This is a genomic window from Mesorhizobium sp. P2_F8 (genome assembly GCF_056403655.1).
Window position 1 is genome coordinate 57,226 of the sequence record NZ_JBFUFB010000011.1, and the last position, 54,612, is coordinate 111,837.

Here is a 54,612-nt window from a genome sequence, read left to right on the forward strand (position 1 = left end):
CTCCTCAGTCGCCTTGAACGCCTCGATCGCGGCGATCTGCGACAGTTCCGGCGGCGAGATGTAGAGGCTTTGGGCGACGCGTTCTACCGGCCGCACCAATTCTTCGGGCAACACCATCCAGCCGATGCGCCAGCCGGTCATGCAATAGTATTTCGAGAACGAGTTGATCACCGTCACGTCGGCGCCATAGGCAAGTGCGGTGGTGTCAGGGGCGGCATAGGCCAGCCGATGGTAGATTTCATCTGATATCACGGCGATGCCAAGTTCCTGCGCCGTCCTCACCAAAGCCGCCAGTTCATCGGCCGGTATGACCGCCCCGGTCGGATTGGCCGGACTTGCAAACAGCACGCCTTTCAGCGGCTTTTCGCGATGCGCGGTTTCAAGATGGCCGGCATGCAGGTAGGCGGCGTCGCCGAGTTCGATCTCGACCACGTCGATGCCGAGCGCGGCCATGATGTTGCGATAGGCGGGATAGCCGGGCGCGGCGATTGCGACGCGGTCGCCCGGATCGAACATCGCCAGGAAGGCAAGGTTGAAGGCGGCCGACGATCCGGTGGTCACCGCGATCCGGCTCGGTGAAATATCGAGGCCATAGTGATCGGCGTAGTGCTCGGCGATCGCCTTGCGCAGCGCGGCGAGGCCGAGCGTGTCGGTGTAGCCGATGCGTCCGTCCTGCAAGGCCTTGGCCGCCGCCGCGCGAACGCCGATCGGCGCAGGGTCGGAGGGCTGGCCGACGGCCATGGAAACAACCGGCACGCCCTGGGCCTTCAGGCGGTTTGCCTCGGCCAGAATGTCCATGGCGTGGAAGGGCTCGACATTGCCACGACGTGAGAGCGAAACGACCATTTAACCAGTATTCCCGATGGTTGAAGGCGCCAAACTCGGGCGCATGCGCCGCACAAATGCCCGATTGATGTGAGGATCACAAGTTGAGGAAGTTTCCGGCGCCGACTTTTCATCTTTCGCCCGCTCGTCTACCAGTGGAACCATCATGTTGAGCCGACCCAGATCGACGATTGCCCGGACAGCGCGCGTCTTTGCGACGCTTTCGCTTGGCGTTGCCGTCGCGTTGGCGGATTCGGTCAGCGCCTTCGCCCAGAACGTGCCTGTGGTACGCGACGCCGAGATCGAGGCGCTGGTGCGCGACTATGCGCGGCCGATCTTCAAGGCGGCTGGGCTGGCGAACGACGGCATCGACATCGTGCTGGTCAACGACCAGAGTTTCAACGCCTTCGTCACCGGGCGCCGGCTGTTCATCAACACCGGCGCGCTGATGACGGCCGAGACACCCAATGAGATCATCGGCGTCATTGCGCACGAAGCCGGCCATATCGCCGGCGGCCACCAGCAGAAGCTGCGCGAACAGCTCGAACGTGCCAAGACGATGGCCATCATCGCCACATTGCTAGGGGCCGGCGCCATGGTCGCCGGTGCCACCACCAACAGCCGCGGCCTTGCCGGCGCCGGCATCGGCATGGCGGCGGGCGGCGGCGAGATGGCGCAGCGAAGCATCCTCGCCTATCAGCGCACCGAGGAGATAACCGCCGACCGCTCGGCGATCACCTATCTCAACGCCACCGGCCAGTCCGGCATGGGCATGCTGAAGACGTTCCACCGTTTCCAGACGGCGCTGTCGCTGTCGGGCGCTCAGGTCGATCCTTACCGGATCAGCCATCCGATGCCGCAGGACCGCATCGCCAATCTCGAAGTGCTGGTGAAACAGAGCCCCAATGTCGACAAGGTCGACCCGCCGGCGCTGCAGCAGCGGCACGACATGATGCGCATGAAGATCGCCGTCTATATGGAAGGCCAGGCGGGGTTGGCGCGGCTGATGCGCAAGATGCCCGGCAGCCTTGCCGCACAATATGGCGATGCCGAGTCGACGTACCTGTTCGGCAACATAGCCACCGCGCTCGCCAAGACCAATGCACTGATCAAGGCGCAGCCGAAGAATGCATATTTCCAGGAACTGCGCGGCGACATCCTGATGAAGGCGAACAAGCCCAAAGAGGCCGCGGATGCCTATGCCAAGGCAGTCAGCCTCGACCCGGCGCGGTCGGGATTGCTGCCTGTCTCGCTTGGCCAGGCGCTGATGGCCGTCGGTACGCCTGAATCCCTCAAGAAAGCCGTCGTTCAGATCAACAATGGTCTGCAGCGAGACAAGGAAAATGCGGCCGGTTACCGCTACCTTGCACAGGCCTATGGCGAACTGAGTGACATACCGGGCGCAGAACTTGCCACCGCCGAAGGTCATTTCTATTCCGGCAACTATAAGGATGCTAAGATCTTCGCCATGCGGGCACAGCAGCAGATGAAGCGCGGCGAACCGCGCTGGCTTCGCGCCCAGGACATCATAAACTACGCACCAAAGACCAAGATCAAGTGAACCTTCCGGCGGCACGCTGCGACACAGTCAGACGAACCGGGCCGGAAAAACAGGTAGAAGGAACAGGAACGATGAAAAAGGCACTGCTGCTGGGCACCACGGGGGCCGTGGCCGCCCTGGCCATGCTGGCTTTCGGATTCGTGGCCGGAAACCCACAGATTGCCAAGGCCGGTACGGCGCAGCCGGCCCAGACGGCAGAGGCCGACACCAAGATCGACCGCACCGAGGTCGAAGGCATCATCCGCGACTATCTGTTGAAGAACCCGGAAGTGCTTCTGGAGGTTCAGGACGCGCTCGAAGCCAAGCAGAAGGAAGAGCAGCGCATCGCCCATATGGGTGTCATCAAGGATGCCAAGGACCAGATCTTCAACTCGGCCTTCGACGGCGTCGTCGGCAACCCGAACGGCAAGGTCACCATCGTCGAGTTCTACGACTACAATTGCGGCTTCTGCAAACGCGCCATCGACGACATGCGGGCGCTGACCAAGTCCGATCCGGACCTGCGCTTCGTGCTCAAGGAATTCCCGATCCTCGGACCGGATTCGCAGAAGGCGAGCGTGGTTTCGATGGCGTTCCACCTGATGAAGCCGGAAAAGTATGGCGAGTTCCACAACGCACTGCTCGGCGGCCAGGGACGCGCTACCGAGGCGGCGGCGATCAAGATCGCGCTTTCGCTCGGCGCCGACGAAGCGACGCTGCGCGAGAAGATGAAGGACCCGTCGATCAACGAGGCCTTCTCCAAGACCTACGATCTTGCCAACAAGCTGGCGATCACCGGAACGCCGTCTTATGTGGTCGGCAACGAGGTGGTGTTCGGCGCGCTTGGACAGGAAGTGCTGGCTGAAAAGATCGAGGCGGCGAAAGCCGCGCTCTGATCTTGCTCACGAGCGCATTCTCACGGGCACATTCCGCGCGTTGTGGACAGTGAAAGAACGCACTTGCGCTCTTTTCGCAGGCGTCTATGCCCATTATAGAGGGCCCAGCGCGCCGGCTTGATGTCGGCGCCGGGAAAGGTCGGCTTTTTTGAAAACGGTTTTCGTCCTGAACGGTCCCAATCTCAACGCGCTCGGCAAGCGCGAGCCGGGCATCTATGGCGGCAAGACGCTTGCCGCGATCGCCGAGGACTGCAAACAGGCCGGCACAGCACTTGGGCTCGAGATCGATTTCCGCCAGTCGAATCACGAGGGCGACCTTGTCGACTGGATCCAGGAAGCTGGCGACAAGGCCGCCGGCATCGTCATCAATCCAGGCGCCTACAGCCACACCTCGATCGCCATCCACGACGCCATCCGCGCCATCGCGCCGCTGCCCGTCGCCGAAGTCCATCTTTCCAACATCCATGCGCGGGAACCATTCCGCCACGTGTCCATGGTCGCGCCGGTTGCCGTCGGCATGATCTGTGGCTTTGGGCCGCTCGGCTACACGCTGGCCCTGCAGGCGCTGGCCGCACGCCTATGACCGGCCAACAAACAGAAGGCTCGAAAATGTCGATAAAGAAGACCGGTGTTGACCAGCAGCTGATCCGCGACCTGGCGGGCATACTGAACGACACCAACCTCACCGAGATCGAGGTTGAACTGGGCGACCTGAAGGTGCGTGTTTCGCGGCAGGCCCCGGCCGTGCACGCGATCGCGGCACCGCAGCCGGCCTATGCACCGTCATCCGCCCAGCCCATTGCCGCGGCAGCCCCGGCAGTGGTCGACGTGGCGAAGAACGCGATCACCTCGCCGATGGTCGGCACCGCCTATCTGGCGCCATCGCCCGACGCGAAGGCGTTCATCGAAGTCGGTCAGAAGGTCAAGGAAGGCCAGACGCTGCTGATCATCGAGGCGATGAAGACGATGAACCAGATTCCTTCGCCGCGCTCCGGCACGGTGACGGCGATCCTGTTCGAGGATGCGACGCCGGTCGAATACGGCATGCCGCTCGTCGTGATCGAGTAGAGCGGGCCGGATGTTCCAGAAGATCCTCATCGCCAATCGCGGCGAAATCGCGCTTCGGGTGCTGCGCGCCTGCAAGGAACTCGGCATCCAGACGGTGGTGGTGCATTCAACCGCCGACGCCGATGCCATGCATGTGCGGCTCGCCGACGAAAGCGTCTGCATCGGGCCGCCGCCATCGCGCGACAGCTACCTCAACATCCATCAGATCGTCGCGGCCTGCGAGATCACCGGCGCCGATGCCGTGCATCCGGGCTATGGCTTCCTGTCGGAAAACGCCAAGTTCGCGGACATCCTGGCCGCCCACAACATCACCTTCATCGGCCCGTCCGGCGACCATATCCGCATCATGGGCGACAAGATCGAGGCCAAGCGCACCGCAAAACGGCTCGGCATTCCGGTGGTGCCCGGTTCGGACGGTGCGGTCACCGATGAAAAAGAGGCCAAGCGCATTGCCGGCGAGATCGGCTATCCCGTGATCATCAAGGCGTCGGCCGGCGGCGGCGGACGCGGCATGAAGGTGGCGCATAGCGAAGCCGACCTCGAGGTCGCCCTGCAGACGGCGCGCTCGGAGGCCGGTGCTGCCTTCGGCGACGATGCCGTCTACATCGAGAAATACCTGGAGAAGCCGCGCCACATCGAGGTGCAGGTGTTCGGTGACGGTTTTGGCCGCGGCGTGCATTTCGGCGAGCGCGATTGTTCGCTGCAGCGCCGCCACCAGAAGGTCTGGGAAGAGGCGCCCTCGCCGGCCCTCAATGCCGAGGAGCGCGCGCGCATCGGCGGCGTCTGCGCCAAGGCGATCGCCGACCTCGGCTATTCAGGCGCCGGCACGATCGAGTTCCTCTACGAGAATGGCGAGTTCTATTTCATCGAGATGAACACGCGCCTGCAGGTCGAGCATCCGGTGACCGAAGCGATCACCGGCATCGACCTCGTGCACGAGCAGATCCGCGTCGCCTCGGGCGGCGGACTTTCGGTCAAGCAGGAAGACATCAAGTTCAACGGCCACGCCATCGAATGCCGTATCAACGCCGAGGATCCGCGCACCTTCACCCCCTCGCCCGGCACGATCACCCACTTCCATACGCCGGGCGGTCTCGGCATCCGCGTCGATTCCGGCGTCTATTCCGGCTACAAGATCCCGCCCTACTACGACAGCCTGATCGGCAAGCTGATCGTGCATGGGCGCAACCGCGTCGAGTGCATGATGCGGCTGCGCCGCGCGCTGGATGAATTCGTCGTCGACGGCATCAAGACGACGTTGCCGCTGTTTCGCGATCTCGTCGGCAATGCCGATATCGCCAATGGCGACTATGATATCCACTGGCTGGAAAAATATCTGGCCAAGGAAGAGTAGTCCGGGGACGCGATGACCCGCCCCTTCGCGCCCGGCTATCGCATCCCGACCGACCTTTTGCTCAAGGCCTACGCCTCGGGCGTGTTCCCGATGGCCGAAAGTGCCAGCGATCCGGAGGTGTTCTGGGTGCGGCCGGAAACGCGCGGCATCATCCCGCTTGATGGTTTTCACACGCCGAAAAGCCTCAGGAAAACGATCAAGAAGCATTCTTTCGACATCCGTTTCGATTTCGATTTCGAAGCGACGATCGACGGCTGCGCCGAAAGGCGCGAGGAGCGCCGCTCGACCTGGATCAATGCGCCGATCCGCGAAGCCTATGTCCAGCTGCACCGGATAGGGCATTGTCATTCGGTCGAGGCTTGGCGCGAGGACCGGCTGGTCGGCGGCCTCTACGGCGTATCGCTTGGCCGGGTGTTCTTTGGCGAAAGCATGTTCGCCAGGGAGACGGACGCTTCCAAGACCTGCCTTTATTATCTCGTCGAGAGGTTGAAGGCGCGCGGCTTCGCTCTGCTTGATACGCAATTCACCACCGAGCACCTCAAGCGATTCGGCGCGGTCGACGTGCCGCGCGGAAAATACGAGAAGATGCTGGCCGACGCGCTGAAGGGCGAGGCCGTATTCTACCCGTGACGATCGGCCTTCTACTTCCCGGCCGCGGCTTCCAGCGGCGTCTGCGAATGGAACATCATCTTCCAGCCGTTGACTCGATGGACATAGCCGGTACTGACCAGCGCCGCGTAGGGCTCGCCGTTCTCACGCGTCGCATGCGCCTCGTAGGTCAGCATGACGATATCGCTGCCCGGCTCAATTATTCCCTTGAGCTCAATGTCCAGATCGCGCCAACGGTTGGGCTTGGTTGCGGTCTTGGCGAGATCGGCATTGTCCATGGCCTGTGCCATCTGTGGAAACGCCACCAGGCACTCGGTGTCGGCATTGGCCGCGTAGTAGGCCGCGTCACCCGTCCAGAACCCTTTTTCGAGTTCGAGCAATTCCGCCTTGCCGGCGGTGATCCGCTTGCTGTCTGACATCGGAATATCCTCCATGCGCATGAATGCGCGGTCGTCCGTGGTCCAACGCATGGTGGCCACGACGGTTCCAGAGGATCAGTTGGCTTCGGTGGTATCCGGTTCCGTGGTATCCGGTTCCGTGATAGCCGGCTCCGTGGCATCGGGCTGTACCACGTCCGGAGTGGCGGCAGGCTTCGGCTTGGCCGCGGCAGACTTCGACGCGTCGGCTTTGGTCGCGTCAGCCTTGGCGGCGTCGGGCGCCGGCACATCCGACTTCTGCTTGCATTCCTTTAGCCAGACGTCATAGACGGCATGCTCGACGGCGTTGAGGCCAGGGCTTTCGGCAAACATCCAGCCGGTGAAGATGCGGCGGATCTTTCGGTCGAGCGTGATCTCGTCGACTTCGACGAAGGAATCGGTCTTTGGCTCTTCGGTCTGTGGCCGCGAATAGCAAACGCGCGGCGTCACCTGCAAAGCACCGAACTGCACCGTCTCGTCGATATAGACATCGAAGGTGATGATGCGGCCGGTGATCTTGTCGATGCCGGCAAACTCGGCGATGGGATTGGTGACCCGGTCCGATCCTGCGGGCGCCGTCGGCGCCGGTGCAGCGGGTGCCTGTTCAGGCGAAGCGGCAAAGGCCGCGGTGCTGACGGCAAGACTGGCGGCTAGCGCCAGGCCGCCCGTCGATATTCGGTTGAAAAAGCTCATCTAGGGGTACCGGTGGTTCGCGCCCGGGTGATTCTGTCGATCGCCAAGGCTAGTCGCCGTTTTCTGATCAGCAAGCAGCTAAACACCAATTGTGGCGACAAAGGACCGGCCTTCACCTTGCGCGGTTACAAGTCGGGGCCGTTACGATCCGGGTGTCCAGGCGTCATAGTCGCCGGTGACCTGCGGGCGATGCTGGTTGGTCAGCACCGAGCCTTTCGGGCGGTAGGCCGCCGGGGTGCCGGTCAGATTGGGCTGATGCGGCTTCTGCCAGTCGCGGGGCTTGTAGGTCTCGCTGGCGGGCGCGACATCGACACGGTGATGCATCCAGCCATGCCAGCCGGGCGGTATCGCGGAGGCTTCCGAATAATTCCGGTAGATGACCCAGCGGCGCGTGCGGCCCTCCGAATCGATGCCGCCTTCGTAATAGACATTGCCTGTCTCGTCCTGGCCGACCTTCTTGCCGTGCCGCCAGGTGTGCAGGCGCGTTCCCAGCGTCTGGCTGTTCCACCAGGTGAAAAACTGCGTAAGGAAAGTCTTCATCTCAGAACCCTCGCGCCGGCAGCGCCCGTTTCCTGCTTATGGCGTCAGGCCTTCCGGAAGGCAAGGGTTTTGCCGCAAGGTGCACGCAAATGGCTTGCCGGAAACCCGACACAAGCCCGTGATCCTCTCGACCGCAAGATGCACGCTTGCCAAGCCATTGCGGTCTTTCTAAAGCTTTGCGCGCCCAGCCGGTATCCAACCCGCTGCAGGCCGACGGAGGTGACGATTGGCCACAGAAATGCCGACCACCGACATTCGCATCAGCGCAAACGCGATTCGGCGCCGCAAGGGCGGCACACCGATTGTCTGCCTCACCGCTTACACCTATCCCATCGCCCGCCTGCTCGACGACCATGTCGACCTGCTCCTGGTCGGCGATAGCGTCGCCATGGTGCTGCACGGCCACGAGACGACGCTAGGCGCTTCGCTCGAGATGATGATCGCGCACGGGCAAGCGGTGATGCGCGGCGCGGCCAAGGCCTGTGTCGTCGTCGACATGCCGGCCGGCACCTATGAGGATTCGGCGGCGCTGGCCGTTGCTTCGGCGCGGCGGATGATCGACGAAACCGGCTGCCAGGCGGTTAAACTCGAAGGCGGCGTCGACATGGCCCGGCAGATCGCCGCAATCGTCGCTGCCGGCATTCCGGTGATGGGACATATCGGCCTCCAGCCACAATCTGTCGAGAAAGACGGCGGCTACAAGATCAAGGGCCGTACCGAGGAGGCCGTCGCGGCCTTGGTTCGCGACGCACTCGCGGTCGAAAGCGCCGGTGCGTTCTCGGTGGTCATCGAAGGCACGGTCGAGACCGTCGCCGCCGACATCACCCGCCGCATCGCCATTCCAACCATCGGCATCGGCGCCAGCAGCGACTGCGACGGCCAGATCCTGGTCATCGACGACATGGTCGGGCTGACCGTCGACCGCGTGCCGAAATTCGTCAAGGAATATGCCGACCTGCGCAGCGTCATCTCACACGCCGCCGAACGCTACGCTGCGGAGGTGCGAAGCCGGACGTTTCCCGGCCCCGGCCATGTCTTTTCGGCGACAAAGCACGGGGATGACGCATGAGCCGGCCCGTCATCGTCGACAGCGTTGCCGCACTGCGTGCGCAGATCCGCGACTGGCGGCGCGACGGCCTTCGTGTCGCCATGGTGCCGACCATGGGCGCATTGCATGACGGGCACATCTCGCTGGTCAGGATCGCACTCGAAAGGGCCGATCGCTGTGTCGTGTCGATCTTCGTCAATCCGACGCAGTTCGCGCCGACGGAAGACCTCGACAAGTACCCGCGCCAGCTCGCCCACGACCTCGATCGGCTGAAAGCGGCCAAGGCCGACCTTGCCTTCACACCAACGGTTGGCGAGATGTATCCCGCCGGCTTTACTACCAGGATCTCGGTCGGCGGCCCCTCCGCCGGGCTAGAATCGGACTTTCGGCCGACGTTTTTCGACGGTGTCGCCACCGTCGTGGCAAAGCTCTTCCTGCAGGCAACGCCTGACTGCGCGATCTTCGGCGAGAAGGACTACCAGCAGCTTTGCGTCGTCAGGCAGCTCTGCCGCGACCTCGACCTGCCGGTCGAGATCATCGGTGCACCGACGATCCGCGACGCACATGGTCTCGCCATGTCGTCACGCAACGCCTATCTCGATGAAGCCGAACTCAAGATCGCCCGCCAACTCAATGTGATATTACGCGACACGGCGGTGGCTTTGACGGCAGGTGCCGACCAAAACGACGCAACCGCGGAGGCCAGCCGTGCCCTGGTCGCGGCCGGCTTCCGCAAGGTCGACTACGTCGAGGCCCGTGAAAGCCTGACGCTTGCGCCGTGGCGTCGCGACCGTGAGGGGCGCGTGCTTGCGGCCGCCTGGCTCGGCAAGACGAGGCTGATCGACAATCTGGACGTTCGCTCCATCTAGCGCGGCGGTTTGCTGCCGCGCCTACCTCTCTCCCATTCGTCCGCTGGGCCTGACGAACAGTTGCCCCACAAAGATCCCAACAATTCCGGCTGATGCTTTCACGAGTGCATCGGCAAACTGCGCGTGGCGACCGGGATCAATGATCTGAAGCAGTTCCAGGACGCCGGCGGTCACAATCACGAAGATCGCAGCTTGATACAGACGGTTGGGGAAGCCGAGCGCCAGGACGAAGCCCAAGAGCACATAAGCCAAGGCGCGCTCAACATTGGCCTCGGCTATGTGTGGCCGCATCTGGATCGGCGACAGGGTTGAGAAAATGATGATGGCGAGCAGCACCAGCGCTGCAATGCGGGATAGTTTGGTCATGTTCCTGCATATCCGTCGTGAGCCGGCGCAGCAAACGCCGAGATGACGCATGGCCGTGTGCGGAACCGATGACGGCCAGCAATGCCGGTGAAGCGTAATGTCAGCGCAGGTCGCCCCGGCTCCCGCGCCGGAGCCATGCCCCCAAACCTGTGAAGATCGCGAACCATCTGATCGCCGCCTATTCCTCGGTCGGCATGTGCAGATACATCGACTGGATGCCGACCCGGCCCGGCCCGGTGAAGCGGTTGACGATGAAATTCATGTTGGCGCCGAAGAAGCCGCTCGACAGGCGATCGATCTTGGTCTCCATCCTGACCGAGACATCCTTGAACAGCCAGCCGCCGGGCTCGATGTCGATGGTTTCGCCGGCGGCGAGCGTTTTCTCGAAGACGTTGCCGTAGCCGTGCAGCCAGACGATGCCATCGCCGGCATCGCCGCGAAAGCGGTCGATGAAGAAGCCGCTCTGGCCAAACAGCATCGTCGCCAGGCCGCGCACGCGCTCGAAAGTGTACTCGACGTTGCCGGTGGCGGCGAGAAACTGGTGCTCGCGCACCTGGATCTCCTCGCCACGCCTGAGATGGATCGGCACGATATGGCCAGGCCCGTCGCGGCTGAAGGCAATGATCCCCGCTCCGGACGCTTCGGTGACGAAGATCTGCATGCCGGCCATCATGCGCTTCAGCGCACCCTTCAGCGATTTCAGGCCGATGTTGATGGTCGAGTTCTTCCACAGCAGGATGTGATGCTCGAAATAGACCGGCATGCGCGTCACATCGACCGAAAGCACGGGCACCAGTTCGCCGGCGATATGATAAGTGACGCCGCCAAAGGTTTCGTCCGACACCTGTGTCGGCATCAGTTCCGGCAAGCTCGGCATGAAAATCCCCCCAACGCTGTCCAACACAAGCGTCCGTCTGTTCCGGCTTCCAGCAGGGTCAGCTGAAGGAGCTTTGCTGCGGGACTTTCAAGCCGTCAAACGAAAATAGGGCTTTGTCGTGGTGCTCGCGCGAAGGTGATCGAGATACGCCGGCAGGTACGTCAGCCGGCAAGAGCCCTGATGTAGACGCGCGTAGGATGTCCGAAGGCCCCGGTATGTTCGCCGACATCGGCGGATGGCACGAAGCCGTTTGCCTCGTAGAAGGCGATGGCTCGGATGTTCTGTTCCTCCACCTCCAGACGGATGGCGCGGGCCTCTGGGAAGCTTTCGATGACCTCATCGAGCAGCATGCCGCCGATGCCTCGCCCCTGCAGGCTGGGCAGCACGTAGAGCTGCTTGAGCATGATCAGTTCGGCGCCTTCGGCAAAAGCCATGCCGCCGATCAGCTTGCCATCATCGGCCACCAGGAATTCCGAGTTCGGCCGCGTCAGCCGCGACCGCAGCGAGGAAATCGAGTGCCAGCCGTCGGTGATCTCGGTCACCTTGGCAGCGCCGTAGATTGCGTCATAGGTCGCATGCCAGGTTTCGACCAGCAGCGCACGCACTGCGGCAAGGTCGCGTTCCCCGGCGGTGCGAACGAACATGGTTCTCCCCCCTATGTTGCGACCGGCTTGCGCCGGAAGTCGGCCACGGCAAGCAGCACCACCCAGACGAGAAGCACCATGCTGCCCGGCATGTTGGCCGCCATGGCGGTGCCGGAGAAACCGGTTGCAGCAGTCGCAAAACCACCGACCAGAACACCCACGGCACCGACACCGCCGAGCAACGACAGCCACAACGGACTGCGCCTGGCCTGGCGCAGGGCGACATTGGCGAGCAGAACCGTCAAGCCGAGCAGCATGGCGCTGATCGCGGCAAAACCGACTTCGATCTGGCGTACGGCGAAGGCGGCGCTGAACAACGATGGCTTTGTCGCCGCATCGGCCATCGCCCAGGCATTGACCACCGCTTTCAGCGCAATGCCATCGACGGCCTGCAAGGCAGCTGCCGCCGCCAGCGACGCCGCGCCAAACAGGATCGTCAGAAGAGCCCAGCCGCGTGGCGGGCCGTCCGACAGACGGCCAAGGATCAGCACCAGGCCTGCAACCATCGACAGAACGCCGGCGAGCTGTGCCATGTGGCTGAACAACCAGATGTGGTCGGCGGCATATTCACCGAAGGCGGCAAGCGCGTCATTCGGGTCTTCATGCATCGGATGCAGCGACGTGCCGACAAAAAGCAGCACGGCGCCGGCAATCAAAAGGGCCGACGAGACGCTAGCCGGGTTGCCGGGCTTCGCGTCTCCGCTCATTGATCCGCGATGCCGAGCTTGGCCTTGACGAGGTCGTTGACGGCTTGCGGGTTGGCCTTGCCGCCGGTCGCCTTCATCACCTGGCCGACGAACCAGCCGGCCATGCTCGGCTTGGCGCGGGCCTGTTCGACCTTGTCGGGGTTGGCGGCGATCACCTCATCCACGGCCTTCTCGATGGCGCCGGTGTCGGTGACCTGCTTCATGCCACGGCTTTCGACCAGCTGGCGCGGATCGCCACCCTCGGTCCAGACGATCTCGAACAGGTCCTTGGCGATCTTGCCGGAGATGGTGCCATCCCTGATCAGGTCGATGACCGCGCCGAGTTGGTCGGGCGAAACCGGAGCGTTTTCAATATCCTTGCCGGCCTTGTTCAATTGCCCGAGCAGGTCGTTGATGACCCAGTTGGCGGCAAGCTTGCCGTCGCGGCCGGCGGCCACCTTCTCGAAATAGTCGGCGATCGGCTTTTCTGAGACCAGGATCGACGCATCATAGGTCGACAGGCCGAGCGAAGCGATCAGCCGCGCCTTCTTGTCGTCCGGCAATTCCGGCAATTTCCCAGCCAGCGCGTCGACATAGGCCTGATCGAACTCCAGCGGCAAAAGGTCGGGATCGGGGAAATAGCGATAGTCGTGCGCCTCTTCCTTGGTGCGCATCGAGCGCGTCTCGCCCTTGACGGCGTCGAACAGCCGCGTTTCCTGATCAATCTTGCCGCCATCCTCGAGAATGGCGATCTGCCGGCGTGCCTCATAATCGATGGCTTGGCCGATGAAGCGGATCGAGTTGACGTTCTTGATCTCGCAGCGCGTGCCGAACTCTCCGCCCGGCTTGCGCACCGAGACGTTGACGTCGGCGCGCATCGAGCCTTCATCCATGTTGCCGTCGCAGGTGCCGAGATAGCGCACGATGGTGCGCAGCTTGGTGACATAGGCCTTGGCTTCATCGGCCGAGCGCATGTCCGGCTTGGAGACGATCTCCATCAGCGCCACGCCGGAGCGGTTGAGGTCGACATAGGACATGGTCGGATGCTGGTCGTGCATCGACTTGCCGGCATCCTGCTCCAGGTGCAGCCGCTCGATGCCGACCTCGATGTCCTCGAACTCGCCCTGACGATCCGGACCGACCGAGACGATCACGGTGCCCTCGCCGACGATCGGCTGCTTGAACTGCGAGATCTGATAGCCCTGCGGCAGATCCGGATAGAAGTAATTCTTCCGGTCGAAGACGGACTTGTGGTTGATCTGCGCCTTCAGGCCAAGGCCGGTGCGGATCGCCTGCTTGACGCATTCCTCGTTGATGACAGGCAGCATGCCCGGCATGGCCGCATCGACGAGGCTGACATTGGCATTGGGCGCAGCACCGAAAGCGGTCGAGGCGCCGGAAAACAGCTTTGCCTCCGAGGTGATCTGAGCGTGGACCTCGAGCCCGATGATGATCTCCCAGTCGCCGGTGGCGCCGGGGATCAGGCGTTTTGCATCGGGGGTACGGGTGTCGATGAGGGTCATGATGGCCTGCGACTTGCGGTGACTGAACTCACATTTGAACGTGAATTTCACGTCGAACGTGGAAGTCATTCGCTAGTGCAAACCGCCAAAAGAGACAAGCGTAAAGCCACGGCCTGGCCTTTTCAGCCGCCTCGAACCCGAGCGGGATCGACCACAGCCAGACCTCGGCTCCGCCGGTCGGTTCGCCGGCCGGCGGTTTCCGTTCACCGCTCAAGCGGTGGCGATGTAGGCCCTGATCTCGTCGGCCTCGCGCTCGACGTCCTCGATACGGCGCTTGACCACGTCGCCGATGGACACGATGCCATCGAGCATACCGTCCTTTTCCACCGGCAGATGGCGGAAGCGGCCCTTGGTCATGATCTCCATCACCTCGTTGACGGTGTGGTTCTCATTGCAGATCTTCACCTTCGGCGTCATCGCCGAGCGCACGGCGATATCGAGCGCGGCTCCACCTTCCCTGGCGACCACCCGCACGATGTCGCGCTCCGAAAGAATGCCGACGATCTTGCGATCGCCATTGGTGATGACCAGCGCGCCAATCTTGTGTTCGGCCAGGATGCGGATGGCTTCGCTCAGCTTTTCGTTCGGCCCGAGCGTCAACACGTCATGGCCTTTCTTCTCGAGAATTGCCTTAACCGTCATGGCGTCCTCCTCCTCTGCTTTGCCTGCCGGTTCCTGCCCTGACCGGCTTCACATAAGAGTGAACATGGTGCGCCGTCATCGGTTGCATTTCAAGTGCGGCGGTCGGTGGTGTCCCATTCAGGCGCCTGCCATGGTCGGTCGAACCAGCGCAGGCCGAAGAAGCCGGCGACAAAGCCGCCAATATGGGCCTCCCAGGCTATCTGGCCGTCAATTCCGGGGGCAAAGCCGAGAAGGCCAGTGGCGAGGTTGATGATCATCCACACGGCTAGGAAGATCACGACGCCGCGCGAGCGCAGGACGATGGCGATTGGCAGCACGGGGCCGGCGAAGGCAGCCTTGCCGGCCGACGAGCGCTGGGTGTGGAAACCGAAACGCGCGGCAGCGCCCATCATGCCGGAAATAGCGCCCGATGCCCCGACCAGCGGGGCTTCGCCGTACGGATGCATGGCCCAGAAAAGCGCAACCGAAGCCAGCCCGGTCACGGCAAAGAACAGCGAAAACCGGAGCGGCCCCAGGCGATTTGCCAATGGCGAACCGAAAGCGGCGAGCCAGACCATGTTGATGGCAATATGGGCAAAGCTGCCATGCAGGAAGGCGTAGGTGAACGGGCGAGTGAAAAGGAACCAGTCGAAGCCGTATTTGCCGGTGTAGAGAACAGGGATGAAGGCCCCGTCGTAGAGCAGCGTCAGTTGCTGTTCCTGCGTCAGCACGTACTGCTGCAACAGGTAGACGACCGCGCATATGCCCATCACCGCGAGCACGACAGGTGGCAGATTGAACACCGGCTCGCGCCGCTGTTCGGGTCCATCCTCGATCGGCTCGATTTCCGAGGGGCCTTCCGGTTCGCTCATATGAAATTGCACTCAAGCAGGGATTCGGGTTCGAGCATCTAGATCACCCCCGAACGAACCGCAAACGGCGAATCGCCTCATCGCGAATCAAAAAAAAGCCGCTCAAGGTTTCCCTTGAACGGCCGGTCGAGCCCCCTGCTCCCCCTAAAACTCTTAACTGAAGTGCTGCCGATCGTCGCGAAACGACCGCTTCTGGAGTGGTTTTTGTGTGCCATAGGGGCCGCTTCGCTGCAACGTCAACCAGTTGTTAACCTTAACGGCCCCGACCCGTGAACAAGTGTTAACGACGCTGGCACGCTTCCTGCTCCGCAACGCATGTAGGTCATCGGAGGGCGCCCTTTCTGTTCACCGATGGGACATCAGACGACAGATTGCGCGGAGCAGAATAGCATGAACCAGAACGGATCGATCACGCTGTTCCAATATTGGAACCGCCTGCGTGACGGACGCCCCGCCCCGAAGCGTTCGGAGGTCGAGCCGGCCGACATCAAGTCGCTGCTGGCCGATACGTTCATCCTGGAAAGGGACACGCGCGGACAAGCCGTCTTCCGGCTCGCCGGCACCAGGCTTTGCGCCTATTATGGCCGTGAGCTCAAGGGGTTTTCCTTTCCGTCGCTGTGGCGCGAGAAGGATCAGCGGCTCGTCTCGAGGCTGATCCATGGCGTCTTTGACCAGAAGTCGGTCGTGCTCATCGCCTTCGAGGGTTTCAGCCGCAACGGCCGTACCAACAAGTTCGAACTGCTCGCCTTGCCGCTTGACGGCGGTGTTGAAAATCCGCGCTGCCTGGGCGTGATAAGCGCCGTGGAGAAGCCCTTCTGGCTGGGTGCCGATCCGATCACCGACGCGTTGATCGATTCGATTCGCGTCATCGATCCGGAGAAGGAACTCCTCAACAACCGTCCGGCGATCGATGTTCCTTCGCTCGTTCCCGACGAACTCGCGACACCCGAGACGATATCAGCGCTAGGCCGCGCGCGCCGCATCCGCCATCTCGTCGTCTTCGATGGCGGACGCGAGGAATAGGGGCCAAATCTCGCCGCAACGGGGCCTGCTTTCCCCTTTGTTAACCCTTATTGTTGTACTTCTCCGATGAAGTTCCTCGCATCGACGCGCGGGATGCCAAACGAGGTGTGGCAGTCATGAGGTCAGCGGCGGTCGACTATGCGCCGTCCCAAGCTGAAAGGCGTAACTTTCAGCGCGTCCGGGTCAAGATTTACGGGCGCTTCATGCTGGAAGACCGCACCGAACACCCCTGCCAGGTCGTCGACATGTCACCGGGCAATGTAGCGCTTCGCACCGAACGCATTGGCATGCCGGGCGAAAAAGTCATCGCTTATATCGACCATATCGGCCGCATCGAAGGTGTCGTTACGCGCACCTTGCAGGACGGTTTCGCGATGACCGTTATCGCGTCCGACCGCAAGAAGGACAAGCTTGCCGCGCAGTTGACGTGGCTTGCCAACAAGCACGAACTCGACCTGCCGGAAGACCGTCGGCACGAGCGTGTCGCGCCGCGCAATCCAACCAGCGTGCTGCAGCTCACCGACGGGCGYCAGTACCAGTGCCGYATCATCGACCTGTCRYTKTCSGGCGCSGCGRTCGAGATCGACGTCAAGCCGGCGMTCGGSRTCCAGGTCAYGCTCGGCACGATGCGCGGGCAGATCGTCCGCCATTTCGAGGACGGCGTCGCCATCGAATTTGCCGTCATCCAGCGTCCCGAAACGCTCGATTCCGAATTCAACACCCCGCGCGCCTGACAAGGCCTGAAGCACTCCGGGAAACCGGCCCTTAGCGGCCGGTTTTTTTGTTTTTCAAGCCCAGAAGGAGACGCTTCGACAATCCGAGGCCATTTCCTACTGGGCCGCATGACATAGAGGCTCGCGGAGCGCCTCGCCGCAAAATTCAAACAATTCAATACTCAAATGATTCAAATTTTACGCTTATTCTACTGGGGTTTTACTCAATATCTACTTCGCACTTTTGCCCCAAATAAATCCACATGTGGCAATGTCTCCTTCGAACGGGGAGACTACCGGAATGAAGAAGACGAGGGGCAAGCTGTTGCTGGCGGCAATGGCGATGCAGCTTACCGCTTGGGGATCAGCATATGCCGCGGGACCGGCCTATATGCACACCGGCGGACGCACCACGCAGCCTGTTGGCCATTATGAATTCTGCCAGCGCATACCTGGCGAATGCAGCGAACGGACGCCCAAGGGCCCGCCGGTCGAACTGACGCGCAAATTGTGGGCGACGATCGTCAGCATCAACAATTCGGTCAACGCAAGGGTCAAGCCGCGCACCGACATGGAAAATTACGGTGCCGAGGAATATTGGGCCTATCCCGACAATGGCTATGGCGATTGCGAGGACTACGCGCTGGAAAAGCGCCGCGAATTGATGAATGCGGGCGTGCCGGCCGGCAATCTGCTGATGACGGTCGCGCGCCAGCCGAACGGCGACGGCCACGCGGTGCTGACCGTGCGCACCAGCCTTGGGGAATTCATCCTCGACAATCTTGAAACCAAGGTGCTCGCCTGGACGGACACGGACTACACCTATCTCAAGCGCCAGTCAGACCAGAATTCCGGTGTTTGGGTGACGATCAACGACGGCCGTTCAGACGCGGTCGCCAGCGTCCGCTAAGGCATGTCGCTCAAAAGTGGCCCCCGTTTTGAGATAACGGCATGCATAAACTAGAGGTCAAGCGCGTCGCATGAAGGCGACCGCTTCAGGAGAAACCCGGTCGAGTCCCCACCCTCCCCGTCCCCAACGACCGGGTCAAAGGAGCCGGCCCCGTCCCCGGGCCGGCTCCGCCATTTCTGGGATAATCTTTTGATACCCCGATAAAGGCACAATTCCAACAGCTTAGATTTCGATTTGCGGCTTACTTCTGCTACAACGGCAGAGTAGTGAACCGCGGTTGGTGATGAGTTTCACCAGCTACAGTTCGAAACTCGAGAGTGCGTCAGCCCAGGAAGTGTCGCATGCCGACCGAACCCCGATCACCGCGCCTTGCGGTTCTTATCGACGCCGACAACGCTTCGGCCAAGATTGTCGACGGCCTGTTCGAGGAGATCGCGAAGATTGGCGAAGCCAGCGTCCGCCGCATCTACGGTGACTTTTCAAACGTCCGGTCGAAGGGATTGGGCTGATGTCTTGTCAAAGCATGCGATTATCCCGCAGCAGCAGTTCGCTAACACCATCGGGAAAAACGCGTCCGATATCACACTGGTGATCGACGCCATGGACCTGCTTCACAGCGGTCGTTTCGACGGTTTCTGCCTGGTCTCTTCCGACAGTGATTTCACCCGGCTTGCTGCGCGCATACGCGAACAAGGCGTCGACGTGTTCGGGTTTGGGGAGCAGAAAACGCCGGAAAGTTTCCGCAAGCATGTCGGCGTTTCGTCTATACCGAAAATCTTCTGCGCGGCACCGCAAACACTCACGATAGTGCGCCCGCAGCCAAGCCGCTTCAAGTGCCCAGTGCCGCGATTCCCATGCTCAAGAAGGTCATCGGCCAGATGGAAGGCGAGGATGGTTGGGTACATCTCGGAACCTTCGGACAACGGCTATCAAACCTGTTTTCAGATTTTGATCCCCGCAGCTACGGTTTCAGCAAACTGAGCGATCTGGTGAGGAATACAGACGCATTTGAAATCGAAATCCAGGGCGGAGCCATGCGAATACGGACCAAGCCTACGGCTGGGAAGAAGGTAAAAAAGAAAGCCGCTTAGCGATGCCTAGAGGGTCATAGGTGCCATCGACCCGCCAATCGCGTCAGAACATCAAGACTGCCTTTCCACGGGCAGGAGATCGAGGCACTATAGGCCGTTGGTTTCGCCTTCTGGATCACGGCGATGTTGGAAATCCCGGAAGATCGATGCGAGCGCCATCGCCTGTTCAAGGTGATCGACGATGCCTTCAAGGCCGGCGATTTCGAGGGCCTCGGCGTGGCCTTGGGCGGCTCGCCCTGCTGGTTCGACGAGCGCATGCCGTTCGAACTCGGCCTCGGGCATCCGCTGGAATATGCGATCTATTGGAGTCCCTTAGGCTTCATCTCGACTTTGCTGGATGCGGGCTCGGATCCGAATTATCAGGATCACGGTGGATTTCCGGCAATCATTGCGGCGCTATCCACCGACCGGGCCGACAGACTGGAAATCGTGCGGGTGCTGATCGAGGGTGGCGCCGACCCCAACATGCGGGGCGTGAACGACTGGACGCCGCTTCACTATTCGGTGGCCATCCGGAGCGTCGAGGCGATCGGCCTGCTTTTGGCGGCAGGCGCCGACCCCGCGCTCGAAACCCGCATCGATGACTACAGGACAGCCGCCGAGGAAGCCGACATTGCCGGCTTTGAGGCTGGCGCTTCCCTGCTGCGCGATGCGATGGCCAGGCGCAGTTCCAACCGACGGTGAGTTGGGGCGCGATGAAACCATCGGCGTGCGAGGTCTCGCCTCAAACCTTCTTCAATCCCGCCTTGAAGCGCTTGCCATTGGCGACGTAATGCGCGGCCGAGCCGCGCAGTCTGGCAACGGCCGCCTCGTCCAGCACCCTGATCGCCTTGGCCGGCGAGCCGACGATCAGTGAATTGTCAGGGAATTCCTTTCCCTCTGTGACCAGCGCACCGGCGCCAACCAGCGAATTCCTGCCGATCCTGGCGCCGTTCAGCACGATGGCGCCCATGCCGATCAGGCTGTTGTCGCCGATCGTGCAGCCGTGCAGCAAGGCGCGGTGGCCGATGGTGCAGCCTTGCCCGATGGTCAGCGGGAAGCCCGGATCGGTGTGCATCACCGTGTGTTCCTGCACATTGGTGTCGGCACCGATGACGATCGGCTCATTGTCGCCGCGGATGACGGCGCCGAACCAGAAGCCGGCATTGCGGCCGACGCGCACGTCGCCGATCAGCGTTGCGTCGGGCGCGATCCAGTTTGAGTCCGCATCCGTGAAGCTCGGCTCCGTTCCATCGATCGCGTAAAGTGGCATTTTTTGGTCTCCGAATCGTCTCAGCCCGGAAGGCTGGAGCCTAGGAGACCGATCGTCCAGGAGGCAATGGCAAGCACGACGACGCCCAGGGCCAAAGACCAGGCGATGGCCGTGCAGCCGCAGGACATCAGCGCCAACGTCGAAATGCGGCGCTCACGCCGGGCATCGAGGGCGTCGTTGACCAACATGAAGGGGCCCGCACAAGCGGTGGCGAGCAGCGAGCGCAGCAGATGCGACGGCGACACGTAGGGCTCAGTGAAGGCGACCTTGCGGCCCGACACCAGTTCCATCATCGATCCAGCTAGCCCGCAGGCTGTCATCCCGACGACAAAAGCGAATACGGTGAGTTCCAGCGTGCCCATCTTAACGTTCCATTTACCATGAAATTGCACAGTCGTTCCATGAAGGCTGCAAGAGCCGTGCCGCGCGATGTGTGCCGCCCAAGGACACCCAAGGGCGGACGGCCGATATCCGAGGACTGAGATGAAGCAGGCAGCGATCAGCGACGGCCCCCAACTCACCGTGGTCGATTCCATGCTGATGAAGCGGGTGTTCTACGCATTCGCGGCGCTGGCGCTGCTGTCGGTAGCGATCAGCCTTGCCGGCAAATGGTTCGGCCATTCGATCGCCATGGCCGGATACACCGACGACGCAACGATCCATCAGGTGGTGATCGGCAACAATGTCATCGCGGTGCCGGCCAACGTCATCCGTTTCGCCCAGGCCCGGCGCGACGGCATCGCCTCGCGGCTCGACCTCTATCTGCGCTATCCCCAGATGGACGGCTACAGCGAGCCGGCGCGCGACGATTTCAATCACATGGGAGCGAGCAGGAACATCATCTTCCTGTCCTTCGAACAGCAGATGATGTCGCGCGACATGAGCGGCCGCTTCGCGCCGATCTACAGCGCGTTGATCATCCAACCGGGCATTGCTGGCCCCGGCGGCACGACGGTGTACGGCTTCAACGAGAAATCAGGCTACCTGAACGAGGTGCTGGTTGTCGGCAAGCGCCCTGGCAAGGACCCGTTCGTGGCCCGCTGCCTGAGCGGGCCGAGTGCCGAGGAATCGCTGGCGCCCTGCGAGCGCGACGTCCAGGTCGGCGACGAACTCAGCCTCACCTATCGCTTCCCCAGGGAGTTCCTAGGTGATTGGCAGGCGCTCGACGCGGCAATCGCCGGCCAAGCCGCGCGCTTCCTGAAAAGAGGACATTAGGAGGGGAAACCGGGCTGGCCGGCCGCATTCGAAGCGGAGCCGGCCGAGCGCAGGATTGCTGGCTCAGGCCAGGTCGATGTCGAGGATCGCCATCGAAAAATTGTAGTCGCCGTCGTCCTCGTCCTTGAAGACGATGCCGAGGAACTCGTCGCCGACATAGACCTCGGCCGAATCTTCCTTGCGCGGCCGTGCCTTGACCTCGAGCTTGGGGTTCTGGAAGACGCGCTTGAAATAGGCGTCCAGCTTTCTGATTTCGTCGGGCTTCAACAGTCTTCTCCGATCATCGGGCTTGCTCGTTCGAACGCGCTTCTGGCACGTCGACAATGGCGATGTAAAGGCAAGCGGCCCGATAACACGGGAACAATCGCCCGCTCCTTCCCACCGCCGGCACCCGGCCGCAGGCAGCGGGCAGATGAAAATCAGATGTCGAAGCTGACGACCTGATCCATCGTCTGCGACGGCAGAAGCTGGTCCATCTGGCGCGACGGCTGATCGCAGCCCGTCTCGCCGACAACGCGGGCCGGCACGCCGGCAACCGTCTTGTTGTGCGGTACAGGCGACAGCACCACCGAGCCTGCCGCGATCTTCGAGCAATGGCCGATTTCGATGTTGCCCAGGATCTTGGCGCCGGCGCCGATCAACACGCCGTAGCGGATCTTGGGGTGACGGTCGCCGCCGGCCTTGCCGGTGCCGCCCAGCGTCACGCCATGCAGGATCGACACATCATCCTCGATGACCGCGGTCTCGCCGACGACGAGGCCGGTGGCGTGGTCGATGAAGATGCCCTTGCCGATGCGGGCGGCCGGGTTGATGTCGGTCTGGAAGACCGAGGACGAACGGCTCTGCAGATAGAGCGCGAAATCCTTACGGCCCTGCTTCCACAGCCAATGCGCCAGCCGATGGGTCTGGATGGCGTGAAAGCCCTTGAAATAGAGCACCGGCATGATGAAGCGGTCGCAGGCCGGATCGCGGTCGTAATAGGCCTGGATGTCGACGCGCACGGTCGTCGGCCAGTCCTTGTCGTCGGCCAGCATCGACTTGAAGGTCTGGCGGATGAGATCGGAGCCGATGTCCTGATGGTCGAGCCGCTCGGCCAGCCGATGGATGACCGCCTCTTCCAGGCTGTCCTGGTTGAGGATGGTCGAATAGAGGAACGCGGCGAGCAGCGGGTCGCGGTTGACTGCCTCCATCGCCTCGTCGCGGATCGAGCGCCAGATCGGATCGACCGGCTGCAATGCGCTCTGTCGGGAAATGCTGATGCTGTTCATCGCCGTCTCGTCCTGCGTCCTGCCGGGCTGGCCTGTTGTGCTCGCCTTGTCGGGCCGCACATATAAGCCAGATCATAGCACGATTGAACTCAATTTTCCTTAGTGCAATGTCAAATGGATTTGGTTCGCGGGAATTCAAGCGGCCATGGAAAACGAACCCTTGATCGACGACGCGCCGAACAAGCGACCCTTCCGCGCTTGACCCTGCGGAAAGCATGGCGATCAGATGGCCTGCGAGCCCAAGTGAACCGCGACGTCGATGGCGCCGCGCTACCATGGCCGCCGGTCAAGTCGGCAGCGGCTTGCCGGCCTGTTCGGCCACCATGTATTGCGCGTACCAGTCGGGCCAGTTTTCATCGCGCTGTCCGCCGGTCCGCGTCTCGTGCTCGCCATGAGCGGCCGCCGCACGCCGCAGCGCGGCGGCAAGTTCGGTCGATGAGGTGAATGTCGTGTCGTGCGCATCCACGCGCCCAGGCAATCGCTGGGTGATCTCCTGCAGCAGCCAGTTGTTGCCGTCCGGGTCGCTGAACGAGGCAAAGGAGGAATAACTGCGCCCCTCCGGATCTCTGCCGCTGATCGGCGGCTGCCCGGGGGCCGCACGGTGAAACACTTCGCTCGCATCGACCCCGCGCGCCACCAGTTCGGCACGTGCCGCCACGATATCCGACACCACGAGATAAAGTCCCTTTGCCGAGCCTGGCGCGGCGGTCGTGAGACCCTTGCCAAAATGGATCGAGCATGGCGAACCCGGGGGCGTGAACTGTATGACCCGAAACGCATCGCCAACGATGAAGTCGGCGTCCAGCCTCCAGCCCAGGCCGCCATAAAAACGCTTGGCCCGATCGGTATCCGAAACGGAAATGATGACGGCCTCCAGCTTCATGTCGATAGTCCCCGGTCTGGAGGTCTCGGTTGCGGTGGTCATGTCAGGCTCCTTGGGTTTGAGTGCTTTGAAAATGACAACAAGCGTCCGAGCGGGTGACCGTGTGGATCCTGCTCATGCCAAGTAGCTTCCCGCCATCATGCGAATTGGTCAATCGGCTGCGGCACCATGACTCCCCCGACGCCTTCCGCTATGCCGTGTTTTGGCCCAGGATGCCGGGAGTATTTCATCGGGTGGATAGTGACGCCGTTTCTGGAAAACGAACCCTTGATCGACGACGCGCTGAAAAGTGAGCTTTCGGCGCTCTACGCCGCGCAAGACCGCCACTATCACGACCTTGCCCATATCGAGGCGATGCTGGGCCTGGCGGGCGAGTATCGAGGGTTGCTCGGCGATCCCGAAGCCGTCGAAGCGGCGATCTGGTTCCATGATGCCATCTATGACAGCAAGGCCAAGGACAATGAGGCGCAAAGTGCCGCCCTTGCCGAGCAAAAGCTGGCAGGCCGCGTCGAGGCTGGGCGCCTTGACCGCATCTCAGCGATGATCGTCGCCACCGCCACGCACCAACTGCCGTCGTTTGACGACGCGACGGCAGTACGGGACGCCAGCCTTTTCCTCGACATGGATCTGTCAATCCTGGGTGCTGCGCCGGATGCCTTCGATGCCTATGAACGCGCTGTGCGGCGCGAATATCACTGGGTTGAGGAGCCGATCTGGCGGGCCGGCCGCAGCGCGGTCCTGAAGAATTTCCTCGCCCGTCCGCACATCTTCCACACCGAAGAGTTTCGCCAGCGCTTCGAGCCGCGGGCTCGAGCTAACATGGCGCGGTCGTTGGAGGCCCTTACGCCCCCGCCGCCGTCCGCTCAGAGTGGATTTTCGGCATAGAATTCCAGCACGCGTTGCTTGAAGGTCTTGTCCCCGACCGCCAGCATATGGTCCCGGCCCTCGATGTGAAAGGCCCTGGCGTTCGGCATCAATGCCGCGAGTTCGTCCGGCGAGCCGCCAATGTCGTCCGTCGTGCCGACGGCGATCAGCGTCGGCTGGGCAATGCGCGCAAGATCGTCCTCGCTCAGCAATTCTCTCGACCTGGCGATACAGGCGGCCAGCGCCCGGCGGTCGCTGCGCGTCTGGTCGGCGAAGGCGCGAAACGATCGCCCGCGCCGATGACTGGTTGCCGTGGGGTCGTCGGCGAGCAGGGCCGCGGCGATCGGATCCCAATCGCCGACGCCGTCGATCATGCCGATGCCGAGGCCGCCGAAGACCAGCGTCGCCACCTTGTCCGGATCGGACAGCGCCAGGAACGCGGCGATGCGCGCGCCCATCGAATAGCCCATGACATGGGCGCGCTCGATGCCGAGATGGCCAAGCAAGGCGGCGGCATCCGACGCCATCTTGTCCGGCGTGTAATCGGCCTCGTCATAACTCTTCGACGACGATCCGTGGCCGCGATTGTCGAAGGCGATGGCGCGGTAACCGGCGTCGTTCAGCGTCTTGAACCATCCCGGCGATACCCAATTGACATAATGGGTCGAGGCAAAGCCATGGATCATCAGCACCGGATCGCCCTCACCCGACGCCGGCTGGCGGTCGAGGAAGGCAAGATCAAAGCCGTCATGGGTGAAAACCTGCATCAGCGATCCCGCCTGTGCACTCAACCGGCACCGCCGTTGGGCGCATCGCCATTGTCCGATGGCGGCACGCCCGGACCAGACGCCGTGCCAACGGCCGGATGGCGTAACAGGTCGCCATACTCGATGCCGTTCCTGGCGGCGGTGCCAGCTTTGAGCTCCAGCACGAAACGCACCGGCACGCCAGGCGAAATGATGGCCTCGGATTGCGGCTCGCCGTGCTTGATCGCCCGGATCTTACCGTCCTGGCCGACAAAGATCAGATCAAGCGGCATCGGGGTGTTCTGCATCCAGAAGCCAACCTGCTGCTGGATATCGAAGACGAACAACATGCCATGGTCGTCCGCCATGTCCTGGCGGTACATCAGCCCAGCCTCGCGCTCCGCGGCGGTGTTGGCGACTTCGATGGAAAAAGAACGATCGCCGCCTTTCGTCACCACAACCAGCGGCGCCGGATCGACAGGAAGGATCATCGCCCGGCTGTCGGCCGCGGTCGGCCGGTCGGAATAGAAGTAAGCACCCGCGGCCACGACCACGGCGACAATGGCGCACAACACACCCGCCGTCAGCCAGTTCCTGTAAGCCATTCAAAATCCTCGACCGGAAATTGTCCTGGAGCACGTCGCCTCGGATCAGGCTCGTGGGCATGCCTTTGGGCGACATGCATTAGACCACGATCCCGAAAAGTGGAACCGATTTTCTCGGACAAACGGAAACCGCATGTCCAGAGATCATGGTCAAACAAAGAAGAGATAGAGCGCCATCCCGATCTGTCGGGATGGGCCACTTTTGGGCGACTGAATTAGTGCGAGACCGGTAAGGTCCCCATGTCGGGGTGAATCTCGGCGGCCATAAGGCCTTTGTCGCCGCGCCCGAAACGAACCAGCACGACTTGCCCCGGTCGAAGCTCGGTGATGCCGTAACGGCGCAAGGTCTCCATGTGGACGAAGATGTCCTCGGTGCCCTCGCCGCGGGTCAGAAAACCAAACCCCTTGGTGCGGTTGAACCATTTCACCAAAGCGCGTTCGAGGCCGCTTTCCGGCGTCACCGCGATATGGGTGCGCTGCTCCTGCATTTCGGCAGGATGGATCGCGGTGGTGACGTCCATGGAGAGCACCCGGAAGGCCTGCAATCCGCGATCGCCCTGCTTGACGAGGCAGACCACGCGTGCGCCCTCCAGGGCCGTCTGGAAGCCGTCCTTTCGAAGACATGTCACATGGAGAAGGATGTCGCCCGAGATGCCGTCATCTGGAAGGATGAAACCGTAGCCCTTGGCCACATCGAACCACTTGATGGCGCCAGCGACTTCGAGCAGATCGGCAGCATCGCCGCCTTCGTCACGATGCAAGGCGTCGCCAAGGGTTCCGTTCCGCCCCGTGAAAGAGGCCTTTTCCCCCATAACAATGCCCCCTTATTTTTCAAGAACACCGCAACTGATTCTTGACACCAGATTAACACCGCGGCTTCCGGTGTGTGCAAGACCTGACGTGCCTTTTTTGGGGGAATACCGGATTTGTTCTTTGCCGGCATTGCGCAGTGCCGAACGATTGCCCTTTGAGCGGGTCGACCCTATGTTGCGCCGCAACGCAATTCATCGAGGAAATCACATGCGCTATCTGCACACCATGGTCCGCGTCGCCGACGTCGACGCCTCGCTCGATTTCTACTGCGCCAAGCTCGGCCTCAAGGAGGTGCGCCGCTACGAAAACGAGCAAGGCCGCTTCACGCTGATCTTCCTGGCCGCACCGGAAGACGAGGAGAGCGGCGTCAACGAAAAAGCACCGCTGGTCGAACTGACCTACAATTGGGATCCGGAAGACTACAAGGGCGGGCGTAATTTCGGCCACCTCGCCTATGAGGTCGACGACATCTACGCCACCTGCCAGCATCTGATGGACAATGGCGTCACCATCAACCGGCCGCCGCGCGATGGCAACATGGCCTTCATCAGGTCGCCGGACGGCATTTCGATCGAGCTCCTGCAAAAGGGCCCGGCCAAGGCCAAGGCCGAGCCTTGGGCTTCAATGGCGAACACCGGCAGCTGGTAGGCCTCGATCCGGGCGAAAGATCGCCCGGCAGCCTTTGGCGTTTTGCGCGACGGCGCCTATCTACCCGGCTGTCGCGCCAGCCTGGCAAGCCAGGCGCCATGTCAAGCAATGGGCGCCTGCCCTCCCGGAGAGTTCACTGATGCCGACCAGCCATGCCGATGTCGCCACCGAATATGCCAGCCGCTATTTGCAGCAGCTGTGCAAGCACTGGGCGCACAAATTCCCCGTGGAGTTCGATCCGCTCCATGGCACGATCGATCTTTCGCTCGGCCGCACGGTGATGGATGCCGATGCGAGCGCGCTGCACATCACGGTGTCGACCGAGGAAAACGGATCACTCGAGCGGCTGGAAAGCGTCGTCGCCGATCACATCAAGCGCTTTGCTTTTCGCGAAGAACTGACCTTCGACTGGAAGCCCGCCACGGCAGCGTAACCGGCCTAAGCTCCGCCTGCCTGACCGGCCATCGCCAGCAGAGCCAACACCGAGCGCCAGTTGCGCGCGGTGCCCGGCACTTTCAGCGTGCGCGGGATCAGCCCGGCAAAAACCGATTTGCCGAGCCCGTCCGGCGCGTGCAAATAGAGCACGTCGCCCTTGATCAAGAACCGTTCGGGACCGGTGCACTTTTCGGCCAGCCGCGCCACCTCATCGCCGGTCGGCTCGCGCTCCAGCACATAGGCGTGGAGCTTCGTGTGGTCCGCGGCCACTTCCGGATAGGGATTTTCGCTCACCAGCCGCTCGAACCAGCCGAGATCGCGCACCATGATGCGCGAATGGAATCCCCACTTCTTCTCGAAGGCTGCTTCGATCTGTTTCGTCAGCGTCGCCGTGTCACCCTTCTTCGCCCGAAACACGGCATTGCCGCTCTGCACATAGGTGGCGACATCGGAAAATCCGAGGTCCTGGAAGAACGACCGCAGCTCCGCCATCTTGACGATGCGGTTGCCGCCGACATTGATGCCGGAAAACAGCGCAACGAAGCTTTTTCCCTGATCAGTCATCTGATCATCGATCACTCATATGATGAACCCGGCCAGCGTCTCGTTGTCGGTGATATCCTGGTACTGGACGCCTTCGGCCTCGAAATTCGCCTTTAGCAGGTCGAAATTGCGGCGATCCTTGGTTTCGATGCCGATCAGCACCGAACCGAAATTGCGGGCCGATTTCTTCAGATATTCGAAGCGGGCGATGTCGTCGTCGGGCCCAAGCATTTCAAGGAAATCGCGCAAGGCGCCCGGCCGCTGCGGAAAGCGGATGATGAAGTATTTCTTCAGGCCCTCGAAGCGCAGTGCCCGCTCCTTGACGTCCGGCAGCCGCTCGAAATCGAAATTGCCGCCCGAAACCACGGCGACGATCGTCTTGCCCCTGATCTCCTTCCTGGAAAAATCCTTCAGCGCGTCGATCGCCAGCGCGCCGGCCGGCTCCAGCACGACGCCTTCGACATTGAGCATCTCGATCATGGTGGCGCAGAGCCGGTTCTCCGGGATCAGCCGCACCATGTCGGCTGGGAAATCCTTGAGATGCCGCAACGGCTCGCGGCCAATCTCGGCGACCGCCGCGCCATCGACGAAATTGTCGACCTTGGCGAGCTTCAGGCGCTTTCCGGCAATGAGGCTCTCCCGCAGGCTAGGCGCACCGGCCGGCTCACAGAAGACGAAGCGGGCTTCGCGGCCCTGATCGGCGAAATAATGGGTGACGCCTGCGGCGAGCCCGCCACCGCCGACCGGCAGCATGATGATGTCGGGCATACGGGCGCCCGGCATCTGGTCTGATATCTCATAGGCAACGGTCGCCTGGCCCTCGATGATGTCCTTGTGGTCGAAGGGCGGCACCATGTGGGCGCCGGAACTTTCGGTGAATTCGAAGGCGGCGCGGTAGCAATCGTCGAAAAAGTCGCCGACCAGCCTGATCTCGACGAAATCGCCGCCGAACAGCCTGGTCTTGTCGATCTTCTGCTGCGGCGTCGTCACCGGCATGAACACGACGCCTTTCTTGCCGAAGTGGCGGCAGACGAAAGCGAAGCCCTGCGCATGGTTGCCGGCGGACGCGCAGACGAACAGTTCAGCCTCGTTGCCGGCCGCAAGCGTCTTGCGGAAGAAATTGAAGGCGCCACGGATCTTGTAGGAACGCACCGGCGACAGGTCCTCACGCTTCAGCAGCACCCGAGCCCCGGTCTTTTTCGACAGGTAGTCGTTCTCCTGCAGCGGTGTTTCCGGAAAGATCTGGCGGATCGCGGCGGCAGCGGTGGCCACACGGGAAGAGAAACTGTTCATCGGAAAACCACCTTGCACCGCCTGTTATCCGCAGACCTCTATCATCGATCGGGCCGCGCTCCGGCTGTTGTTGCACGCGCTGCCGTCGTGCGGCCGATCCCGCCTATTGCATATCCGGGGCCCCGACGCCATTGTCCTGCCAGTCTTGCCCCTCTGCAACGGGCATTCGCAGAATCCTTGCAAGCACTTGGAGGCGTTTGTTCATGCCTGTCGCATCGGTCGGCCTGAAATCCATGTCGCTGCCGGAATTCGGCGAGCCGACGGTGATGCCGCTGGTTGCGCGCGCCACCCACGAAGCCCGCATCGCGGCGCTGACGGCACTGGGCGCCAAGGCCGGCCTCGATGCCTTCGCCATTTATGGCGACCGCGAACACGCGGCCAATGTTGCCTATCTCTCGGGCTATGATCCGCGCTTCGAGGAAACGCTGCTGATCATCGTTCCCGGCAAGCAGCCAAGGCTTCTCGTCGGCAATGAAGGCTGGGGCTATGCCGAACTCTGCGACGGGCCATACGAACGTGTCCTCTACCAGACGTTCTCGCTGCCGGCTCAGCCGCGCGACCGCTCGGACGCGCTGCCCGACATCCTCGCCGATAGCGGCCTGAGGCCCGGCCAGCGCATCGGCGCGGTCGGCTGGAAACCGTTCGGTGCAGGCGATGCAGGTCTTGGCGAGATGGCGCTCGACATGCCCTCCTTCATCGCCGATACGCTGCGCGCGCTTGTCGGCGACAAGGGCGCGGTCGTGAACGCGGCCAATCTGCTGATGAACCCCGCCGACGGGCTGCGCGCCATCAACGAGGCCGACCAACTGGCTGCCTTCGAATTCGCCGCGACCTTCACCTCGCAGGGGTTGCGCAATGTCCTGCAAGGCATCGAACCCGGCATGACCGAATTGCAGGCGGCCCGCTTGATGGGCATGAACGGCTTGCCGCATGGCTGTCATCCGATGCTGTCGGCGGGCAAGCGTGCCGCCTATGGCCTGCCCAGCCCGCGCCTCGACATCATCCGGCGTGGCGACCCGATCACCATGGCCTATGGCATCCAGGGTGCGCTCAATGCACGCGCCGGTTTCCTCGCCGAGGAGGCATCCGAACTTCCGCATGCCATCCGCGACTATGTCGAAAGACTGGTCGCGCCCTATTTTGCCGCTGTCGTCGACTGGTACGAAGCGATCGGCATCGGCACCACGGGAGGCACGCTGTGGAAAGCGGTGCATGACCGCATAGGCGATCCCTTCTTTGGTGTTTCACTCAATCCCGGCCATCTCGTCCATATCGACGAATGGATGCATTCGCCGGTGTTTTCCGGCTCCGACATCAGACTGCGATCGGGCATGGCGCTGCAGGTCGACGTCATCCCGGCGACCGGCAGCCCCTATTTCACCACCAATATCGAGGACGGCATCGCGCTCGCCGACGAGCCTTTGCGCGAGGAGATCGCGGCGCGCTATCCCGAGGCCTGGAGCCGCATCGAGGCGCGACGCGGCTTCATGGCGGATGTACTCGGCATCCGCCTTAAGCCGGAGGTGTTGCCCTTCTCCAACATTCCGGCGTTTCTGCCGCCGTTTTGGCTTTCGCGCAACAGTGCGATGACTGTGACCGGGCGCTGACCACATTTCGGCTGGACGCGACTTAGTTCTGCCGCACTCTGGCTGTCCGGGATGTCGCGGGGGTAGGCAGGCCTTTTGGCCGGAGTTGGAATTTCTGAGTGCCTTTGAAGAATATGTTTGCCATTGTCCTTGCCTTGCTCGTCGCCGGCTGCGCCGGTACGCAAACACAGGAACTGCTTGGTAGCGCGATCGTCGCGACGCCGGTGACGGAGATCGCCGGCAACCACAGCATCTTCATCGCCACGACGCGCAAGAAATCCGACGATCCCAACAAGGTTTTCGACGGTGAGCGCTCGGCCACGCTGAATTACGCCCGCGTCACCGTCACGGTGCCAGGCTCCCACCAGACCGGCCAGATCGAGCGTCGGTCGCGCGGCAAATCCGACGACCCAGCGAAATATTTCATGGCGTCCGAAGTCGTCGGCTACGACGCACAGCCGAAGTTCTCCAGCGCGCTCAACGCCGACATCGCGGCGCGGGGCGGCCGCGTCATGGTCTTCGTTCATGGCTACAACACCGGCTTCGATGATGCCGTCTACCGCTTGACCCAGATCGTCCACGATTCCGGGTATCCGGGCACGCCGGTGCTGTTTTCCTGGGCCTCCGGCGCCAAGACCACCGACTATGTCTATGACAAGGAAAGCGCCAGCGCGGCCCGCGACCAACTCGAAGTGACTTTGAGGATGCTGGAGCAGTCCGGAGCGCGGCGGATCGACATCGTCGCCCATTCGATGGGCACCTGGGTGACGATGGAAACGCTGCGCCAGATGGCCATCAGCGGCGACCGCGATCTCGGCGGCAAGCTCGGCGACGTGGTGCTGGCCTCGCCCGACATCGATGTCGATGTGTTCAAGAGCCAGATGAGGCGCTACGGCAAGCCTGACAAACCATTCATCCTGCTGTTGTCCGACGACGATCGGGCACTGAGGCTCTCCGGCCTGATTGCCGGCTCGCGGCCACGCGTCGGCGACTACAAGGATGCCGCCGATCTTGCCTCCTACGGCGTGACCGTGGTCGATCTTTCGAAGGTCAAGGGAAGCGACAGCTTCAACCACACCAAATTCGCCGACAATCCCGAACTGGTGAAGATGATCGGCCAGCGGCTGCGCGACGATGACGGCTTTGCCAGCGATCGCGACGTGACCGATCGCATCGGCCTGCTCGGAAAATAGACGAAATCCCACGATTTTGCCGTGCCTGTTCAGCACCGCAGACGTCTAGGCGCACTTTGAACTGGACCGCGCCGCCCTCTGGCTTTATCGGAATATCCAGCGACGTCATGCGTTTGACGTCCCCCTTTGCGGAGCCGGCGTGTGACCGTGCGTTCGAAGAGCTACCTTGTCGTCGCATTCGCGCTCGCTGTCACCGGCTGCGCCGGCCAGAAAACCCATGATCTGCTCAACAAGACGACGATCACGGTGCCCGCTTCCGACATCGCAGCGACGCATGAGATCTTCGTTGCCACCACCCGGCAGAGGGCAACAAAGAACCCGCGACAGGTCTACGACGGCGACCGTTCGCTGACCACCAGCTTTGCCCGGGTCGACGTGACCGTTCCCAGAAGCCATCAGCTCGGCGCCATCGAGCGGGTCAAGGGATCCGCAAACAGCAATCCGGCCAAGGATTTCACCGCCAAGGACGTGACCTTCTATGAAGGCGCGCCGCAATTCACCGAGGCGGTCGGCGCCGACATCGCCATGAGCGGCGGACGTGCACTGGTTTTCGTGCACGGCTTCAACAACGGCTTCGACGACGGCATCTATCGGCTGACGCAGATTGCCCACGACACGAAATATCCCGGCACTCCGGTGCTGTTTTCCTGGGCGTCAAGCGGCAAGACGACCGGTTATATCTACGACAAGGAAAGCGCCAACGCGGCACGCGACGACCTCGAGGCGACGCTCAGGATGCTGGCCAAGACGCGGGTCAAGAGCATCGACATCATCGCTCACTCGATGGGAACCTGGGTGACGATGGAAGCGCTGCGGCAGCTCGCCATCACCGGCGATCGCGATCTCGGCGGCAAGCTCGGCTATGTCGTCCTGGCGTCGCCGGACATCGATGTCGATGTGTTCAAAAAGCAGATGATCCGCTACGGCAAGCCAGACAAGCCGTTCGCCATCCTGCTCTCGGGCGACGACCGCGCGCTCAAGCTGTCTTCCCTGATCTCTGGCGACAAGCCGCGCGTTGGCGATTACGGCAATGCCGCCGACCTTGCCAGCTATGGCGTGGTCGTGGTGGACCTGACCAAGACCAAGAGCGGCGACCGTTTGAACCATGCCAAATTCGCCGACAACCCGATCCTGGTGCAACTGCTCGGCGACCGGCTGCGCACACCGGCCGCTCTACGAGCGGACGAGCCCGACGCGGTGCGGTTCGATGACCTAGGCCAGGGTATAGGCAAGGCCGTCGGCTCGGTCGCCGAGGTCGTGATCACCACGCCGTTCAAGGTGCTGACCGTCGGCGCTGGCGGGTGATCCGCCGAGCGCCGACGGCTGATCTCAGACGAAAAGATCGACCTTCTGGAACGTCGTCACATCGATCAGCCCGACGTCGGAAATCCTCAGTTCCGGAATGACGACCAGTGCCAGCAGCGAGTGCTGCATATAGGCGTTGTTCAACGAACAGCCCATCTTGCGCATCGCTTCGGTCAGCTTCTCGGCCTTGGCGGCGACGATTTCCGCCCGCTCGTCCGACATCAGCCCCGCGATCGGCATTTCGACCAGCGCCAGTTCCTTGCCCTTGGAGAACAGCACGACGCCGCCGCCGACCTCGCCCAGTCGATTCACGGCCAGCGCCATGTCCTGCTTGTTGGTGCCGACAACGATGATGTGGTGCGAATCGTGCGCCACGCTGGAGGCCATGGCGCAATCGCCCATGTAGCCGAAGCCGGAGACGAAGGCGTTGGTGACGCCGCCTGTGCCCTTGTGGCGCTCGACCAGCGCGATCTGGCAAATATCGTTGCGGCGATCCATGGCGACCAGCCCGTCCTCGACCGGCAGATCCGCTTCCAGTGCACGCGTCGGCGCCTGGTTCTCGATGACGCCGATGACGCGTACGCGCACCTCGTTGGCGCCCTTGGGAGCCGCGATGTCGAAGTCGCCGGCCTTGAGTTTCTTGCCGAGCTTGACGGTGTTCTTGGCCGTCTTTGGGTAGTCATAGGCCGGAATGTCGATTTCGAGCTTGCCGCCCTTGGCCAGCCTGACGCCACGAGCGTAGACCTCATCGATGGTCATCGCGGAGAGATCCGAGACGATCAGCAGGTCGGCCAGCCGCCCCGGCGCGATCGAGCCGATCTCGCGCTCGAGCTTGAAATGCTGGGCGGTGTTGAGCGTCGCCATCTGGATTGCCGTTACAGGCTTCAACCCTTGCTGGATGGCGTGCCGCACCACCCGGTCCATATGGCCTTCATGGACCAGCGTACCGGAATGGCTGTCGTCCGTGCACAGGATGAAGTTGCGCGGATCGATGCCGCTCTCGGTCACCGCCTTGATCTGCGAGGCGACGTCATACCAGGCCGAGCCCAGCCGCAGCATCGCCTTCATGCCCTGGCGCACGCGCGCAATGGCATCCTCGGCCCGCGTGCCCTCGTGGTCGTCTTCCGGCCCGCCGGCGACGTAGCCGTGGAACGGCAGGCCGAGATCGCGCGAGGCATAGTGTCCGCCAACTGTTTTCCCCGCTTTCACGGTCGCCGCGATCTCGCCAGACATGACCGGGTCGTTGGCGGCGACGCCGGGGAAATTCATCACTTCGCCCAGCCCGATGATGTTTTCCCAAGTCATCGCTTCGGCGACATCGGCGACCGTCAGCTCGGCGCCGGCATGTTCCAGCCCTGGTGCCGAAGGCACGCAGGACGGCATCTGCACATGCACATTGACCGGCATCGCGACGGCTTCGTCATGCATCAGCCGCACGCCGGGCAGGCCCAGCACGTTGGCGATCTCGTGCGGATCGATGAACATCGAGGTGGTGCCGTGCGGAATGACGGCGCGGCAGAACTCGGTGACCGTCACCATGCCGCTCTCGACATGCATATGCGCGTCGCAAAGGCCGGGAACCAGATAGCGCCCGCCGGCGTCGACCACCTTTGTGCCCTGACCGATGGCATGGCTGGCGTTCGGCCCGCAATAGGCGAAGCGCCCGCCGGCAATGGCGATGTCGATCCCGGCGATGATCTCGCCAGAATGGACGTTCACCCAGCGGCCGTTGCGGATGACGAGATCGGCGGGTTTGCGGCCCATGGCGACATCGACCAGCTGCGTCGCCATCTCGGTCCAGGGTTTGGGTTTCGTCGCATGCGCCGATGCCTTCTTGGCCATGAAAGACTCCTGTTTGCCCGACTGTGCCAAGCCGGTGTGGTTTTGACCAGCATCAAACTGGGACCTGTTGCGCCATGACAAAGGCTGTCCGGCCTTTCACGAAAGCTACTGCGCGCTGACGTCGACCGTGACTTTCGACTTCCCGGCCGAAATTTGTTCGGCGAGACGCCTGAGTTCGCCCTTGGCGAACCTGCCGCTGATCATGACCTCGCCGCCGAGGATGGGTTCGACCAGCCGCGGCGACATCACGACGTTGCCGTCAACGCTGAGATCAATCGTCTTCCCGACATTCGCCTTGGTGAACGCGGCGAATGCCCGCCCACTGTCCGGCGTCATCTTGAGGTTGAGCGCCACTTGTCCTGGCGCCGGATCGGGTATCACCACGGCCTTGGCGATGGTTAGCGTCAATGGCTCGGCCATGGCGAGACCGCAGGCGAGCAGTCCGATGGCCGTTGCAGCAATTGGGAGAAACAGGACGCGCATCGGGAATTTTCTCCACGAACCGCCGATCTTGCACGGCGACGCTGCCGCGGCAATGCCGCTTGCCTCCGACCTGGCGGCACCGGGCTTGCGACCGGCATCGGTCAGAATAGGATTCCGTTTTGTCGTAAATCGGGTTACCCTTCCGGCAAGGGCCTTTCTGAATTCGTCATTTCGGGGAGTTCGATGTGCGTCGCCTGATGGTCGCAACTGCCGGTTTTCTCGCTGCCCTGGCCGTGCCGGCTTCCGCAGCCGACCTCACCGTCGACGTGCCGATGACCGCGCCCGGCTTCGACTGGACCGGCTATTACGCCGGCCTGCAGGCTGGATATGGCTGGGGCCAGTCCGATATCACCGGGACGGGGGGCGAGCCATTTTCCGTCTCGCCCGACATCGACGGCGGTTTTGTCGGCGGCCATATCGCCGGCCTGTGGCAGTTCGACCAGGCAGTGATTGGCGCCGAGGCCGACCTCAACTACTCCTCGGTCGACGGCACGACCGAGGCGGAGCCGGGAAACGCTTTCGGCACCGACGTCAAATGGTTCGGATCAATCAACGCAAAGGCCGGCTACGCAATGGACCGGCTGCTGGTCTACGGCATCGGCGGCATCGCCTTTGCCGGCATCGAAACGTCGCAAGCGACGGGCACCGCGTTCGACAGTTCACGCACGAGTGTCGGCTGGGCAGTGGGTGCCGGCGTCGACTACGCGCTGACCGACAAGTTCGTCGTCGGCGCCCAGTATCGCTACTATGATTTCGGCTCGGAGCATTTTGACGCGTCCGGCGATTTCACCGACCGCGACCAGGATGTGAAGTTGAACACGGTCGGCATAAATTTGAGCTACAAGTTCTGAGCCTCGCCAGCGGCCTGGCGCGACCCGGCCAAGGCCGTGGCTCAAGAAGCTCTCTGGTGGAAGGGGCGGCCGACGCCCCCAGTTGGGCGGGGTGATGGGTTGGGCTGAGAAGCGCCGGCCTGGGCGGGTTTGATCCGCCGAGTAGTATCATACCAGTACCTCCGGCGCGCATAATTCCGTGATCGCACCATTATGTTCAAACCGCCCGGTCTGGCTTCCGTATTCAGACTTGACCAGGAACACGACTTGACGGCCCGCATCCTGACATCTGAAAAAGGCTGGCCTGCGGATGTGGTGGAATTGGTAGAGGCAAGGGATCTTAGATGCGAGCCAGGCCGCCCAGACGCGTCCTTCGCAGTCTTGGCCAGCCTTGTTTTCCGGGCTTTGCAGGCGCGGCCTGAGCCCGACATATCCATCAATCCCTACCCTTCCCTGCTCTTCCGGTGCCAATTGCGGTGCCAAATCAAAAGCCCGCCACCTTGAGGCGGGCCGTTGGCGGCGCGGTGTACCTCATCCGGCTGTACCTCATTGAGCCATCTTGCATTTCGCGTTCTTCCCTGCACTCCATCGGCAGCGGCCCGCTTCAGGGGAACGCTCAAAGCTGGTTGACCAGGGGAGAGGTTGACCAAGATTTGTTCAAGTGCCACGAGGGATGTACCTCGTGTTTCCGCCTTGAAGAGGCCCGCCGTCGTTAGCCAGGCGGGCCAAGACGAGAAGGAGAACGAACTTGGACACCTTATTGGCGCTTGCCGCTCTGGCCGTATCTCTGGTTGCACTTGGCATGTCCGTCTACTTCTGGAGGCGACAATTTCGCCCGATCGTAACGGCCGCGGTCAAAACTCACAGCGGCGGAAACGATGGGATTGCCTACAATCTCGTGGTGCTGAACTCTGGATCAATTCCCGCGAAAAATATCCGCCTGATCGTTCACGACCAGGCCGGCCTCAAAGCGGCGCTCGGAGTCGGTGCCAATGAAGATGCCAAAAAGCGGTGGCTGGCGTGTTTCACTCAGTCGACGGAAATTCCACTCCTCCAAAACGGCGATAAGACGACCTGCTCGTTTGGGATGACGCACAGCGATCCGCGGCAAAGCTTTTGGAAACCGCAGGCCCAGTTTTGGATCCGCATTGAATATGAAGGTTGGTTCGGCGCTAAGTACGATTCGGACCCACTTAACGTTTTGCAGATCGCCGATTCGGACAGCTTCACCGGAGGGATGTGGGCGCCGGTGAGAAACCCGCCACCAGGGACAGCGGGAACCTCTCAAACTGGGTCGAAATTCAGATTCCGTCCACCCTCCAGCATTCCTCGGGCATCTCCCCAGCGTCCTGTTCGCCATTCTCGATCCACGCGGTATTATCGACCTTGATCGTGAGCCGCTGATCGGTTCCTACGGTCCGGCCGAGTGATGGCTCGTCTGCACCCGTGCGGCTCGTCCAGCACGTCGCCGCCGTGCTCGTTTTCAGCTTCGCACTCGTCTTTGCTTGGGAACGTAGCGTATGCCCAGCCAAAATGCGGTTCCACGACCTTACACCCCATGCTCCCGCACTGATCGCCAGTGGGCTCGATGTGGTTGCAATCAGCCGTCGCCTAGGGCATGCGTCACCTGTGGTTCACGCTGTCAGTCCACGCCCATCTGTTCACACGGTCGGACGAAGGTGTTGCAGCGGCGATTGAAACCGCGATGAGAATGGGCGCAGAACAGTAATCCGGCCTTTCAGTACCAATCCGTTGCCAAGCGGGCTCGAATGGCTGGACCTATGTTCGCTTAAGTGCTTGTAATCGCGGCCTGCGGACGTGGCGGAATTGGTAGACGCAAGGGACTTAAAATCCCTCGATCTCTGATCGTACGGGTTCGATTCCCGTCGTCCGCACCACTCTCGGCTGCTGCGCCTCCAGGCAAARGGCTCCCTCGGACGAACCAGGGACCGCAGCCGAACGGCTGCCGGCGCGCAGTGTCACGCCAGCGGCTTAGCGAAAAGGCTGTTCGGGGCCTCTGCGGTGAGGCGAGCGCCCTTACTTGATATAAACCAGCACGTAGCGGCCCTTGTAGGGCTGGTAATACTTCGTCCCGCATTTCCAGACCACGGCGCCACCGCTGTAGGTGGTCTTCACGCATCCTTTGGGCAGGGTCGTGATGTAGATGGTCGTCCTCTGGATCACGACCGTCTTTGCTTCCGCCGAGTTGACGAGGCGAAAGCCCAAAATGCCGTCAAAGCCGTCGCCGGCCACCGAAGAGATCGCGAGCACGCCACAGATGGCGACCGCGCGAAAGAACGAACTGCGACTGATCATAAGCATTCCCCTTCCCTTTACTTGCCGCTCTGGCAGCCTACCAGCAACGCGCAAAGCTTCAAAGGACTTAAAATCCCTTGAGCTTTGATCGTGCGGGTTCGAATCTGTCGTCCGCACCATGTTGAAATCAGCGCTCAATGGAGAGGCCCGCCACGGTCGGGCGGCGTACCCTTCGTCGCGTCCTGCGGTCAGGACTTCTTATCGCCATTTGGATTTGGTGCCGGGGCCTCTCGCACGTCTCGCGGTGGCGGATCGACATGTTCAGGCTCCGGCGATGCTTCCTTGTCGGGACGACGGAGTGTCTTCTTCGTGTCAGGCTTCGGTGGCGGATCCTTGACTTTGCTTGGCATGTCCACTTCCTCCCATCCCCCCTGAAACCGGATCCCCGCCCTCTTGTTCCGTGAGCCGGTCAAAGGCTCGCCATGTGAGGCGCGGCTGTACCTCATCCGGGTGTACCTCATAGAGCCATCTTGCATTCGGGGTTCGTCCCTCACACTCCGTCGGCAGCGGCGCGCTTCAACCTTTCGGTGGTAGCCCTTCATGCGGATGCGCTCTGGCTCTCGCATTAGCGCGGGCGCATGCTTCGGGTCAGCCAGCACAGCGCCTCCTCGAGCCCGGACTGGTTAGGCCCAGCGGCCACCGCTGCTAGTCCCCTAGCAAGTCGCTGGGCCGCCCCGGCAAGAATCCACTCCCGACAGCGCATCACCTTCGGCGCGACCTCCGCGATCCTCACCTTGTCGGCGATCTCCCTTGCCGCCGCCATCGCTTTGGCCCTGTCTCTGGTGGTCGAGCACGGTCCGCCGAGGCGGCTTCTCGAGAACGCTAGGTTGCGGCCGGATGTGCTCCACCTTTTGCTACTTCCTTCGTTCATATGGGTGTGTTCCCCTTATATTAGCAGTAGCATATATATCGTCGCCAGCCGGCGCCGCCCCAACCCGCCCCGCCGGTCAGGCCCAGCCGCCTAGCTGCCGGTCACAACTAGCAACCAGGCCGCTGGGCCGCCCCGCCCCGGGTCGTGTCCCACCGCAAAGTCGGTATGATCCAAACGGCAAAAATGCAGGGTCCGGGCCACTCTCCGATATCGTCAAACACGTCCCGCACCAGTTTCCCAATGCATCGACTCGCGATCCGGGCCGAGCCTGTCGATCAGCGCCTGGACATCGACTTTGTGGACTTGCAGCACAGTGGCCAATAGCAGGGGAAAACGTCCGAATAGGCTTCTGTTGCAGGGTGGCTAATATTAGGGTTGGCTTCAGCCGGCTTGCCCCAACAAGAAGCCCCAAGCCGGTTAGGCTCGGCGGCCTCTCGTCACCCCGATCGGCTGTCGAGCCGCATGAAGGCTGATGGCTGAATGAAAAGCCTCGCCGCTCCATTTGCGAAGCGGCGAGGCCCCCACCCACCCCAATGCCGGCCCCAACACCCGGCATTGCTGACACTGCAAATCTGGTGCCAAGCGCAAGTGACCCATTACGGGACATCTGCGTGCGTCAGCTTGGGAAGCCGTCGGCCAGGATTGGTCCGGCCGGAATCGCGCGTGGGCGCAGGCGTGGCACGGTTCTTGCTCCGACAGCTTCAGACATGCCGGGCGCAAGACGCTGTTCCACATCGACACCGGCGTGTGAGGTTGGGACAATGATGTCGCGCAAGCTTCTGTTCGGCCTTCCCGCAGTGTTCCTGGTCACGGCCCTGGCGGTAGCCCTCCTGTCGTCTGAGATGTCATGGGAATTTCTGACGGCGATCCAATCCGATTCAGTCTTTTGTTCAAGCGGTCCATCACGCGCGACCTTATCGGCGTCGGCTTCAACGTCACGGACTTTGCCGTCATGTGGATAGCACAGCCAAAATTCGGAAACGAACGGCGTCCCGCAGCGTCTTACCGAGATTGGGTCATGGCACGCTTGGCCTTGATCACTCGGTTGGCATCAGCCTTTCGCGAATTCGTCGCACCGCGCTACCGGCCAGAACTTCACTATATGCGCGGCCCCGGGCCGGCCTCCGCGCGCCGGGCGCGCGAACGCTGAATATCCACGGCCAACGACCTTATTCGGCCATCGATCCGAGAGCCAGCCTGGCGACAGGATGCAACGCGAGAAAATCGATCAAGCAGGAATCGGATTCAGCTTCAGATGCTGGATGAGGATGATGGTCTTGGCGTCGATGATGCGGCCATCGGCAATGCCGGCCAGTGCCTCGTCGAGCGGCATTTCCAGCACTTCGATGTCCTCGCCCTCTTCCGGCGCGCCGCCGCCGGCCGAGATGCGGTCGGCAGGCGAATAGCGGGCGATGAAGAACCAGAGCCGTTCGGTGACGCTGCCCGGGCTCATATAGGGTGAAAACAGCCGTTCCACGTTCTGCAGCCGGTAACCCAGCTCTTCCTCGGCCTCCTTGCGGATGCAGGTTTCCGGATCGTTTTCGTCCAACAGGCCGGCACAGGCCTCGATCAGCGGCTCGCGGTGGCCGGTGACGTAGGCTGGATAGCGGAACTGACGCACCAGAAGCACGGTCGAGCGCGAGGGATCGTAAGGCAGGATCACCGCGCCGTCGCCGCGATCATAGGTCTGGCGGATCTGCGTTTCCCACAGTCCGTCACGCCGGCGGTAGTCGAGGACGGTCTTCTTCAGGACAGCCCAGTCGTCCGAGAGGATTTCCTCCGAACGGATGCGAATGCGATCTTCCATCGTGGTCTCCATGCTACCCGGTCGAGGCGTAGCCGCGAACCGGCATTTGCGCAATGCAGGCAATCGGTCCAAAAAGGGCGTGTCACCTTCTCGTGTCTGGCGCGTCTTCGATCCACTACCTAGATAGCGGTTTACCCCTCCCGGAGCCCTTTCTCATGACCGCATCGCTTTTTCAGCCAATCACCCTTGACGGCCTCACCTTCCCCAATCGCATCGCCGTCGCGCCGATGTGCCAATATTCCGCCGAAGACGGCTCGGCCAGCGACTGGCACCTCTACCACTGGATGAACCTTGCCATGTCCGGCGCCGGCATGGTCACGGTCGAGATGACCGATGTCGAACGGCGCGGGCGTATCACGCATGGGTGCCTCGGCCTTTATTCCGAAGACAATGAGGCGGCCGCCCGCCGGACACTGGATGCGGCCAGACGCGTCGCCGCTCCCGGCACGAAGTTCGGCACGCAGCTTGCCCATGCGGGCCGCAAGGCCTCCAACCGCAAGCCGTGGGAGGGCGGCGGGCCGCTGCAGCCAAACGAGGATCCCTGGCAGACGGTGTCGGCCTCGGCCATCGCCTACGACACCGGCTGGAACGTGCCGCGAGCGCTGGAGGAAGAAGAAATCCTGCAGCTCATCGAACGCTTCGCCGAGGCGGCAAGACGTGCCGAACGCGCCGGCTTCGATTTCCTCGAACTGCACGCGGCACACGGCTATCTGATCTTCCAGTTCCTGTCGCCACTGTCCAACCAGCGCACGGACCGCTGGGGCGGCTCGCTGGAAAACCGCATGCGTTTTGCCGTCGAGATCGCCAAGGCAGTGCGGAAGGCAGCGCCAAATCTGATGCTCGGCGCGCGGCTGTCGGTAAAGGACTGGGTCGACGGCGGCTTCGACATCGAGGATGCGATCGAAGTGGCAAAAGCCCTCAAGGATGTCGGCGTCGCCTATCTCTGCTGCTCGAGCGGCGGCAATTCACCGTTGCAGAAACTGCCCACCGGACCGGGCTACCAGGTGCATCTGGCGGAAGCCGTGCGCAAGGGCGCCGGCATTGCGACCCGCGCGGTTGGCCTGATCGACGACCCGAAGCAGGCCGAAGCGATCGTCGCCGAGGGCCGCGCCGACATCGTGGCGCTGGCGCGCGCCTTCCTGGCCGATCCGCGCTGGGGATGGCGTGCGGCGGCCACGTTCAGCGAGACAATCCACCCGGCGCCGCAGCTTGCCCGTTCGGTGACGACGATGCAGCACTGGATGAAGGCGGCGGGCTGATCGATCGGTTCTCCTGATCCCGGCGCGGCCCGCAGTTCTCGACAGTTTGCCACAGCTTGGCTTCAATTCTGTCCGCGAACTGTTACCTTGGGTGAGGCTGCGGCGGGCGCGGCCGGGCTTGGGAGGAAATCATGTCGTTCAGGGCATTCTTGCCTGTTGCAGCACTGACAGCTGTGGCCGGACTTTGGATCGGCGCGTCGACACCGGCCAGCGCGCAATATTGCGAGGGCACGGTGCACGGCCTGTCCGGCCGCTACAATTTGGCGACCGGCAGCGGCTTTCTTGCCGTGCGGACACGGCCGAACTCGTCCTCGCGGATGATCGGCCAGCTGTTCAATGGCGATCACACCGAGATCTTCGACCGCCGCGGCAACTGGTATCAGGTCGAGATCGGCGGCAGGACCGGATGGGCAAATGCACGCTGGTTGCGCAACGATTGCGGCTACTGAGACGCCCGAGCATGTCACCCAAAAGTGGATCCGGTTTGGAATGACGACATGCGTCAAACACTGACCTAGAGCGTGTCGCAAACGCGACGCGACTTTTGGGCGCAGGCTGAAGGACATGGTTGCAACCAAATTGGCTGCTTTGCGTTGCGGCCATGATGGACAACAAACCTTTTGAAGTGCCGGTCGTCGTCGAACTTGGCCACGTCGGCAAATATCGCCATATCCGCAGCGCCCAGGAAGCGGCTGAGTGCCTGATGACCGTTTGGCCGCTCAATCGCGGTCCGCGCCATCGTGATGCCCTCGACACTTGCCTCAAAGTGCTGGAAGGTTATCGTTCGACAGCAGATGCGCGCCGGGCACTGATTGAAGCCGCCAAGGAATCGGAAGTGCTGGTGCCCGACGACAGACTGCCCGACGGCCGGCTGCATTGAGCAGACGGACCTTTCAACTGGAGGTTTTGATGGCGAAGCTGACTTACAAGATCGTCGAGCATGACGGCGGCTGGGCCTATAAGGTCGGTGCGACCTTCTCGGAGACGTTTCCCACGCATCAGGACGCGCTGCGCGCCGCCGAAATCGCTTCGGCCGAGCAACAGGTCGCCGGAGCTACGGACGGCATCCAGTACGAGGACGCCGAAGGCAAATGGCACGACGAACTGGCCGACGGCCGGGACCGCCCGCAGACAGAAGTCTCCGAGTAAATTCTTGTATCCTGGTCTCAGTAATCGGGCAGGCAGGGCGCCGACCGCGGACGTCCGGAGAGAAGACGTCCCGCAGCCGGCGGCTGCCCTGCGGGCTTTGTCTTTTTGAGCGCGATCTTTTCCGAAAACCGATTACTCGCTTTTGGGGATCGTGCTCCGACTATTTGCCGCAATACTGATCGTTCACGTTCCCCTGGGCATTCGCATCGGGACCGGCGGTGTCGGAGGCGCAAGGGCCGATCGGGCCGGTATTGCCGAGGGTGTTCAAGCCTGATCGGTCGCCGTTGATGCTTCCGGTGGTGGTGGTATCGACGCTTGTATGGTTTCCGTTGCCGAACGGCCACCAGTCGTGATTGTTGGAATAGGTGCTGTCCGACGACTGCGCCATCGCCGATGTGGCAAGACCGATCGTCAGGACGGATGCTGCAAGAAGTTTCGTGACTATTGAACTACTCCGTGTCTTTGCCGCCTTGGGTGCGACGCGGGTAAAACCGGCAATCAGCCTGATGGTTCAGTGAAATTGTCGTGAGCCGGCGGTGATGCCCGACCGGCGAAGGCTCGATTGGCGACGCGCTCGATGAAGGCGACGATCCGCTCCGGCGCGACGAATTGCGGCATATGTCCCATGCCCTCGACCAATTCGAAATCGAGCCCCTCGATCCTTGACCTCATCGGCGCACCCTGGGTGTGAAACGTGGTGACGCGATCGGCATCGCCGAAGAGAATGCCGGCCGGCATGGCGATCTCGCCGTAGCGCTTCTCGATGCGGCCAAGGTCGCGCTCAATCGCCACGACATCGGAGGACATGGCGTAGAAATGGGCCGGCCTGAGCCCGAGCCAGCCGCCGCCTCCGACCATGTAATCGCCGGGCAGGACCTGCGGCGCGAAGATGAATTCCATTGTCGGCCGCGCATATCTGAGGCTTGTCGGTATCGCCACCGTATAGCTCATGATCCAGCGCCACAGGCGTGACGGAATATAGAGTGAGCCGAACTTTTCGCGCCCGCCGGCTTCCATATGGGTCAATGGCGCCAGGAGAGCGATGCCGGAAATCGCCTCGGGATGTTCCACCGCCAGGGTCAGCGCGATGGCACCACCCAGGGAATGACCGACCACCAGCGGCTTTTCCAGCCTGAGAGCTTCAATGAAGCGTCGCACGATCTCGGCCTGTTCGGGCAGCCGCCCTGTCGCCCCGCTCGCACGCACCGAATAGCCCGCGCCCGGGCGATCGAGCGCGATCAACCGGTAGCCCGCACCCAGCCGCCCGAACAGCGTGTGCCGGAAATGGTGGAGCTGGGCGCCAAGCCCGTGCAGGAACACGATCGGCAGCCCTTCGCCCTGATCGACATAGTGGATGCGGTTGCCGTCGACCTCGATGAATTTACCGACCGGCGGCACCAACCTTTCGGTCTTGGCCGCGATCCACAGCGTCGCCAGCACCAGACTGGCGATCCCCAGGACCGCCAGCAACAAAAGTCCGGCCAGCAGCCATGACAGAAACGACAGGAGCATTGTTCACCCGCACCAGAACCGGCTTGAGCTTAGCCGCATCCGGTGCCGCTGCAACCTTGCATCGAAACCGGGCCTGGTTCGATGGATATCTCGCATACCGGCACAGATTGTTCGCCGCCCAGCCGGCATTGCGGCTGCTGCCGCGCCGCGCTATCTGAGGCGACTCGTCTTGCCGGAGCCTTCCATGCCCGAAATCGTAACCGCCGCCATGCTAGTCATCGGTGACGAGATCCTGTCCGGCCGCACCAAGGACAAGAACATCGGCCATCTCGCCGATATCATGACGGCGATCGGCATCGACCTGAAGGAAGTACGCATCGTTCCGGACGAGGAAGACGAGATCGTCGCGGCGGTGAATGCCGTGCGCGCACGCTACACCTATGTGTTCACCACCGGCGGCATTGGCCCGACGCATGACGACATCACGGCCGATTCGATATCCAAGGCCTTCGGCGTGCCTTGCGAATACGATGCCAAGGCCTATGCCATGCTCGAGGCAAGCTATGCCGCGCGCGGCATCGAATACACCGAGGCCCGCAAACGCATGGCGCGGATGCCGCGCGGCGCCGATCTCATCGACAACCCGGTGTCCGTTGCGCCCGGCTTCCGCATCGGCAACGTCCATGTCATGGCCGGCGTCCCGTCGATCTTCCAGGCGATGCTCGACAATGTCGTGCCGACGCTGAAGGCCGGCACCCGGATGCTATCGGCAAGCGTGCACTGTCCCTTCGGCGAAGGCCTCATCGGCGGACCGCTGGGCGACATCCAGAAAGCGCATCCGGACACGATCATCGGCTCCTATCCGAAATATGGCGATGGCAAATTCTGGACCGAACTGGTCGTGCGCGCCCGCAGCCAGGAAGCGCTTGACGCAGCGCGTGCCGATGTCGAGGCAATGGTGGCCGGGTTCGCCAGCAATCCGGGCTGATCTGGTCCAGACAGGAACCAAGCACGACGCTGCGACGTTTCCTTCATGCGAGTTCGATCGGCCGCAATTCTATCGCTTGTAAACTGAGGGGATTACCATGCGATTCAAGACCATCGTCGCCATTTTGCAAAACGAACAGGACGCCGAGCGCGTGCTGGACTGCGCCGTTCCGCTCGCCAACCGGTTCCAGAGCCATCTGACCGGTATCCACGCCGAAACGCTTCCTGTGCCCTACACCTCGGCCACCGGCTTTCCGGACACCGAGTTCCTGCAGGTTTCGGCCGACATGAACCGCGAGCGGGCCGAGAAGCTACAGGCCATTTTTCTCCGGCATATCGAGAACTCCGGACTTTCCTTCGAGTGGCGAAGCCTGGAGAGCTTTTCGGGCGACAGCGCGCTGACCGGCATTTCCAGCGTGCGCGCCGCCGATCTGATCATCGCCGCGCAGCGCGAGACGGGCGGCGACCCGAGCGCGGATGTCGATACGCTGGTCTATGATGCCGGGCGCCCGGTGCTGGTGGTGCCGCACGCCGGCCCGCTAGTCACCACCTTCAAGCATGTGCTGCTCGCCTGGAACGGCAGCAAGGAAGCCGCCCGCGCCGCCTTCGACGCGCTGCCGTTCATCATCGAAGCCGAGAAAACCGACATATTGGTCATCGACCCACCAGACTCGCTCGACGAGAGCCCGGAAGCCGCCGGCGCCGAAATCGCGTCCGCGCTGTCGCGCCATGGCGCCACCGTCAGCGTCTCGGTGCAAAGGTCGGGCGGCAATTCCATCGACGACATCATCCAGACCAGAATCGCGGAGACCGGCGCCGATCTGCTGGTGCTCGGCGCCTACAGCCACTCCTGGCTGCGCCAGCTTCTGTTCGGCGGCGTGACGCGCACCGTTCTGCGCACGGCGCCGGTGGCGGCCTTCCTGTCGCGCTAGTGCGTGTCGCCCAAAAGGGACCCTGGTTTTGGGAGAACGACACGCAGAAAACAAAAACTTAAAGCGCGTCGCTTGAATCCGTTCAACGCGACGCGCTTTAAGTCCACAGCGATCGCCGGCCCTGCCCTTGCCAAGGCCAAGGCTTTCCAGTTAATTCCGCGCGCATTCCCCTGTTTTCTTTGCGCGCGATCCCCGCGTGCTGCGGAGTGCGCGACATGTCCCTTCCCGAAAAAGCCTTTCCAGTCTCCTGGGACCAGTTCCATCGAGACGCCCGCGCGCTTGCGTGGCGGCTTGCGGGTGCCAACAAGGGGCAATGGAAAGCGATCGTCTGCATCACGCGCGGCGGACTGGTTCCGGCTGCCATCATCTCGCGCGAACTCGGCATCCGCGTCATCGAGACGGTCTGCGTCGCCTCCTATCACGATTACACCAGCCAGGGGCAACTGCAGGTTCTCAAGGAGATCACCCCCGCCCTGCTGGCCGATGACGGCGCCGGCGTGCTGATCATCGACGACCTGACCGATACCGGCAAGACGGCGGGCATTGTGCGCGCGATGATGCCGAAGGCGCATTTCGCCACTGTCTACGCCAAGCCAAAAGGCAGGCCGCTGGTCGATACGTTCGTCACCGAAGTCAGCCAAGACACCTGGATCTATTTCCCGTGGGACATGGGCTTCACCTATCAGAAGCCGATCGCCGACGATCACGCCGGCTGATTCGCGACAGCGCGTTTTTACTAAATTTGTAGCCACTCCCGGGTACCATTTGCTTTCGGAATGGGCCCACAGGACGATTTCCTGTGAATTCGACCTTTGTTGGCGGAAATTGGCCAGTGCATCCAAAGTTTTTACTTTTATTGCTGACCATTGGCCGTAAGATTCGTGAGGCGGCAAAACGATTCTGGAGGCTGGGGCTAGCTTCTCCGATGTTGACAAGGCCAACGACGCACAACCATCTGGCTGAAAGGGTCCGGCGACTCTTCGGCACGGCGCCGTGTCGTCTGCAGGTTGCTGCCCTACCCTGGCGGGATACCGGTAATGGCGTCGAGGTCCTGCTGATCACCAGCCGCGATACCGGCCGCTGGGTGTTGCCCAAGGGTTGGCCGGAGGCCAGGGAGCCGCTCTGCGAGGCTGCCGCGCGCGAGGCCGGCGAGGAGGCCGGACTGCGCGGAACGGTGTCGCACCTTGAGGCCGGTCGTTATTTCTACGCCAAGGTGTTGGCTTCCGGCGAGGAAGTGCCGTGCGAAGTCCTGGTGTTTCCGTTGCACGTCGACAAGATCGCGGATCGTTGGAAGGAAAAAAATTCGCGCACCCGCAAATGGGTCAGTTCCAAGGACGCGGTACGCATGATCAACGAACCCGACCTTTGCCAGATCATCGCCTATTTCTGCGCCGATCCGCACAGATTTCCCTGATCGGACGTCCAGCGCCAAGGGCCCGGTCCACACCTGTCAGGCACACCGGCACGGTTTTCGATGCGACGCCATGAATGGTTTGCTAACCATTCACGGATAAGAATCGTTCGGCGTGTTATCGATGGTGAACCCTGTAGACCCACTGCCGGAAGATCCCGGCGAGCCCAAGCGCGAGCATCGTCCGCGCGTGCTCAAGGGTGGAACGATCATCACCGGGATTCAGAACTCGGAGGTCGGCTGCACGCTGCGCAATCAGCACGACAGCGGCGCCGAATTGAAGATACCGCTCGAGGCCCGGGTTCCCGATCGCTTTCTTCTCTATGTGCCGCTCGACGGCATCGCCTATCGATGCGAGGTTCGCTGGCGCCGCAAGGACCGCGTCGGGGTGCAGTTCACCGGCACCGAGCCAAAGCCGAAAATGCATTACGGCTAATCCCTGGTGATTCAGCGGCGAAGAGGTCGCCGCGCGGCAAATCTATCCCCGTTATCCACATATGTGACACACAAGATGTTGGGGTCACAAAAGCTACGCAAACGAATCCTTGACGGCGCAAAACGAGTCGCCTTTTATAGGCCATGCGCTCCTGTTGAGAGTGCGACCGGAAAGTTCTGAGCCCGGTCTTTTTCCCGGATTATGTGCGTTTTTGCCCGCATTTCCGCCCGTTTACGAGGCCGGCGGAAGCGTTGGGGTTGTGGGGCGGTTGGGGACAATAGGGAGAATTGTCGGACTGGAATAAATTGTCTGTTAACACTATATTTAGTGTTTGCAGGCAGGTTCGACGCTAGATAGTGTGAACTTCCCTCGAGTGAGGGAATCGGAAAAAAATCAGTTTTGAGGGACCCGCGGGGTTCGTCGGCGTGTTGGACAGGCACTTCGCAAGGAGTTTGACCAGCAGGGCCGGCGGAGACTGCGAAATGGAGAGCCGGCCGTTTTCGAACGCCGGCAGGCGGCGGACATGCGTGTTTCGCATTGGGGGCAGAAATCCCCTGACGAAAGCGCTATATATAGACAAAAGGGATCGGACCAATGCGCATCGAGCGTCGTTTCACCAAGCAAGGGCAATCTGCTTACGCGGAGATCGAATTCCGCAAGGCGCTTTCGGAGATCAAGAATCCGGATGGCTCGGTGGTGTTCCGTCTCGACAATATCGATGTGCCGGCGCAGTTCTCCCAGGTTGCCGCCGACATCCTGGCACAGAAGTATTTCCGCAAGGCCGGTGTCCCCGCGCGGCTGAAGAAGATCGAGGAGAACGACGTCCCCTCCTTCCTGTGGCGCTCCGCCGCCGATGAGGCCGAGCTTGCCAAGCTGCCGGAAGCCGAGCGCTACGGTTCCGAGATCGACGCGCGCCAGGTCTTCGACAGGCTGGCCGGCACCTGGACCTACTGGGGCTGGAAGGGCGGCTACTTCAAGGCGTCGGAAGAAGACGCCCGCGCCTTCCGCGACGAGCTTGCCTACATGCTGGCCACCCAGCGCGTGGCGCCGAATTCCCCGCAATGGTTCAACACCGGCCTGCACTGGGCCTATGGCATCGACGGCCCGAGCCAGGGCCACTTCTATGTCGACCCGTTCACCGGCAAGCTGACCAAGTCGAAATCCTCCTATGAGCATCCGCAGCCGCATGCCTGCTTCATCCAGGGCGTGCAGGACGACCTCGTCAACGAGGGCGGCATCATGGACCTTTGGGTGCGTGAAGCGCGCCTGTTCAAATACGGCTCCGGCACCGGTTCCAACTTCTCGCTGCTGCGCGGCGAAGGCGAAAAGCTGTCCGGCGGCGGTCGCTCGTCCGGCCTGATGAGCTTCCTCAAGATCGGCGACCGCGCGGCGGGCGCCATCAAGTCGGGCGGCACGACACGCCGCGCCGCGAAAATGGTCATTGTCGACGCCGACCATCCCGATATCGAGGAATTCATCGACTGGAAGGTCAATGAAGAGCAGAAGGTCGCCTCGCTGGTCACCGGCTCAAAGATCGTCAAGAAGCACCTCGAAGCGATCATGAAGGCCTGCGTCAACTGCGAAGGCCAGGACGACGATTGCTTCGACCCGTCGATCAACACCGCGCTGAAGCGCGAGATCAAGGCGGCCAAGAAGTCCGCTGTGCCGGAGAACTACATCTACCGTGTCATCCAGTTCGCCAAGCAGGGCTACACGTCGATGTCGTTCAAGACCTACGACACCGACTGGGATTCGGATGCCTACCTCACGGTTTCGGGCCAGAACTCCAACAATTCGGTGTCGCTGAAGGACAATTTCCTGCGCGCTGTCGAGGACGATGCCGACTGGCACCTCACCGCCCGCAAGGACGGCAAGGTGTTGAAGACGCTGAAGGCGCGGGACCTGTGGGAAAAGATCGGCTACGCCGCCTGGGCGTCGGCCGATCCGGGCCTGCATTTCAACACGACGATGAACGACTGGCACACCTGCGCTTCGGCCGGTGCGATCCGGGCGTCCAACCCGTGCTCGGAATACATGTTCCTCGACGACACGGCCTGCAACCTGGCCTCGATCAACCTCCTGCCCTACCGCAACGCCGACGGCACGATCGATATCGCCGCCTACGAGCACACCGTGCGGCTGTGGACCATCGTTCTCGAAATCTCGGTCATGATGGCGCAGTTCCCGTCGAAGGAGATCGCCAAGCAGTCCTACGAATACCGCACGCTCGGCCTCGGCTATGCCAATATCGGCGGCCTGCTGATGACCTCGGGCATCCCTTACGACTCCGACGAGGGCCGCGCCATCTGCGCCGCCCTCACCGCGATCATGACCGGCACTGCCTATGCCACCTCGGCCGAAATGGCCGCCGAACTCGGCGCCTTCGCCGACTACGACCGCAATGCGCAGAACATGCTGCGCGTCATGCGCAACCATCGCCGTGCCGCCTATGGCGAGAAGCAGGGCTATGAGAAGCTCGCCGTCAACCCGGTGCCGCTGGTCGCCTCCGACCTGAAGCAGCAGGACCTTGCAGTGCACGCCAAGGCTGCCTGGGACCGCGCCATCGAGCTCGGCGAGGAGCATGGCTATCGCAATGCGCAGGCGACCGTCATCGCGCCGACCGGCACGATCGGCCTGGTCATGGATTGCGACACCACCGGCATCGAGCCCGACTTCGCGCTTGTGAAGTTCAAGAAGCTGGCCGGCGGCGGCTACTTCAAGATCATCAACCGCGCCGTGCCGGAAGCGCTGCGCACGCTCGGCTACTCCGAAGCCCAGATCGGCGAGATGGAGGCCTATGCGGTCGGCCACGGCAATCTCAACCAGGCGCCCGCGATCAATCCCGGCGCGCTCAAGGCGAAGGGGTTCACGGACGACAAGATCGCGGCGCTCAACGCAGCCTTGAAGTCGGCCTTCGACATCAAGTTCGTCTTCAACCAGTGGACGCTCGGCGCCGACTGGGTGAAGGAGACGTTTGGCTTCACCGACGAGCAGCTCAACGACTTCTCGTTCGAGATGCTGCCGGCGCTGGGCTTCTCCAGGAAGGACATCGAGGCCGCCAACATCCATGTCTGCGGTGCGATGACCTTGGAAGGCGCGCCCTTCCTCAAGGCCGAACACCTGGCGGTGTTCGACTGCGCCAGCCCGTGCGGCAAGATCGGCAAGCGCTCGCTGTCGATCAATAGCCACATCCAGATGATGGCGGCGGCGCAGCCCTTCATCTCCGGCGCCATCTCCAAGACCATCAACATGCCGAACGACGCGACGGTGGAAGACGCCAAGGGCGCCTACATGCTGTCGTGGAAGCTGGCGCTGAAGGCCAACGCGCTCTACCGCGACGGCTCGAAGCTCTCGCAGCCGCTCAACTCCTCGCTGCTCGCCGATGGCGAGGACGACGAGGACGAGGCGATCGAGCAGCTGATCGCCGCACCGGCGGCGGCGCGCGCCGCACAGATCACCGAGCGGATCGTCGAGCGCATCATCGAGCGCGTGTCGCGCGAGCAGGAGAAGCTGCCCGGGCGCCGCAAGGGCTACACGCAAAAGGCCAAGATCGGTGGCAACACCATCTTCCTGCGCACCGGCGAATATGACGATGGCCGTCTCGGCGAGATCTTCATCGACATGAACAAGGAAGGCGCGACGCTGCGTGGCCTTCTCAACAACTTCGCCATCGCCATCTCGCTCGGCCTGCAATATGGCGTGCCGCTCGACGAATATGTGCACGCCTTCACCTTCACCAAGTTCGAGCCGGCCGGCATGGTGCAAGGCAATGATGCCATCAAGAGCGCGACGTCGATCCTCGACTACGTGTTCCGGGAACTCGCGATTTCCTATCTCGGCCGCAACGACCTTGCCCATGTCGACCAGTCGGACTTTTCCAACACCGCACTTGGCCGTGGCATCAGCGAAGGCAAGACCGACGCTGTCTCCAAGGGCCTGACCCGTGGCGCGTCCCCGGTGAAGCTGGTGTCGCGGGTAAGCGGCAACGATCCGAAGGGCTTCGCGGCCCCCTCGGGCGCCCCTGCCCGCTCAGCGCCGACCGCCTTCTCCGGCTCCAACGTGCTGGCGCTGAAGCCGGCCACCGACGAGGCGGTCGCCTACAAGCGCGACTATGAGGAACGGGCGAAGGAATTGGCCGAGGACATCGCTTTCGAGGAAGCGGCGGGCGCTGCTTCGGACACCACGGCGGCACTGTTCACCGACGCCGCGGCCAATGAAGCGGCCGAGGCAAAGAAACTCGCCAACGACCGCCGAGCCAAGTCACTGCTGCAAGGCTACACCGGCAATTCCTGCTCCGAGTGCCAGAACTTTACGATGGTGCGGAACGGGACCTGTGAGAAGTGCGATACTTGTGGTGCCACGAGCGGGTGCAGCTGAGCGACATCCGAGACGCTAGTCCAAAACGCAACGTTATCGGCCCGGTCGTAAGATCGGGCCGAAATGTCTTAAGGGTAGCGATCAGGTGCGTCTTCCCTTCTCCCCTTGTGGGAGAAGGGGAGAGTCGCCCGCCCAATCCGGATCACACTCCCTACCCCGACGGCAACACCTGCAGTGTCTGCTCGTCAAACAACGGCTCGTCCTGACCTATGCGGACGAACAGCAGCTTGCGCGCTGCCCCAGCTGGTACCTCGAAATACTGGATGCCGTCGGGCATTTCACCCCAGTCGCCGCAGGGCGGGTCCGGAACCTCGTTGGGATCGGTCTTCGCTTCCAGCTCTTTCGCATAAGCAGCGTCGGGGCTGAATGTGTAGCGCTTGATGCCGGCGGGCGCGGTGCCCTCCGTGTAAGGCGCCAGCACGCAGCGGGCGCTGACGGCCTTGTCGGTCTTTTCGCGGAACAGGCGCTGCAATGAGGCCTCTGCGGTTTCGCCGGGCTTGATGTCATACAACTCGACAAGAGGATCGGCCGCGCCGCCATCGCTGTATTTGATGGCGAGAGCGTTGCCGGTGAATTCGAAATGGATCTTACGGAAGCCAAAATCGCAGCGCTGCACCCAGGCGGCAA

General features: G+C 62.2%; 59 protein-coding genes, 1 tRNA gene and 1 pseudogene (2 of these 61 cut by a window edge). 33 read left to right on the forward strand and 28 right to left on the reverse strand.

The window, feature by feature from the left end; genetic code table 11:
- Positions 1-846 carry the 5' portion of a pyridoxal phosphate-dependent aminotransferase gene (locus tag AC1DZP_RS25300; protein WP_477306158.1) on the reverse strand. It extends 303 nt beyond the left edge of the window, so the window shows 846 of its 1,149 coding nt (coding positions 1-846); its start codon is at positions 844-846; the stop codon falls past the left edge of the window.
- Between the two features lie 145 nt (positions 847-991).
- Between AC1DZP_RS25300 and AC1DZP_RS25305 the strand changes: the two genes are divergently transcribed.
- The 6 genes from AC1DZP_RS25305 (at position 992) to aat (ending at position 6,313) form a co-directional block, all read left to right on the forward strand.
- Positions 992-2,386 (forward strand): M48 family metalloprotease, encoded by a 1,395-nt coding sequence (locus AC1DZP_RS25305; protein WP_477306160.1) that lies wholly within the window; start codon positions 992-994, stop codon positions 2,384-2,386.
- Between the two features lie 71 nt (positions 2,387-2,457).
- A complete protein-coding gene (locus AC1DZP_RS25310) occupies positions 2,458-3,261 on the forward strand; it encodes a DsbA family protein (protein WP_095090708.1) in 804 nt (267 codons plus the stop codon).
- 148 nt (positions 3,262-3,409) lie between these two features.
- Entirely contained in the window at positions 3,410-3,844 is a 435-nt protein-coding gene (gene aroQ, locus AC1DZP_RS25315; RefSeq protein WP_095090709.1) for a type II 3-dehydroquinate dehydratase, read from the forward strand.
- Positions 3,845-3,870: 26 nt separating this feature from the next.
- Entirely contained in the window at positions 3,871-4,329 is a 459-nt protein-coding gene (gene accB, locus AC1DZP_RS25320; protein ID WP_095091675.1) for an acetyl-CoA carboxylase biotin carboxyl carrier protein, read from the forward strand.
- Positions 4,330-4,339: 10 nt separating this feature from the next.
- Entirely contained in the window at positions 4,340-5,683 is a 1,344-nt protein-coding gene (gene accC / locus AC1DZP_RS25325) for an acetyl-CoA carboxylase biotin carboxylase subunit (RefSeq protein WP_477306163.1), read from the forward strand.
- 12 nt (positions 5,684-5,695) lie between these two features.
- A complete protein-coding gene (gene aat, locus AC1DZP_RS25330) occupies positions 5,696-6,313 on the forward strand; it encodes a leucyl/phenylalanyl-tRNA--protein transferase (RefSeq protein ID WP_477306165.1) in 618 nt (205 codons plus the stop codon).
- Between the two features lie 11 nt (positions 6,314-6,324).
- On the opposite strand, the gene AC1DZP_RS25335 is transcribed toward aat, so the two are convergent.
- The 3 genes from AC1DZP_RS25335 to AC1DZP_RS25345 form a co-directional block, all read right to left on the reverse strand.
- The gene (locus tag AC1DZP_RS25335) at positions 6,325-6,711 is read right to left on the reverse strand and encodes a hypothetical protein (protein WP_095091676.1); all 387 of its coding nucleotides are present in this window, start codon (positions 6,709-6,711) and stop codon (positions 6,325-6,327) included.
- A 75-nt stretch (positions 6,712-6,786) separates the two neighbouring features.
- Positions 6,787-7,401 carry a DUF2155 domain-containing protein gene (locus AC1DZP_RS25340; protein ID WP_477306167.1) on the reverse strand — a complete coding sequence of 205 codons (615 nt, stop codon included), beginning with the start codon at positions 7,399-7,401 and terminating at the stop codon, positions 6,787-6,789.
- 141 nt (positions 7,402-7,542) lie between these two features.
- Positions 7,543-7,941, reverse strand: a complete 399-nt coding sequence (locus tag AC1DZP_RS25345) for an NADH:ubiquinone oxidoreductase subunit NDUFA12 (RefSeq protein ID WP_095090713.1) — start codon at positions 7,939-7,941, stop codon at positions 7,543-7,545.
- 226 nt (positions 7,942-8,167) lie between these two features.
- Here AC1DZP_RS25345 and panB point away from each other — a divergent pair, with 226 nt between their 5' ends.
- Together panB and panC are read left to right on the forward strand one after the other, a co-directional pair.
- On the forward strand, positions 8,168-9,010 hold the full coding sequence (gene panB / locus AC1DZP_RS25350; RefSeq protein ID WP_477306169.1) for a 3-methyl-2-oxobutanoate hydroxymethyltransferase: 843 nt from the start codon (positions 8,168-8,170) through the stop codon (positions 9,008-9,010).
- On the forward strand, positions 9,007-9,858 hold the full coding sequence (panC, locus tag AC1DZP_RS25355) for a pantoate--beta-alanine ligase (protein WP_477306171.1): 852 nt from the start codon (positions 9,007-9,009) through the stop codon (positions 9,856-9,858). Before panB ends, panC begins: the two co-directional genes overlap by 4 nt.
- Before the next feature lie 21 nt (positions 9,859-9,879).
- Here the strand turns inward: panC and AC1DZP_RS25360 are convergent, their stop codons facing one another.
- From AC1DZP_RS25360 to AC1DZP_RS25390, 7 genes are all read right to left on the reverse strand, one after another.
- Entirely contained in the window at positions 9,880-10,224 is a 345-nt protein-coding gene (locus tag AC1DZP_RS25360) for a VanZ family protein (RefSeq protein ID WP_457153304.1), read from the reverse strand.
- Between the two features lie 178 nt (positions 10,225-10,402).
- Positions 10,403-11,101 carry an AIM24 family protein gene (locus AC1DZP_RS25365; RefSeq protein WP_095090716.1) on the reverse strand — a complete coding sequence of 233 codons (699 nt, stop codon included), beginning with the start codon at positions 11,099-11,101 and terminating at the stop codon, positions 10,403-10,405.
- A 161-nt stretch (positions 11,102-11,262) separates the two neighbouring features.
- Positions 11,263-11,745: an N-acetyltransferase family protein gene (locus AC1DZP_RS25370; protein ID WP_477306173.1), complete on the reverse strand. Its 483-nt coding sequence runs from the start codon at positions 11,743-11,745 to the stop codon at positions 11,263-11,265.
- An 11-nt stretch (positions 11,746-11,756) separates the two neighbouring features.
- Complete coding sequence (locus AC1DZP_RS25375) at positions 11,757-12,452, reverse strand: hypothetical protein (RefSeq protein WP_457153306.1); 696 nt, start codon at positions 12,450-12,452, stop codon at positions 11,757-11,759.
- Positions 12,449-13,954, reverse strand: coding sequence for an Asp-tRNA(Asn)/Glu-tRNA(Gln) amidotransferase subunit GatB (gene gatB / locus AC1DZP_RS25380; protein ID WP_477306175.1), 1,506 nt, complete (start codon positions 13,952-13,954; stop codon positions 12,449-12,451). Before gatB ends, AC1DZP_RS25375 begins: the two co-directional genes overlap by 4 nt.
- A gap of 210 nt (positions 13,955-14,164) precedes the next feature.
- The gene (locus AC1DZP_RS25385; protein ID WP_184870665.1) at positions 14,165-14,596 is read right to left on the reverse strand and encodes a CBS domain-containing protein; all 432 of its coding nucleotides are present in this window, start codon (positions 14,594-14,596) and stop codon (positions 14,165-14,167) included.
- 89 nt (positions 14,597-14,685) lie between these two features.
- Complete coding sequence (locus tag AC1DZP_RS25390; protein ID WP_477306177.1) at positions 14,686-15,447, reverse strand: rhomboid family intramembrane serine protease; 762 nt, start codon at positions 15,445-15,447, stop codon at positions 14,686-14,688.
- A 390-nt stretch (positions 15,448-15,837) separates the two neighbouring features.
- Between AC1DZP_RS25390 and AC1DZP_RS25395 the strand changes: the two genes are divergently transcribed.
- From AC1DZP_RS25395 to AC1DZP_RS25415, 5 genes and pseudogenes are all read left to right on the forward strand, one after another.
- A complete protein-coding gene (locus tag AC1DZP_RS25395; RefSeq protein ID WP_477228507.1) occupies positions 15,838-16,470 on the forward strand; it encodes a PAS domain-containing protein in 633 nt (210 codons plus the stop codon).
- A gap of 116 nt (positions 16,471-16,586) precedes the next feature.
- Positions 16,587-17,204 (forward strand): PilZ domain-containing protein, encoded by a 618-nt coding sequence (locus AC1DZP_RS25400; RefSeq protein ID WP_477306179.1) that lies wholly within the window; start codon positions 16,587-16,589, stop codon positions 17,202-17,204.
- Between the two features lie 280 nt (positions 17,205-17,484).
- Positions 17,485-18,093, forward strand: coding sequence for a transglutaminase-like cysteine peptidase (locus AC1DZP_RS25405; protein WP_184870668.1), 609 nt, complete (start codon positions 17,485-17,487; stop codon positions 18,091-18,093).
- Between the two features lie 341 nt (positions 18,094-18,434).
- Positions 18,435-19,184 (forward strand): annotated as a pseudogene (locus tag AC1DZP_RS25410) (NYN domain-containing protein).
- Between the two features lie 123 nt (positions 19,185-19,307).
- Positions 19,308-19,868 (forward strand): ankyrin repeat domain-containing protein, encoded by a 561-nt coding sequence (locus AC1DZP_RS25415; protein WP_477306182.1) that lies wholly within the window; start codon positions 19,308-19,310, stop codon positions 19,866-19,868.
- A gap of 40 nt (positions 19,869-19,908) precedes the next feature.
- On the opposite strand, the gene AC1DZP_RS25420 is transcribed toward AC1DZP_RS25415, so the two are convergent.
- Together AC1DZP_RS25420 and AC1DZP_RS25425 are read right to left on the reverse strand one after the other, a co-directional pair.
- Complete coding sequence (locus tag AC1DZP_RS25420) at positions 19,909-20,436, reverse strand: gamma carbonic anhydrase family protein (RefSeq protein ID WP_477306183.1); 528 nt, start codon at positions 20,434-20,436, stop codon at positions 19,909-19,911.
- A gap of 20 nt (positions 20,437-20,456) precedes the next feature.
- Positions 20,457-20,798: a DUF6949 family protein gene (locus AC1DZP_RS25425; protein WP_457152792.1), complete on the reverse strand. Its 342-nt coding sequence runs from the start codon at positions 20,796-20,798 to the stop codon at positions 20,457-20,459.
- 121 nt (positions 20,799-20,919) lie between these two features.
- Here AC1DZP_RS25425 and AC1DZP_RS25430 point away from each other — a divergent pair, with 121 nt between their 5' ends.
- Complete coding sequence (locus tag AC1DZP_RS25430; RefSeq protein WP_477306185.1) at positions 20,920-21,651, forward strand: hypothetical protein; 732 nt, start codon at positions 20,920-20,922, stop codon at positions 21,649-21,651.
- A gap of 63 nt (positions 21,652-21,714) precedes the next feature.
- Here AC1DZP_RS25430 and AC1DZP_RS25435 read toward each other — a convergent pair whose 3' ends face one another.
- The 3 genes from AC1DZP_RS25435 to AC1DZP_RS25445 form a co-directional block, all read right to left on the reverse strand.
- Positions 21,715-21,918, reverse strand: a complete 204-nt coding sequence (locus AC1DZP_RS25435) for a DUF3126 family protein (RefSeq protein WP_006200852.1) — start codon at positions 21,916-21,918, stop codon at positions 21,715-21,717.
- A gap of 152 nt (positions 21,919-22,070) precedes the next feature.
- Positions 22,071-22,919 carry a serine O-acetyltransferase gene (gene cysE, locus AC1DZP_RS25440; protein ID WP_095091679.1) on the reverse strand — a complete coding sequence of 283 codons (849 nt, stop codon included), beginning with the start codon at positions 22,917-22,919 and terminating at the stop codon, positions 22,071-22,073.
- 286 nt (positions 22,920-23,205) lie between these two features.
- Positions 23,206-23,844: a VOC family protein gene (locus AC1DZP_RS25445; protein ID WP_477306187.1), complete on the reverse strand. Its 639-nt coding sequence runs from the start codon at positions 23,842-23,844 to the stop codon at positions 23,206-23,208.
- A gap of 210 nt (positions 23,845-24,054) precedes the next feature.
- Between AC1DZP_RS25445 and AC1DZP_RS25450 the strand changes: the two genes are divergently transcribed.
- The gene (locus AC1DZP_RS25450) at positions 24,055-24,687 is read left to right on the forward strand and encodes an HD domain-containing protein (RefSeq protein WP_477306422.1); all 633 of its coding nucleotides are present in this window, start codon (positions 24,055-24,057) and stop codon (positions 24,685-24,687) included.
- Here AC1DZP_RS25450 and AC1DZP_RS25455 read toward each other — a convergent pair.
- The 3 genes from AC1DZP_RS25455 to AC1DZP_RS25465 form a co-directional block, all read right to left on the reverse strand.
- Positions 24,666-25,433 carry an alpha/beta fold hydrolase gene (locus AC1DZP_RS25455; RefSeq protein WP_477306189.1) on the reverse strand — a complete coding sequence of 256 codons (768 nt, stop codon included), beginning with the start codon at positions 25,431-25,433 and terminating at the stop codon, positions 24,666-24,668. The two genes, AC1DZP_RS25450 and AC1DZP_RS25455, sit on opposite strands and share 22 nt — an antisense overlap.
- 20 nt (positions 25,434-25,453) lie before the next feature.
- Positions 25,454-26,017, reverse strand: a complete 564-nt coding sequence (locus AC1DZP_RS25460) for a DUF192 domain-containing protein (protein WP_457152788.1) — start codon at positions 26,015-26,017, stop codon at positions 25,454-25,456.
- Between the two features lie 215 nt (positions 26,018-26,232).
- Positions 26,233-26,829, reverse strand: a complete 597-nt coding sequence (locus AC1DZP_RS25465; protein WP_477306191.1) for a cold-shock protein — start codon at positions 26,827-26,829, stop codon at positions 26,233-26,235.
- 208 nt (positions 26,830-27,037) lie between these two features.
- Here AC1DZP_RS25465 and AC1DZP_RS25470 point away from each other — a divergent pair, with 208 nt between their 5' ends.
- Both AC1DZP_RS25470 and AC1DZP_RS25475 read left to right on the forward strand, forming a co-directional pair.
- Positions 27,038-27,478: a VOC family protein gene (locus AC1DZP_RS25470; RefSeq protein WP_095090732.1), complete on the forward strand. Its 441-nt coding sequence runs from the start codon at positions 27,038-27,040 to the stop codon at positions 27,476-27,478.
- Positions 27,479-27,617: 139 nt separating this feature from the next.
- Positions 27,618-27,911 (forward strand): DUF2218 domain-containing protein, encoded by a 294-nt coding sequence (locus AC1DZP_RS25475; RefSeq protein WP_477306193.1) that lies wholly within the window; start codon positions 27,618-27,620, stop codon positions 27,909-27,911.
- A 5-nt stretch (positions 27,912-27,916) separates the two neighbouring features.
- Here AC1DZP_RS25475 and AC1DZP_RS25480 read toward each other — a convergent pair whose 3' ends face one another.
- Positions 27,917-28,477 (reverse strand): DUF1697 domain-containing protein, encoded by a 561-nt coding sequence (locus AC1DZP_RS25480; protein ID WP_477306194.1) that lies wholly within the window; start codon positions 28,475-28,477, stop codon positions 27,917-27,919.
- Positions 28,478-28,492: 15 nt separating this feature from the next.
- Positions 28,493-29,749: a threonine ammonia-lyase IlvA gene (gene ilvA / locus AC1DZP_RS25485; protein WP_095090734.1), complete on the reverse strand. Its 1,257-nt coding sequence runs from the start codon at positions 29,747-29,749 to the stop codon at positions 28,493-28,495.
- A gap of 203 nt (positions 29,750-29,952) precedes the next feature.
- On the opposite strand from ilvA, the gene AC1DZP_RS25490 reads away from it, so the two are divergent.
- The 3 genes from AC1DZP_RS25490 (at position 29,953) to AC1DZP_RS25500 (ending at position 33,833) form a co-directional block, all read left to right on the forward strand.
- Positions 29,953-31,356 carry an aminopeptidase P family N-terminal domain-containing protein gene (locus AC1DZP_RS25490; RefSeq protein WP_477306197.1) on the forward strand — a complete coding sequence of 468 codons (1,404 nt, stop codon included), beginning with the start codon at positions 29,953-29,955 and terminating at the stop codon, positions 31,354-31,356.
- A gap of 98 nt (positions 31,357-31,454) precedes the next feature.
- The gene (locus tag AC1DZP_RS25495) at positions 31,455-32,528 is read left to right on the forward strand and encodes an alpha/beta hydrolase (RefSeq protein ID WP_477306199.1); all 1,074 of its coding nucleotides are present in this window, start codon (positions 31,455-31,457) and stop codon (positions 32,526-32,528) included.
- Positions 32,529-32,669: 141 nt separating this feature from the next.
- Positions 32,670-33,833, forward strand: a complete 1,164-nt coding sequence (locus tag AC1DZP_RS25500) for an alpha/beta hydrolase (protein WP_477306200.1) — start codon at positions 32,670-32,672, stop codon at positions 33,831-33,833.
- Positions 33,834-33,857: 24 nt separating this feature from the next.
- Here the strand turns inward: AC1DZP_RS25500 and ade are convergent, their stop codons facing one another.
- Both ade and AC1DZP_RS25510 read right to left on the reverse strand, forming a co-directional pair.
- Positions 33,858-35,675: an adenine deaminase gene (ade, locus tag AC1DZP_RS25505; RefSeq protein ID WP_477306202.1), complete on the reverse strand. Its 1,818-nt coding sequence runs from the start codon at positions 35,673-35,675 to the stop codon at positions 33,858-33,860.
- A 105-nt stretch (positions 35,676-35,780) separates the two neighbouring features.
- A complete protein-coding gene (locus tag AC1DZP_RS25510; RefSeq protein ID WP_477306204.1) occupies positions 35,781-36,158 on the reverse strand; it encodes a SecDF P1 head subdomain-containing protein in 378 nt (125 codons plus the stop codon).
- 185 nt (positions 36,159-36,343) lie between these two features.
- Here AC1DZP_RS25510 and AC1DZP_RS25515 point away from each other — a divergent pair, with 185 nt between their 5' ends.
- From AC1DZP_RS25515 to AC1DZP_RS25525, 3 genes are all read left to right on the forward strand, one after another.
- On the forward strand, positions 36,344-37,009 hold the full coding sequence (locus tag AC1DZP_RS25515; RefSeq protein WP_477306206.1) for an outer membrane protein: 666 nt from the start codon (positions 36,344-36,346) through the stop codon (positions 37,007-37,009).
- A 727-nt stretch (positions 37,010-37,736) separates the two neighbouring features.
- Positions 37,737-38,378, forward strand: a complete 642-nt coding sequence (locus tag AC1DZP_RS25520) for a hypothetical protein (RefSeq protein ID WP_477306208.1) — start codon at positions 37,737-37,739, stop codon at positions 38,376-38,378.
- Between the two features lie 422 nt (positions 38,379-38,800).
- Positions 38,801-38,886 (forward strand) — tRNA-Leu (locus AC1DZP_RS25525).
- A 139-nt stretch (positions 38,887-39,025) separates the two neighbouring features.
- On the opposite strand, the gene AC1DZP_RS25530 is transcribed toward AC1DZP_RS25525, so the two are convergent.
- Both AC1DZP_RS25530 and AC1DZP_RS25535 read right to left on the reverse strand, forming a co-directional pair.
- Positions 39,026-39,304 carry a hypothetical protein gene (locus AC1DZP_RS25530; protein ID WP_477306210.1) on the reverse strand — a complete coding sequence of 93 codons (279 nt, stop codon included), beginning with the start codon at positions 39,302-39,304 and terminating at the stop codon, positions 39,026-39,028.
- 2,099 nt (positions 39,305-41,403) lie between these two features.
- Entirely contained in the window at positions 41,404-41,982 is a 579-nt protein-coding gene (locus AC1DZP_RS25535; RefSeq protein ID WP_477306212.1) for an NUDIX domain-containing protein, read from the reverse strand.
- Positions 41,983-42,137: 155 nt separating this feature from the next.
- Between AC1DZP_RS25535 and AC1DZP_RS25540 the strand changes: the two genes are divergently transcribed.
- The 4 genes from AC1DZP_RS25540 (at position 42,138) to AC1DZP_RS25555 (ending at position 44,390) form a co-directional block, all read left to right on the forward strand.
- Entirely contained in the window at positions 42,138-43,241 is a 1,104-nt protein-coding gene (locus AC1DZP_RS25540) for an NADH:flavin oxidoreductase/NADH oxidase (protein ID WP_477306214.1), read from the forward strand.
- A gap of 131 nt (positions 43,242-43,372) precedes the next feature.
- Positions 43,373-43,690: an SH3 domain-containing protein gene (locus AC1DZP_RS25545; protein WP_095090747.1), complete on the forward strand. Its 318-nt coding sequence runs from the start codon at positions 43,373-43,375 to the stop codon at positions 43,688-43,690.
- 152 nt (positions 43,691-43,842) lie between these two features.
- The gene (locus AC1DZP_RS25550) at positions 43,843-44,121 is read left to right on the forward strand and encodes a DUF982 domain-containing protein (RefSeq protein WP_477228526.1); all 279 of its coding nucleotides are present in this window, start codon (positions 43,843-43,845) and stop codon (positions 44,119-44,121) included.
- Positions 44,122-44,150: 29 nt separating this feature from the next.
- Complete coding sequence (locus tag AC1DZP_RS25555) at positions 44,151-44,390, forward strand: DUF2188 domain-containing protein (protein WP_095090749.1); 240 nt, start codon at positions 44,151-44,153, stop codon at positions 44,388-44,390.
- Positions 44,391-44,550: 160 nt separating this feature from the next.
- On the opposite strand, the gene AC1DZP_RS25560 is transcribed toward AC1DZP_RS25555, so the two are convergent.
- Together AC1DZP_RS25560 and AC1DZP_RS25565 are read right to left on the reverse strand one after the other, a co-directional pair.
- Complete coding sequence (locus tag AC1DZP_RS25560; RefSeq protein ID WP_477306216.1) at positions 44,551-44,778, reverse strand: hypothetical protein; 228 nt, start codon at positions 44,776-44,778, stop codon at positions 44,551-44,553.
- A gap of 110 nt (positions 44,779-44,888) precedes the next feature.
- On the reverse strand, positions 44,889-45,902 hold the full coding sequence (locus AC1DZP_RS25565; protein WP_477306218.1) for an alpha/beta fold hydrolase: 1,014 nt from the start codon (positions 45,900-45,902) through the stop codon (positions 44,889-44,891).
- 184 nt (positions 45,903-46,086) lie between these two features.
- Between AC1DZP_RS25565 and AC1DZP_RS25570 the strand changes: the two genes are divergently transcribed.
- The 6 genes from AC1DZP_RS25570 (at position 46,087) to AC1DZP_RS25595 (ending at position 53,985) form a co-directional block, all read left to right on the forward strand.
- On the forward strand, positions 46,087-46,830 hold the full coding sequence (locus AC1DZP_RS25570; RefSeq protein ID WP_457153475.1) for a competence/damage-inducible protein A: 744 nt from the start codon (positions 46,087-46,089) through the stop codon (positions 46,828-46,830).
- A gap of 97 nt (positions 46,831-46,927) precedes the next feature.
- Positions 46,928-47,761 (forward strand): universal stress protein, encoded by an 834-nt coding sequence (locus tag AC1DZP_RS25575; RefSeq protein ID WP_457153476.1) that lies wholly within the window; start codon positions 46,928-46,930, stop codon positions 47,759-47,761.
- A 215-nt stretch (positions 47,762-47,976) separates the two neighbouring features.
- Entirely contained in the window at positions 47,977-48,477 is a 501-nt protein-coding gene (gpt, locus tag AC1DZP_RS25580; protein ID WP_006200882.1) for a xanthine phosphoribosyltransferase, read from the forward strand.
- 209 nt (positions 48,478-48,686) lie between these two features.
- Positions 48,687-49,175 (forward strand): NUDIX hydrolase, encoded by a 489-nt coding sequence (locus AC1DZP_RS25585; protein WP_477306424.1) that lies wholly within the window; start codon positions 48,687-48,689, stop codon positions 49,173-49,175.
- A 121-nt stretch (positions 49,176-49,296) separates the two neighbouring features.
- Entirely contained in the window at positions 49,297-49,608 is a 312-nt protein-coding gene (locus tag AC1DZP_RS25590; protein WP_477228531.1) for a PilZ domain-containing protein, read from the forward strand.
- Between the two features lie 594 nt (positions 49,609-50,202).
- Positions 50,203-53,985, forward strand: a complete 3,783-nt coding sequence (locus AC1DZP_RS25595; RefSeq protein WP_477306221.1) for a vitamin B12-dependent ribonucleotide reductase — start codon at positions 50,203-50,205, stop codon at positions 53,983-53,985.
- A gap of 151 nt (positions 53,986-54,136) precedes the next feature.
- On the opposite strand, the gene AC1DZP_RS25600 is transcribed toward AC1DZP_RS25595, so the two are convergent.
- Positions 54,137-54,612 carry the 3' portion of a hypothetical protein gene (locus AC1DZP_RS25600; RefSeq protein ID WP_477306222.1) on the reverse strand. 22 nt of this gene lie beyond the right edge of the window, so only the last 476 of its 498 coding nucleotides appear in the window; its start codon lies off the right edge, out of view; its stop codon occupies positions 54,137-54,139.

Bases quoted from the DNA above. Each gene is read 5' to 3' on its own strand.
- AC1DZP_RS25480 (WP_477306194.1), bottom strand. From the start codon at position 28,477: ATGACTGATCAGGGAAAAAGCTTCGTTGCGCTGTTTTCCGGCATCAAT.
- AC1DZP_RS25395 (WP_477228507.1), top strand. From the start codon at position 15,838: ATGAACCAGAACGGATCGATCACGCTGTTCCAATATTGGAACCGCCTG.
- cysE (WP_095091679.1), bottom strand. From the start codon at position 22,919: ATGAACAGCATCAGCATTTCCCGACAGAGCGCATTGCAGCCGGTCGAT.
- AC1DZP_RS25375 (WP_457153306.1), bottom strand. From the start codon at position 12,452: ATGAGCGGAGACGCGAAGCCCGGCAACCCGGCTAGCGTCTCGTCGGCC.
- AC1DZP_RS25470 (WP_095090732.1), top strand. From the start codon at position 27,038: ATGCGCTATCTGCACACCATGGTCCGCGTCGCCGACGTCGACGCCTCG.
- accB (WP_095091675.1), top strand. From the start codon at position 3,871: ATGTCGATAAAGAAGACCGGTGTTGACCAGCAGCTGATCCGCGACCTG.
- AC1DZP_RS25370 (WP_477306173.1), bottom strand. From the start codon at position 11,745: ATGTTCGTTCGCACCGCCGGGGAACGCGACCTTGCCGCAGTGCGTGCG.
- AC1DZP_RS25430 (WP_477306185.1), top strand. From the start codon at position 20,920: ATGAAGCAGGCAGCGATCAGCGACGGCCCCCAACTCACCGTGGTCGAT.
- AC1DZP_RS25340 (WP_477306167.1), bottom strand. From the start codon at position 7,401: ATGAGCTTTTTCAACCGAATATCGACGGGCGGCCTGGCGCTAGCCGCC.
- AC1DZP_RS25540 (WP_477306214.1), top strand. From the start codon at position 42,138: ATGACCGCATCGCTTTTTCAGCCAATCACCCTTGACGGCCTCACCTTC.
- AC1DZP_RS25465 (WP_477306191.1), bottom strand. From the start codon at position 26,829: ATGGGGGAAAAGGCCTCTTTCACGGGGCGGAACGGAACCCTTGGCGAC.
- AC1DZP_RS25445 (WP_477306187.1), bottom strand. From the start codon at position 23,844: ATGACCACCGCAACCGAGACCTCCAGACCGGGGACTATCGACATGAAG.
- AC1DZP_RS25475 (WP_477306193.1), top strand. From the start codon at position 27,618: ATGCCGACCAGCCATGCCGATGTCGCCACCGAATATGCCAGCCGCTAT.
- panC (WP_477306171.1), top strand. From the start codon at position 9,007: ATGAGCCGGCCCGTCATCGTCGACAGCGTTGCCGCACTGCGTGCGCAG.
- AC1DZP_RS25425 (WP_457152792.1), bottom strand. From the start codon at position 20,798: ATGGGCACGCTGGAACTCACCGTATTCGCTTTTGTCGTCGGGATGACA.
- AC1DZP_RS25595 (WP_477306221.1), top strand. From the start codon at position 50,203: ATGCGCATCGAGCGTCGTTTCACCAAGCAAGGGCAATCTGCTTACGCG.
- AC1DZP_RS25545 (WP_095090747.1), top strand. From the start codon at position 43,373: ATGTCGTTCAGGGCATTCTTGCCTGTTGCAGCACTGACAGCTGTGGCC.
- AC1DZP_RS25530 (WP_477306210.1), bottom strand. From the start codon at position 39,304: ATGATCAGTCGCAGTTCGTTCTTTCGCGCGGTCGCCATCTGTGGCGTG.
- aat (WP_477306165.1), top strand. From the start codon at position 5,696: ATGACCCGCCCCTTCGCGCCCGGCTATCGCATCCCGACCGACCTTTTG.
- AC1DZP_RS25510 (WP_477306204.1), bottom strand. From the start codon at position 36,158: ATGCGCGTCCTGTTTCTCCCAATTGCTGCAACGGCCATCGGACTGCTC.
- AC1DZP_RS25585 (WP_477306424.1), top strand. From the start codon at position 48,687: ATGTTGACAAGGCCAACGACGCACAACCATCTGGCTGAAAGGGTCCGG.
- ilvA (WP_095090734.1), bottom strand. From the start codon at position 29,749: ATGAACAGTTTCTCTTCCCGTGTGGCCACCGCTGCCGCCGCGATCCGC.
- AC1DZP_RS25345 (WP_095090713.1), bottom strand. From the start codon at position 7,941: ATGAAGACTTTCCTTACGCAGTTTTTCACCTGGTGGAACAGCCAGACG.
- AC1DZP_RS25570 (WP_457153475.1), top strand. From the start codon at position 46,087: ATGCCCGAAATCGTAACCGCCGCCATGCTAGTCATCGGTGACGAGATC.
- AC1DZP_RS25575 (WP_457153476.1), top strand. From the start codon at position 46,928: ATGCGATTCAAGACCATCGTCGCCATTTTGCAAAACGAACAGGACGCC.
- AC1DZP_RS25550 (WP_477228526.1), top strand. From the start codon at position 43,843: ATGATGGACAACAAACCTTTTGAAGTGCCGGTCGTCGTCGAACTTGGC.
- AC1DZP_RS25565 (WP_477306218.1), bottom strand. From the start codon at position 45,902: ATGCTCCTGTCGTTTCTGTCATGGCTGCTGGCCGGACTTTTGTTGCTG.
- AC1DZP_RS25560 (WP_477306216.1), bottom strand. From the start codon at position 44,778: ATGGCGCAGTCGTCGGACAGCACCTATTCCAACAATCACGACTGGTGG.
- AC1DZP_RS25460 (WP_457152788.1), bottom strand. From the start codon at position 26,017: ATGGCTTACAGGAACTGGCTGACGGCGGGTGTGTTGTGCGCCATTGTC.
- AC1DZP_RS25310 (WP_095090708.1), top strand. From the start codon at position 2,458: ATGAAAAAGGCACTGCTGCTGGGCACCACGGGGGCCGTGGCCGCCCTG.
- AC1DZP_RS25385 (WP_184870665.1), bottom strand. From the start codon at position 14,596: ATGACGGTTAAGGCAATTCTCGAGAAGAAAGGCCATGACGTGTTGACG.
- AC1DZP_RS25590 (WP_477228531.1), top strand. From the start codon at position 49,297: ATGGTGAACCCTGTAGACCCACTGCCGGAAGATCCCGGCGAGCCCAAG.
- AC1DZP_RS25305 (WP_477306160.1), top strand. From the start codon at position 992: ATGTTGAGCCGACCCAGATCGACGATTGCCCGGACAGCGCGCGTCTTT.
- AC1DZP_RS25420 (WP_477306183.1), bottom strand. From the start codon at position 20,436: ATGCCACTTTACGCGATCGATGGAACGGAGCCGAGCTTCACGGATGCG.
- AC1DZP_RS25335 (WP_095091676.1), bottom strand. From the start codon at position 6,711: ATGTCAGACAGCAAGCGGATCACCGCCGGCAAGGCGGAATTGCTCGAA.
- accC (WP_477306163.1), top strand. From the start codon at position 4,340: ATGTTCCAGAAGATCCTCATCGCCAATCGCGGCGAAATCGCGCTTCGG.
- AC1DZP_RS25555 (WP_095090749.1), top strand. From the start codon at position 44,151: ATGGCGAAGCTGACTTACAAGATCGTCGAGCATGACGGCGGCTGGGCC.
- AC1DZP_RS25405 (WP_184870668.1), top strand. From the start codon at position 17,485: ATGAAGAAGACGAGGGGCAAGCTGTTGCTGGCGGCAATGGCGATGCAG.
- gpt (WP_006200882.1), top strand. From the start codon at position 47,977: ATGTCCCTTCCCGAAAAAGCCTTTCCAGTCTCCTGGGACCAGTTCCAT.
- AC1DZP_RS25390 (WP_477306177.1), bottom strand. From the start codon at position 15,447: ATGAGCGAACCGGAAGGCCCCTCGGAAATCGAGCCGATCGAGGATGGA.
- AC1DZP_RS25360 (WP_457153304.1), bottom strand. From the start codon at position 10,224: ATGACCAAACTATCCCGCATTGCAGCGCTGGTGCTGCTCGCCATCATC.
- ade (WP_477306202.1), bottom strand. From the start codon at position 35,675: ATGGCCAAGAAGGCATCGGCGCATGCGACGAAACCCAAACCCTGGACC.
- AC1DZP_RS25365 (WP_095090716.1), bottom strand. From the start codon at position 11,101: ATGCCGAGCTTGCCGGAACTGATGCCGACACAGGTGTCGGACGAAACC.
- AC1DZP_RS25490 (WP_477306197.1), top strand. From the start codon at position 29,953: ATGCCTGTCGCATCGGTCGGCCTGAAATCCATGTCGCTGCCGGAATTC.
- AC1DZP_RS25455 (WP_477306189.1), bottom strand. From the start codon at position 25,433: ATGCAGGTTTTCACCCATGACGGCTTTGATCTTGCCTTCCTCGACCGC.
- gatB (WP_477306175.1), bottom strand. From the start codon at position 13,954: ATGACCCTCATCGACACCCGTACCCCCGATGCAAAACGCCTGATCCCC.
- AC1DZP_RS25535 (WP_477306212.1), bottom strand. From the start codon at position 41,982: ATGGAAGATCGCATTCGCATCCGTTCGGAGGAAATCCTCTCGGACGAC.
- AC1DZP_RS25415 (WP_477306182.1), top strand. From the start codon at position 19,308: ATGTTGGAAATCCCGGAAGATCGATGCGAGCGCCATCGCCTGTTCAAG.